48 protein-coding genes (2 of these 48 running past the window's edge) are annotated in these 57,671 nt (G+C 66.4%); 17 read left to right on the forward strand and 31 right to left on the reverse strand.

Annotated elements, in window-relative coordinates:
* Positions 1-391, reverse strand: the 5' portion of a protein-coding gene (locus EV665_RS11330; RefSeq protein ID WP_133034184.1) for an SDR family NAD(P)-dependent oxidoreductase. 359 nt of this gene lie to the left of the window's left edge; 391 of the gene's 750 nt are visible here — the first part of the coding sequence; the start codon lies at positions 389-391; its stop codon lies off the left edge, out of view.
* 177 nt (positions 392-568) lie between these two features.
* Here EV665_RS11330 and EV665_RS11335 point away from each other — a divergent pair, with 177 nt between their 5' ends.
* A complete protein-coding gene (locus tag EV665_RS11335; RefSeq protein WP_133034185.1) occupies positions 569-1,300 on the forward strand; it encodes a FadR/GntR family transcriptional regulator in 732 nt (243 codons plus the stop codon).
* 19 nt (positions 1,301-1,319) lie between these two features.
* Here EV665_RS11335 and EV665_RS11340 read toward each other — a convergent pair whose 3' ends face one another.
* The 12 genes from EV665_RS11340 to tauA all read right to left on the reverse strand — a co-directional run bounded on the left by EV665_RS11340 (position 1,320) and on the right by tauA (position 16,300).
* On the reverse strand, positions 1,320-2,513 hold the full coding sequence (locus EV665_RS11340) for an NAD(P)/FAD-dependent oxidoreductase (protein WP_133034235.1): 1,194 nt from the start codon (positions 2,511-2,513) through the stop codon (positions 1,320-1,322).
* Entirely contained in the window at positions 2,513-3,319 is an 807-nt protein-coding gene (locus EV665_RS11345) for an NAD-dependent epimerase/dehydratase family protein (RefSeq protein ID WP_133034186.1), read from the reverse strand. The genes EV665_RS11340 and EV665_RS11345 overlap by 1 nt, the downstream gene beginning before the upstream one ends.
* 132 nt (positions 3,320-3,451) lie before the next feature.
* Positions 3,452-5,110, reverse strand: a complete 1,659-nt coding sequence (locus tag EV665_RS11350) for a hydantoinase B/oxoprolinase family protein (RefSeq protein ID WP_133034187.1) — start codon at positions 5,108-5,110, stop codon at positions 3,452-3,454.
* A 15-nt stretch (positions 5,111-5,125) separates the two neighbouring features.
* Positions 5,126-7,210: a hydantoinase/oxoprolinase family protein gene (locus EV665_RS11355; protein ID WP_162853036.1), complete on the reverse strand. Its 2,085-nt coding sequence runs from the start codon at positions 7,208-7,210 to the stop codon at positions 5,126-5,128.
* Between the two features lie 493 nt (positions 7,211-7,703).
* Positions 7,704-8,726, reverse strand: a complete 1,023-nt coding sequence (gene pta, locus EV665_RS11360) for a phosphate acetyltransferase (RefSeq protein ID WP_133034188.1) — start codon at positions 8,724-8,726, stop codon at positions 7,704-7,706.
* Positions 8,726-9,763, reverse strand: coding sequence for a YeiH family protein (locus tag EV665_RS11365; protein ID WP_133034189.1), 1,038 nt, complete (start codon positions 9,761-9,763; stop codon positions 8,726-8,728). Before EV665_RS11365 ends, pta begins: the two co-directional genes overlap by 1 nt.
* Positions 9,764-9,835: 72 nt before the next feature.
* Positions 9,836-11,611 carry a sulfoacetaldehyde acetyltransferase gene (xsc, locus tag EV665_RS11370; protein ID WP_133034190.1) on the reverse strand — a complete coding sequence of 592 codons (1,776 nt, stop codon included), beginning with the start codon at positions 11,609-11,611 and terminating at the stop codon, positions 9,836-9,838.
* A gap of 36 nt (positions 11,612-11,647) precedes the next feature.
* A complete protein-coding gene (locus EV665_RS11375; RefSeq protein WP_133034191.1) occupies positions 11,648-13,048 on the reverse strand; it encodes an NAD(P)/FAD-dependent oxidoreductase in 1,401 nt (466 codons plus the stop codon).
* A gap of 17 nt (positions 13,049-13,065) precedes the next feature.
* Positions 13,066-13,452, reverse strand: coding sequence for a nuclear transport factor 2 family protein (locus tag EV665_RS11380; protein ID WP_133034192.1), 387 nt, complete (start codon positions 13,450-13,452; stop codon positions 13,066-13,068).
* 111 nt (positions 13,453-13,563) lie between these two features.
* Positions 13,564-14,391, reverse strand: a complete 828-nt coding sequence (locus EV665_RS11385; RefSeq protein WP_064332831.1) for an ABC transporter permease subunit — start codon at positions 14,389-14,391, stop codon at positions 13,564-13,566.
* Positions 14,384-15,196 carry a taurine ABC transporter ATP-binding protein gene (locus EV665_RS11390; RefSeq protein ID WP_064332830.1) on the reverse strand — a complete coding sequence of 271 codons (813 nt, stop codon included), beginning with the start codon at positions 15,194-15,196 and terminating at the stop codon, positions 14,384-14,386. Before EV665_RS11390 ends, EV665_RS11385 begins: the two co-directional genes overlap by 8 nt.
* A gap of 84 nt (positions 15,197-15,280) precedes the next feature.
* Positions 15,281-16,300 (reverse strand): taurine ABC transporter substrate-binding protein, encoded by a 1,020-nt coding sequence (gene tauA, locus EV665_RS11395; protein WP_064332829.1) that lies wholly within the window; start codon positions 16,298-16,300, stop codon positions 15,281-15,283.
* A 137-nt stretch (positions 16,301-16,437) separates the two neighbouring features.
* Between tauA and pdxR the strand changes: the two genes are divergently transcribed.
* Positions 16,438-17,916 carry a MocR-like pyridoxine biosynthesis transcription factor PdxR gene (pdxR, locus tag EV665_RS11400; protein ID WP_064332828.1) on the forward strand — a complete coding sequence of 493 codons (1,479 nt, stop codon included), beginning with the start codon at positions 16,438-16,440 and terminating at the stop codon, positions 17,914-17,916.
* 48 nt (positions 17,917-17,964) lie between these two features.
* On the opposite strand, the gene EV665_RS11405 is transcribed toward pdxR, so the two are convergent.
* The 5 genes from EV665_RS11405 to EV665_RS11425 all read right to left on the reverse strand — a co-directional run bounded on the left by EV665_RS11405 (position 17,965) and on the right by EV665_RS11425 (position 24,815).
* On the reverse strand, positions 17,965-19,407 hold the full coding sequence (locus tag EV665_RS11405; protein ID WP_133034193.1) for an amidohydrolase family protein: 1,443 nt from the start codon (positions 19,405-19,407) through the stop codon (positions 17,965-17,967).
* 22 nt (positions 19,408-19,429) lie between these two features.
* Positions 19,430-21,157 (reverse strand): dipeptide ABC transporter ATP-binding protein, encoded by a 1,728-nt coding sequence (locus EV665_RS11410; protein WP_133034194.1) that lies wholly within the window; start codon positions 21,155-21,157, stop codon positions 19,430-19,432.
* A gap of 1 nt (position 21,158) precedes the next feature.
* Positions 21,159-22,055 (reverse strand): ABC transporter permease, encoded by an 897-nt coding sequence (locus tag EV665_RS11415; protein WP_133034195.1) that lies wholly within the window; start codon positions 22,053-22,055, stop codon positions 21,159-21,161.
* Positions 22,055-23,020, reverse strand: a complete 966-nt coding sequence (locus tag EV665_RS11420; RefSeq protein ID WP_064332824.1) for an ABC transporter permease — start codon at positions 23,018-23,020, stop codon at positions 22,055-22,057. Before EV665_RS11420 ends, EV665_RS11415 begins: the two co-directional genes overlap by 1 nt.
* A 220-nt stretch (positions 23,021-23,240) precedes the next feature.
* Complete coding sequence (locus EV665_RS11425; RefSeq protein WP_133034196.1) at positions 23,241-24,815, reverse strand: ABC transporter substrate-binding protein; 1,575 nt, start codon at positions 24,813-24,815, stop codon at positions 23,241-23,243.
* A gap of 159 nt (positions 24,816-24,974) precedes the next feature.
* Here EV665_RS11425 and EV665_RS11430 point away from each other — a divergent pair, with 159 nt between their 5' ends.
* Both EV665_RS11430 and EV665_RS11435 read left to right on the forward strand, forming a co-directional pair.
* Positions 24,975-26,342, forward strand: coding sequence for an amidohydrolase family protein (locus tag EV665_RS11430; protein ID WP_133034197.1), 1,368 nt, complete (start codon positions 24,975-24,977; stop codon positions 26,340-26,342).
* A 19-nt stretch (positions 26,343-26,361) separates the two neighbouring features.
* The gene (locus EV665_RS11435; protein ID WP_133034198.1) at positions 26,362-27,558 is read left to right on the forward strand and encodes an amidohydrolase; all 1,197 of its coding nucleotides are present in this window, start codon (positions 26,362-26,364) and stop codon (positions 27,556-27,558) included.
* A 33-nt stretch (positions 27,559-27,591) separates the two neighbouring features.
* Here the strand turns inward: EV665_RS11435 and EV665_RS11440 are convergent, their stop codons facing one another.
* Positions 27,592-28,575 (reverse strand): AraC family transcriptional regulator, encoded by a 984-nt coding sequence (locus EV665_RS11440; protein WP_133034199.1) that lies wholly within the window; start codon positions 28,573-28,575, stop codon positions 27,592-27,594.
* Between the two features lie 242 nt (positions 28,576-28,817).
* On the opposite strand from EV665_RS11440, the gene capB reads away from it, so the two are divergent.
* The 3 genes from capB to EV665_RS11455 are packed head-to-tail and all read left to right on the forward strand — an operon-like array spanning position 28,818 to position 34,086.
* On the forward strand, positions 28,818-30,578 hold the full coding sequence (gene capB, locus EV665_RS11445; protein WP_133034200.1) for a caprolactamase subunit beta: 1,761 nt from the start codon (positions 28,818-28,820) through the stop codon (positions 30,576-30,578).
* A 13-nt stretch (positions 30,579-30,591) separates the two neighbouring features.
* The gene (capA, locus tag EV665_RS11450; protein ID WP_133034201.1) at positions 30,592-32,670 is read left to right on the forward strand and encodes a caprolactamase subunit alpha; all 2,079 of its coding nucleotides are present in this window, start codon (positions 30,592-30,594) and stop codon (positions 32,668-32,670) included.
* A gap of 60 nt (positions 32,671-32,730) precedes the next feature.
* The gene (locus EV665_RS11455) at positions 32,731-34,086 is read left to right on the forward strand and encodes a purine-cytosine permease family protein (RefSeq protein ID WP_133034202.1); all 1,356 of its coding nucleotides are present in this window, start codon (positions 32,731-32,733) and stop codon (positions 34,084-34,086) included.
* A 78-nt stretch (positions 34,087-34,164) separates the two neighbouring features.
* On the opposite strand, the gene EV665_RS11460 is transcribed toward EV665_RS11455, so the two are convergent.
* The 11 genes from EV665_RS11460 to EV665_RS11510 all read right to left on the reverse strand — a co-directional run bounded on the left by EV665_RS11460 (position 34,165) and on the right by EV665_RS11510 (position 46,601).
* Positions 34,165-35,466: an amidohydrolase gene (locus EV665_RS11460; RefSeq protein WP_210234623.1), complete on the reverse strand. Its 1,302-nt coding sequence runs from the start codon at positions 35,464-35,466 to the stop codon at positions 34,165-34,167.
* A gap of 16 nt (positions 35,467-35,482) precedes the next feature.
* A complete protein-coding gene (locus tag EV665_RS11465; RefSeq protein ID WP_245507692.1) occupies positions 35,483-36,385 on the reverse strand; it encodes a DMT family transporter in 903 nt (300 codons plus the stop codon).
* Complete coding sequence (locus EV665_RS11470) at positions 36,382-38,172, reverse strand: adenine deaminase (protein ID WP_133034203.1); 1,791 nt, start codon at positions 38,170-38,172, stop codon at positions 36,382-36,384. The genes EV665_RS11465 and EV665_RS11470 overlap by 4 nt, the downstream gene beginning before the upstream one ends.
* On the reverse strand, positions 38,169-39,092 hold the full coding sequence (locus tag EV665_RS11475) for a nucleoside hydrolase (protein ID WP_133034204.1): 924 nt from the start codon (positions 39,090-39,092) through the stop codon (positions 38,169-38,171). Before EV665_RS11475 ends, EV665_RS11470 begins: the two co-directional genes overlap by 4 nt.
* A gap of 5 nt (positions 39,093-39,097) precedes the next feature.
* Positions 39,098-40,126 (reverse strand): ABC transporter ATP-binding protein, encoded by a 1,029-nt coding sequence (locus EV665_RS11480; protein WP_133034205.1) that lies wholly within the window; start codon positions 40,124-40,126, stop codon positions 39,098-39,100.
* Positions 40,119-40,895, reverse strand: coding sequence for an ABC transporter permease (locus tag EV665_RS11485; protein ID WP_133034206.1), 777 nt, complete (start codon positions 40,893-40,895; stop codon positions 40,119-40,121). Before EV665_RS11485 ends, EV665_RS11480 begins: the two co-directional genes overlap by 8 nt.
* Positions 40,892-41,719 carry an ABC transporter permease gene (locus EV665_RS11490; RefSeq protein ID WP_064332813.1) on the reverse strand — a complete coding sequence of 276 codons (828 nt, stop codon included), beginning with the start codon at positions 41,717-41,719 and terminating at the stop codon, positions 40,892-40,894. The genes EV665_RS11485 and EV665_RS11490 overlap by 4 nt, the downstream gene beginning before the upstream one ends.
* Before the next feature lie 243 nt (positions 41,720-41,962).
* Positions 41,963-42,985, reverse strand: a complete 1,023-nt coding sequence (locus EV665_RS11495; protein ID WP_064332812.1) for an ABC transporter substrate-binding protein — start codon at positions 42,983-42,985, stop codon at positions 41,963-41,965.
* Entirely contained in the window at positions 42,978-44,024 is a 1,047-nt protein-coding gene (locus EV665_RS11500) for a LacI family DNA-binding transcriptional regulator (protein WP_133034207.1), read from the reverse strand. Before EV665_RS11500 ends, EV665_RS11495 begins: the two co-directional genes overlap by 8 nt.
* Before the next feature lie 140 nt (positions 44,025-44,164).
* Positions 44,165-45,679 (reverse strand): M81 family metallopeptidase, encoded by a 1,515-nt coding sequence (locus EV665_RS11505; protein ID WP_133034208.1) that lies wholly within the window; start codon positions 45,677-45,679, stop codon positions 44,165-44,167.
* A gap of 124 nt (positions 45,680-45,803) precedes the next feature.
* Entirely contained in the window at positions 45,804-46,601 is a 798-nt protein-coding gene (locus EV665_RS11510) for a transporter substrate-binding domain-containing protein (protein WP_245507693.1), read from the reverse strand.
* A 241-nt stretch (positions 46,602-46,842) separates the two neighbouring features.
* Between EV665_RS11510 and EV665_RS11515 the strand changes: the two genes are divergently transcribed.
* Entirely contained in the window at positions 46,843-47,721 is an 879-nt protein-coding gene (locus tag EV665_RS11515) for a LysR family transcriptional regulator (protein ID WP_245507694.1), read from the forward strand.
* A gap of 2 nt (positions 47,722-47,723) precedes the next feature.
* On the opposite strand, the gene EV665_RS11520 is transcribed toward EV665_RS11515, so the two are convergent.
* A complete protein-coding gene (locus EV665_RS11520) occupies positions 47,724-48,329 on the reverse strand; it encodes a helix-turn-helix domain-containing protein (protein WP_133034210.1) in 606 nt (201 codons plus the stop codon).
* A 225-nt stretch (positions 48,330-48,554) separates the two neighbouring features.
* Here EV665_RS11520 and EV665_RS11525 point away from each other — a divergent pair, with 225 nt between their 5' ends.
* The 9 genes from EV665_RS11525 to EV665_RS11565 form a co-directional block, all read left to right on the forward strand.
* Positions 48,555-50,516: an oxidoreductase gene (locus tag EV665_RS11525; RefSeq protein ID WP_133034211.1), complete on the forward strand. Its 1,962-nt coding sequence runs from the start codon at positions 48,555-48,557 to the stop codon at positions 50,514-50,516.
* A 118-nt stretch (positions 50,517-50,634) separates the two neighbouring features.
* Positions 50,635-51,252, forward strand: coding sequence for a helix-turn-helix domain-containing protein (locus EV665_RS11530; protein WP_064332806.1), 618 nt, complete (start codon positions 50,635-50,637; stop codon positions 51,250-51,252).
* Positions 51,253-51,330: 78 nt separating this feature from the next.
* Complete coding sequence (locus EV665_RS11535) at positions 51,331-52,368, forward strand: extracellular solute-binding protein (protein WP_245337445.1); 1,038 nt, start codon at positions 51,331-51,333, stop codon at positions 52,366-52,368.
* A 303-nt stretch (positions 52,369-52,671) separates the two neighbouring features.
* On the forward strand, positions 52,672-53,529 hold the full coding sequence (locus tag EV665_RS11540; RefSeq protein ID WP_162853039.1) for an ABC transporter permease: 858 nt from the start codon (positions 52,672-52,674) through the stop codon (positions 53,527-53,529).
* A 4-nt stretch (positions 53,530-53,533) separates the two neighbouring features.
* Positions 53,534-54,319 carry an ABC transporter permease gene (locus tag EV665_RS11545; protein WP_133034213.1) on the forward strand — a complete coding sequence of 262 codons (786 nt, stop codon included), beginning with the start codon at positions 53,534-53,536 and terminating at the stop codon, positions 54,317-54,319.
* A gap of 3 nt (positions 54,320-54,322) precedes the next feature.
* The gene (locus EV665_RS11550) at positions 54,323-55,429 is read left to right on the forward strand and encodes an ABC transporter ATP-binding protein (protein WP_133034214.1); all 1,107 of its coding nucleotides are present in this window, start codon (positions 54,323-54,325) and stop codon (positions 55,427-55,429) included.
* An 18-nt stretch (positions 55,430-55,447) separates the two neighbouring features.
* Complete coding sequence (locus EV665_RS11555) at positions 55,448-56,833, forward strand: NAD(P)/FAD-dependent oxidoreductase (RefSeq protein ID WP_133034215.1); 1,386 nt, start codon at positions 55,448-55,450, stop codon at positions 56,831-56,833.
* A gap of 19 nt (positions 56,834-56,852) precedes the next feature.
* Complete coding sequence (locus EV665_RS11560; RefSeq protein WP_133034216.1) at positions 56,853-57,212, forward strand: cupin domain-containing protein; 360 nt, start codon at positions 56,853-56,855, stop codon at positions 57,210-57,212.
* Between the two features lie 95 nt (positions 57,213-57,307).
* Positions 57,308-57,671 carry the 5' portion of a DJ-1/PfpI family protein gene (locus tag EV665_RS11565; protein WP_064332799.1) on the forward strand. Its footprint extends 233 nt past the window's final position, so 364 of the gene's 597 nt are visible here — the first part of the coding sequence; the start codon lies at positions 57,308-57,310; the stop codon falls past the right edge of the window.

The raw sequence follows: 57,671 nt of genomic DNA on the forward strand, positions 1-57,671 counted from the left end.
CGAAACGGCGCATGTGGCGCACCGCCGCGACCATCATGTGATAGGTGCCCTTGATGTTGATGGCGTTCTCCAGGTCCCAGTCCTCGTCCGTGATGTCGAGGATCGGCTTGCGCGGATAGATGGCGGCGCTGTTGACCAGCGCATGGACGCGGCCGAGCTTTTCCGCAACCGTCGCGAACCCGCCATGGGCCGTCTCGGCCCGGGAAATGTCGGCAACGGCGGTCGCCACCTCGGCGCCCATCGCCGAAAGCGCCGCCGCAGAGGAGGCGAGCAGCGCTCCGTTGCGGTCGATAAGGCCGATCTTCGCAGCGCCCCGTTCCACCATCAGCCGGGCCGTGACGAGACCGAGCCCCGAAGCGCCGCCGACGATGACAACAGACTGGTCCTGCATGCTCCATCTCCTCCGCGATTTTCGCGGCAACACCATATTGGTATGTTATCACTTATATGCTAACTTTGCCGAAAAGCAAGCTGCCCCCCCGAAGGCCGCCCGCTGGCGTCCTTCCTCTGGAGAAGCCGGCTGTGTATGATATGTGATAAATGAAAACCCGGGAAAGGCTGGATCGGCATGTCGATCATCACGCAGCGCGGCAACCTCGCGGAGATCGTCGTCGCCAGGCTCGCCGAGCGGATCGACTCGGGCCTCTATCCACCCGGTGAGAAGATCCCGTCGAGTGCCCAGCTATGCGAGGAATTCGGCGTCTCACGCACCGTCATCCGCGAGGCGCTGGCCTCGCTCAAGGTGGCCGGCCGCGTCATCGCACGGCAGGGCGCGGGCGTCTATGTCACGGAGAAGGATGCGCGGGCGCTGAACTTCGAGATCAGCCGCATCGACGACATCCGCTCGGCCATGCAGATCCTCGAACTGCGGCTCGGCGTCGAAATGCAGGCGGTGGCACTGGCCGCCCAGCGCCGCACCCCGGAAGCCCTCGCCGAGATCGCCCGCGCCTTCGACCATATCGAGACGCTCGACACGAACAATGCCGAGATCGAGGCGCGCGCCGATTTCGAGTTCCACCTCGCCATTGCCAAGGCGACGCGCAACCCGCATTTCCCGCGCTTCCTCGAAGCCGTGATGGGCGAGATCAATCTCGACCTGGTTCTCAAGCACCGCCAGTCCGGCCCCGCCTCGAAGGCCTATCTGAAGAAGATCAACCGCGAGCACGCCGCCATCCTCGCCGCCATCACCCAGGGCGACCCGAAGGCCGCCAAGCAGGCGCTGGCCGCCCATCTGGAGGAAAGCCTCGACCGCTACCGCGCCCTCCTGGACGAGCCGGCGGGCAGCGAAGGGGACGATTGAGGGTCCGGCGCGCGCATCGTCAGATGACGGCGTCCTCAAGGAAGGGTCGGTTTGCGACAACACGCTCGTAGCCGAAGGGCGAGAGGTCGAGCGTGCGGAAGCCGCCATAGGTGATCAGTTCGCAAAGCCCGCGCCCCATGGCCGGCGACTGCTGCAGGCCGTGGCCGGAAAAGCCGTTGGCGAAGAGGAAATTCCTCACCTCGGCATGCGGGCCGAGGATGACGTTGTGGTCGAGCGTGCAGTAGTCATAGTGTCCCGCCCAGCTATTGACGACCTTGACCGCCTCGAAGGCCGGCACGCGGTTTGCCAGCGTCGGCCAGATCTCCGTCTCGAATTCGTCGTGCATGACGGCAAAATCGGCCGGATCGACCTCCGGATCATGCCTGGGAGCGGTGCCCATCAGGTAGAATTTGCCTTCCGGGCGGAAGAAGACGCCGGTCGGGTCGATGGTGAGGCCGACGCCGGGGCCGAGCGGCGTGCGGCAATCGACGACGAAGATCGAACGGCGACGCGGCTCGACGGGAATGTCGAGGCCCGCCATGCGCGCCATGACCTTGCTGTTGGTGCCCGACGTGTTGACCAGCATGCCGCAGGCGATCACCTGTCCGCCCCTGGTCGTCACCGAGACGATGCGGTCGCCTTCGCGATTGATCGCGACGACCTCATCCTCGATATATTCGACGCCGAGCGAACGCGCCTTCTTGCGGAAACCCTGCAGGAGACCGACGCTGTCGAACCAGCCCTCGCCGCGCTCGCCCTTGCTGCCGAGGGTGAGACCTTCCGTGTTCAGCCAGGCAAAGCGCTTGCCCAAACCGTCCGGGTCGAGCAGCGAGACATCCGCGCCGCAGGCGACCTGCGTTTCGTGGTTGCGGCGAAGCACGTCCGCGCCCCGCTCGTCGCCCGCCAGGAAGAGATAGCCGTTCTCGTGGAAGCCGATCTCCGGCGTGTCGGCGTCGACCGCTACATTCTCCTTGAAATTGCGGATGAATTCCGTTCCGAACTGCGAGATCTTCACATTGATCGCGTTGGAGAACTGGTGGCGGATCGAGCTGGAGGAGAGCGCGGTCGCCGATCGCTGGTAGGTCCAGTCCTTCTCGATCACCAGCACGGTCCCGGTGAAATCCGGATTGGTCGCCAGGAAATAGGCCGTCGCGCTGCCGACCACCGCGCCGCCGACGATGACCACATCATAGGATGTCCGCGAAGCCTGCATCATTTGTCCTCGAAATGGCCGGCCGCGCAGAAGCTGCCGCCCTGGTAGCGCACCGCCGGATCGTTCGGGTCACCCTGCCTGGTCGCGGCGAAAACCTTGTCCGCGTAGTCGTCGGCGCTGTCTTGCGGCCTGTAGCCGAGCGAGGCTGCCGTGTGGTTGTCCCAGAAGGCGCGGCTGTTGTTCGACATGCCATAGGCGACCATGAAGCCGACGCGCTCCGCCGACAGGCATTTTTCGACGAGTTGGCGGCAATCGCGGTAGGAGAGCCAGGTGATGAGATGGCGCCGGTCGGTCGGCTCCGGGAAGCAGGAGCCGATGCGGATGCTGACGCTCTCGATGTCGAACTTGTCGAAATAGTAGCGGCCGAGATTTTCGACAAAGGTCTTCGAAACGCCGTAGAGGCTGTCCGGCCGCGTTGGCACGTTGCCGTCGATCGTTTCCGTACGCTCGTAATAGCCGATGGCATGCACGGAGCTGGCATAGACAATGCGCTTGACACCATGGCGGCGTGCGGCTTCGTAGATGTGGTAACCGCCTGAAATGTTGCTGTCGAGGATCGTCTTCCATTCGGCCTCGAGCGGCTGGCCGCCGAGATGCACGATGGCATCGCAGCCGTTCACCGCCGCGCAGACCGCATCGAAATCGGCAAGATCGAGCGTGAAGTCCTCCTCGTGGGAGGCGAGGTTTTCGCAGGGCCGGCGGTCGGAAAGCCGCACGACCTTGCCGAGCCGCGTGCCCGACTGGCGCAGCGCCGTGCCGACGCTCCCGGCCGCCCCCGTCAACAGAACCCTTTGAAAATGCGACATGGTCTTTCCTTCAGCAAAACCGGCCGATCCACAGGCGATGCGCCCGATGGCCGGCATGAGCGTATCATACGAGGGAGGGGGTGCTTGCAGCCCGCCACCGGACTTCCGCGATTGTCTACGGGACGCATCGTCTCATGCTTTCCCTTCCGCCTTGCCGTAGAGCGCGGCCTGCTCGCCGGTGATATAGCCGTGCCGGACGTCATGGGCGACGGCATCGGCAGGGCGTCTGGACGGATCGCCATAGCCGCCGCCACCCGGCAGCGAGAGCACGAGGCGGCGCCCCTCCGGCACGAATTGCAGGCCCTTGCCCTTCAGCACCGTGCCGTCGTCCAGCGCGACGCCGCCGGGCGCGCCGTCAAGGCCGCCGTCACGACCACGGGCGGGATGGCCGAGACGATCGAACATGGCGGAGAAGCGGAAGGAGAAGCCTTCGGCCGCCTCGATCTCGATCATCTGGCCGAGGCCGCCGCGCTGCGCACCGGCACCGCCGGACCCCTCGCGCAGTTCTTTGCGCCAGACGATGACCGGGCCGACATTTTCCGTCGCCTCGATCGGCATCGTGTGCACGCCGCTCGGGAAGGCCGTGGCATTGAGGCCGTCGAGACTGGCGCGCGCGCCCGAACCGCCGGAATTGAACATCAGGATTTCCGCACCCTTGCCGCCGATCTGGTCGGAAACCGGGCGCACGCTCATATGCAGGTTCCACAGCGCGCTCGCCCCTTCCGCCGGCACCTGGCCGGGCAGCGCCTGGTGCAGCGCGCCGAGCACGAGGTCCGGCACGAAATGGCCGAGCACATGGCGCACGGCGACGGGGGCCGGGCGTTTGGCATTGAGGATGCAGCCTTCCGGCGCGGTGACGTCGAAGGGCGCGAGCGAGGCGGCATTGTTCGGGATTTCCGGCGCCACCACGCATTTGATGCCGTAGCAGGCATAGGCTTTCGCATAGACCAGCGGCACGTTGATGCCGAACCGGCTCATGCCCGAGGTGCCATCGAAATCGACCAGCACGTTGTCCGGGCCGATGGTCAGCGTTGCGGCAAGATGCACCGGCTCGTCATAGCCGTCGAGATCGAGGCTGTAGGACCAGCTTCCGTGCGGCAGGTTTTTGAGACGCTCCAGTGTCGCCTCGCGGCTGTGCTTGAGGATGAAGCCGCCGATCAGCGACAGGTCTTCCAGGTTGAATTCCGTCAACATGTCGACGAGACGGCGGTGGCCGGTCTCGTTGCAGGCGGCGAGCGCATGGAAATCACCGACCACCTTGTCGCTCTCGCGCACATTGTTGCGCACGATATGGATGAGCGTGCGGTTCAATTCGCCGCGCTCGAAGAACTTCATGATCGGGATGAAGAGGCCTTCTTCATAGACCTCGCGCGCATCCGGCCCGAAGCCGCGCCCGCCGATATCGACCACATGGGCGGTGGAGGCGAAATAGCCGACCAGCCTGCCATGATGAAAGGAGGGCGTGACGACGGTGATGTCGTGCAGGTGCCCTGTGCCCTTCCACGGGTCGTTGGTGATGTAGACATCGCCTTCAAAGATGTTCTCCGGGCCGATGTCGCGGATGAAATGGGCGACGGATTCGGCCATGGCGTTGACATGGCCCGGCGTGCCGGTGACGGCCTGCGCCAGCATGCGGCCTTCGAGGTCGAAGACCCCGGCGGAGAGATCGCCCGCCTCGCGTACCGAGGTGGAGAAGGCCGTGCGGATCAGCGTCTGCGCCTGCTCCTCGACGACGGAGATCAGGCGGTTCCACATGACCTGCATGTGAATATCGATCATCGACTGGTTCATGCCTTCGATCCTCGATCAGGTCCGGGTGACGAGCAGGCAGCCGTCGCTCTGCACGACGGCCCTGAATGCGGCGGTGAGCACGGTGGAGGTCTCGCGCTCGACGATGACGGCCGGCCCCTTGACGACATCGCCGGGCCTCAGGCTCTCGCGCTCATGGATACCGGCGTCGAGGAAAGCGCCTTGGGCGGCTTCGAACAGGCGGCGGGTTTTTACGGGCGTCACCGCCGCGCCTTCCGCGATGGCGGCGACGCGCGCGACCGGCGGCAGCGGAGAGCTTGCCTTGACCGACCAACTCACGATCTCGATATCCAGCCCCTCGATGGCGCGGCCGAAAAAGCGCTCGTATTCCATTTCGAACAGCGCGGCGATCTTCTGCGCGCTTCCCGCATCGAAGCGGCTGGCGGCGAGCGGCACGGGAATGTCCCAGCCCTGCCCGGCATAGCGCATGAAGAGCGTGCGTTCGATGACGGGTTCGCCGGTGTCCAACCCGCCCTCGACGAAGCCGAGCGCCTCCACCTCCATGGATTCCACCAGCCGGTTCGCCTCCGCCACGTCGAAGCCCGCGAGGCTGAAGACGGCGCTGCGCACGGATTCATACCCGAACGGCGCGCGCAAAAAACCGATGGCGGATCCGACGCCGGCGCCCGGCGGCACCAGGAAGGTGGAGATGCCCATCTTCTCGCAGAGCCGCGCGGCATGCAGCGGACCGGCGCCGCCGAAGGTGATCATGGTGAAATCGGCGATGTTCTTGCCGTTTTCGACCGTGTGGACGCGGCCGGCATTGGCCATGTTCTCGTCCACCATCTCGCAGGTGCCGAAGGCAGCAGCCTCCGGATCGAGGCCGATGACGGCGCCGATATCGTCGGCCATGGCCTGGCGGCTGGCCGCGATGGAAAGCGGAATGGCGCCGCCGGCGAAATTGTCGGGGTCGAGCTTGCCGAGGATGAGGTCGGCATCCGTCACGGTCGGGTTCCTGCCGCCGCGCTGGTAACAGGCGGGACCAGGCTCGGAGGCGGCGGAATGCGGCCCGACGCGGATCTGGCGCATGCAGTCGACCGAGGCGATGGAGCCGCCGCCGGCGCCGATCTCCACCATCTCGACGACCGGAATGGAGATCGGCATGCCGGAGCCCTTGCGGAACCGGTAGGTGCGGGCGACCTCGAAGGTCTTGGCGGTCTTCGGCACCTGGTTCTCGATCAGGCAGATTTTTGCCGTCGTGCCGCCCATGTCGAAGGAGAGTACCGTGTCGAGGCCGTGGCGCCGCGCGATGTCGGCGGCGAAGATCGCCCCGCCCGCAGGGCCGGATTCGACGAGGCGGACGGGGAATTCCGCGGCGCTTTCGACCGAAACGATGCCGCCGCCGGAATGGATCATGAAGACCGGGCAGGAAACGCCGATCTCCTTCAGCGAGACGACGAGGCGGTCGAGATAGGATTTGATCGCCGGCTTCACATAGGCATTGGCTGAGACCGTGTTGAAGCGCTCGAATTCCCGCATCTGCGGCGAGACCTCCGAGGAGATCGACACGGAGACATGCGGCAGGTGTTTCACGATGGCGTCGCGTACGGCCGCCTCATGCGCGCCATTGGCATAGGCGTGGATGAAGCCGATGGCGACGCTCTCATAACCACCCGCAGCAAGCGCCTCGACGACGGCGGAGACCGAGGCCTCGTCGAGCGGCAGCAGAACCTTGCCGGCCGCATTCATGCGCTCGCGCACCACGAAACGATCGGCGCGGGGTATAAGGGCCGGCGGCAGGGTGATGTTGAGGTCGTATTGTTCGAAACGGTTTTCCGTGCGCATTTCCAGCACGTCGCGAAAGCCTTCCGTCGTGACGAAAGCGGTCTTCGCGCCGCGCCGCTCGATCAGCGCATTGGTGGCGAGCGTCGTGCCGTGGATCAAGAGATCGATCTCGGAAAGCGCAATGCCGGCAAGGTCCGCGACGGCGGCGACCCCCTTGAGGATCGCCCGCTCGGGCGCCGCATAATCGGTCAGCACCTTCGTCGAATGGAGGACGCCGTCGATATCGAGCGCGATGTCGGTGAACGTGCCGCCGATATCGACGCCGACCCGGCAGTTCCGCGGGCTGTCCTTCACCATCGCATTCTCCACAGCCGATTTCCTCGCTGCGCTCGCCCCTCCGACCATCCGGTCTTATGCAGGCTCATTCACCGATAAAATCGGATATATCACTTATCATACATGTGTCAACTTGTGCCGCCCTTGCCGCACCGCCTTCCCCACGCAACAACCAGCGCCGATACAGGTGCCGGGCCGCACGATGGCAGGCTTTCGTATCGAACACGAGTCGCCGCCGGCAGCAAGCCCTGCCGGTATGCAGCGGGACGTAAGTGCAGCGCTTCTTGGAAAACGCACAAGGGGCATGGAAAACGAGCCTTATGGCGGCCGTACGGCGATACCGCGCAGATCGAGGCTGACGCCTTGGCGGTATTGCTGTCAGGGCCTGGTTGCCACAGGTCGCTTCCCCCCTCGCCGGGCCTACTTCAGGGCGTCAGGCCCGGCGAACGGAGCAGGCCGCCAGTCCTGCACCGGGGCACCGGCCGGGCGTCCGCCCCGCGGTCAATACGGGCGGTCACCCCTCCCGCAAGGCCTCTTGCGGATTGGCGCCGGCCTGCACCACCGTGACGGCGATCATGTGGAAGACGTCGTCGGCATTGCAGCCGCGCGAAAGGTCGTTGGCGGGCTTGGCAAGGCCCTGCAGGATCGGGCCGATGGCGGTGGCGCCGCCGATGCGCTGGGCGATCTTGTAGCCGATATTGGCGGCGTCGAGGTTCGGGAAGACGAAGACATTGGCCGCGCCGTTGAGCGCCGACTGCGGCGCCTTGGCGGCGCTGACGGCCTCGACGAAGGCAGTATCGAACTGCAACTCGCCGTCGATTACGAGGCCGGGCGCGGCGTCCTGCGCGAGCCGCGTCGCCTCCACCACCTTGGAGACGCGCTCATGCGCGGCGCTGCCGGCCGTCGAGAAGGAAAGCATCGCCACCTTCGCCGGCTTGCCGGCCAGCGCCTCGAAGGAGCGCGCCGAGGTGACGGCGATATCGGCAAGGCCCGCCGCGTCGGGATCGACCACGAGGCCGCAATCGGCAAAGACGAAGGCCCCCTTCTTCACATGGTGCGAGGCGCACAGCATCATCAGGAAGAAACTCGACACCAGACCGACGCCCGGCGCACGCCCGATGGTCTGGAGCGCGGCACGCACCGTGTCGGCGGTGGTCGCGACCGCCCCGCCCACCGTGCCGTCCGCCTCCCCCTCGCGCACCATCATGGCGGCGAAGACGAGCGGCGTGCACACCGCCTCGGCCGCCGCGGCCTCGTCGACGCCCTTGCTCCTGCGAAGCGCATGATAGGCGGCGGCGAGACGCGGCCTTAGCGGAGACGTCGCCGGGTCCCCGATGCGGATCTCCTCCGTCGCAGCACCGGCCGCCGCCAGCCGCTCCTCGACGGCTTTCCGATTGCCGACGAGCGTGATCGTGGCGATACCCGCACGCACGGCCCGCAAGGCCGCCTCGACGACGCGCGGATCCTCCCCCTCGGCGAGCACGATGTGGCGCGGCGCGGCTTTCGCGGCTTCGAGAATGCGGTCGAGCGGTTTCATCAGGCGTGCCCCAGATAGTGAATGCCGACGAGGATGAAGAGGGCGATGAAGGCGGTCTCGGCGACGATGAGCGCGACGGCATCGCCGCCGACATCGAGCACCCGGCGCAGCGACGTGCGCATGCCGACCGCCACGATGCCGGCGAGCAGCGCCCAGCGCGAGGTCTCCATGCCGGCCGCCGCGACCAGTTCAGGCACGAGGCCGAAGGAGTTGAGCGCGGCGAAGACCAGGAAGGCGACGACGAAGCCGGGCAAGAGCGGCGGACGTTTTCCAGCCTCGCCCTCCGGCTGCGGCACGCTGCGCAGCGAGAGCGAATAGACCAGCACGACCGGCGCCAGCATGGTGACGCGGATCAGCTTGACCAGGGTCGCGGTCTCCCCCGCTTCCGGCGAGACGGAAAAGCCGGCGCCGACGACCTGCGCCACGTCATGGATGGTGCCGCCGAAGAAGATGCCGGTCGCCCGCGCATCGAGCCCCATGGTCTGGGCGATGATCGGATAGGCGATCATGGCGAGCGTCGAGAGCACGGTGACGGAGAGCACGGTGAAGATCAGGTTGCGCTCGGAGAACTCGTTCTTCGGCAGCACGGCGGCAATCGCCATCGCCGCGGAAGCGCCGCAGATCGCGACGGAGCCGCTGGTCAGCAGCGCCAGCCGCCAACCGCGGCCGAGCAGTTTCGCCGCAAGCAGGCCGAAGCCGATGGTGGCGACGAGCGCCGAGATGAGCAGCAGGATGGTGCCGGCGCCGAGCCCGATCAGGAGATCGACGCTGATGCGCATGCCGAGCAGCGCGACGCCGATGCGCAGCACATGCTTGGCGCAGAAATCGATACCGGCGACGCATCGCCCCTCCTCCGAGAGGAAGTGAAAGGCGATGCCGAGCAGGAGCGCCATGAGCATGGCCGGTGCGCCGTAATGGTCGGACAGGAACTGCGCGGCCACGGCCACGGCGGCGGTGACGGCAAAGCCCGGCCAGTAGGTGGAAAATCCGGCGGGCATGCCGCGGAAACGGTCTTGGACGGAGGCGGCGAAGGTCATGGTGTCGTTCCGTTCGCTTGCGGAAACCTTGCCCGCCCGGATTTCCCGGGCGGGACATGGATCATGGGGCGATCAGGCCCGCGGCTGGGGACGCATGTCGGCGCGGTCGATGCCGGCGACCGGCACCGGCTTCTTCATGGCGTCGCGGCGGAAGGGTTCGCCGAGTTCCTGGTTGAGGATGACCTCGACGAAGGTCGTCACGCCCTTCTTCTGGTCGGCGATGGCATTCGACAGCGCCTCGGTAAGCGCGGCCGGCGTATCGACGGCGACGCCCTTCAGCCCGCAGCCCTCGGCCACCTTGGCGTAGCTGAGATTGGGGTTGAGCTCCGTGCCGACGAAATTGTTGGCGTACCACAGCGTCGTGTTGCGCTTTTCCGCACCCCACTGGTAATTGCGGAAGATCACCATGGTGATCGCCGGCCAGCCCTCGCGGCCGATCGAGCCCATCTCGTTCATCGAGATGCCGAAGGCGCCGTCGCCGGCAAAGCCGACGACCGGCACGTCCGGGCAGCCGATCTTGGCGCCGACGATCGACGGGAAACCGTAGCCGCAGGGGCCGAACATGCCGGGCGCGAGATACTTCCGGCCCTGTTCGAAGGTCGGGTAGGCATTGCCGATCGCGCAATTGTTGCCGATGTCGGTGGAGATGATCGCCTCCTTCGGCAGCGCGGCCTGGATCGCCCGCCAGGCCTGGCGCGGCGACATGCGGTTCGGCTCGCGGTTGCGGGCGCTCTCGTTCCATTCGGTGCCGACATCGTCGTCCTCGTGGTCCATCGAGGAGAGCTGCTGCTGCCAGGCCGAGCGGGTCTGGTGGATCGCCGCCTTGCGCTCCTCACGGCCGGCATCGCCGGCGGAGGGGGAGAGCTGCTCGAGGATCTGGCCGGCCACCTGTTTCGCGTCGCCGCAGATGCCGACCGTCACCTTCTTGGTGAGGCCGATGCGGTCGGCGTTGATGTCGACCTGGATGATCGCGGCATCCTTCGGCCAGTAGTCGATGCCGTAGCCCGGCAGGGTGGAGAAGGGATTGAGGCGCGTTCCGAGCGCCAGCACGACGTCGGCCCTGGAGATCAGCTCCATCGCCGCCTTGGAGCCATTGTAGCCGAGCGGGCCGACCGCGAGGCGATGGCTGCCCGGGAAGGCGTCGTTGTGCTGATAGCCGCAGCAGACCGGCGCATCGAGCCGTTCGGCAAGCTTCATGGATGCGCCGATCGCCCCGCCGATGACGACGCCGGCCCCGTTGAGGATGACCGGGAACTTCGCCTCCGACAGCAGCTTCGCCGCTTCGGTGATCGCCTGCGGGCCGCCGGCCGGGCGCTCGAAACGCACGATGGAGGGCAGGTCGACGTCGATCACCTGGGTCCAGTAGTCACGCGGGATGTTGATCTGCGCCGGGGCACAGCCGCGCCAGGCCTTCTCGATGACGCGGTTCAGCACTTCGGGAATGCGCGAGGGATCGCGCACCTCCTCCTGGTAGCAGACCATCTCCTCGAACATTGCCATCTGGTCGACTTCCTGGAAGCCGCCCTGGCCGATCGTCTTGTTGGCGGCCTGGGGCGTCACCATCAGGAGCGGCGTGTGGTTCCAGTAGGCGGTCTTGATCGCCGTGATGAAGCCGGTGACGCCGGGGCCGTTCTGGCCGATGGCGATCGACATGGTGCCCGTCGCGCGGCTGAAGCCGTCGGCCATCATGCCGGCATTGGTCTCGTGCGCGCAGTCCCAGAATGTGATGCCGGCCTTCGGGAAGAGGTCCGACACCGGCATCATGGCCGAGCCGATGATGCCGAAGGCATGTTCGAGCCCATGCATCTGGAGAACTTTGACGAAGGCTTCCTCGGTGGTCATTTTCATGGCTGCTTCCTTTCCTTCGGAATTGGTTTCAATGGGTTAGAGGATTTCGTCGCGCAGGTAGTACCAGCGGTACATGCCCCACTGGCCGAGCCGGCGGAACGGCGTCAGGAGCCCGTGGCTCGGCAGCGGCGAGGTGAAGATGGGAAGGTCGAGGCCGGCACCCTTGCCGGCGACCATCTGCGCCATGCGGCGTCCGGCCTGCGCCGAATACATGACGCCGTTGCCGCCATAGCCCATGGCGTAGAACAGCGTCTGGGACGGATCCGGCTGGAAGATGCGGGGCATCATGTCGTGGCTGACATCCACCCAGCCCCACCAGGAGTAATCGATCTCGATGCCGCGCAGGATCGGGAACTTGCGATAGAGCCCGTCGAGCAGCAGCGCGAGGTGTTTCGGGTTTGCGGCGTCGCGCCCGGTGATGGCGCTGCGGCTGCCGATCTGCACCCGGCCATCCGGCAGCATGCGATAGTAGTGGCGCAGCGTGCGCGTGTCGGTGAGCGGGATGCGCGCCCTGAAGTTCAGCGCCTGCTGCTCGCTCTCCGTCAGCGGCCGGGTGACGACCGAGTTCGACAGGATCGGCATCAGCCGGCGCCGGGTCAGCACGTTCATGCCGGGGGATGTGTAGCCGGCCGTGGCGATGCAGACGGCGCGGGCGCGCACCGTGCCGCCGGGCGTGCGGAGATAATGCATGCCGCCCTTCGCCGTGCAGTCGAGCACCGGGCTCGACGTGTGCACCCTCGCGCCGAGCCGCCGCGCCAGGCGGAGATAGCCGAAGGCCAGCTTTGCGGCGTGGATGCCTATACCATCAGGCTCGTACATGGCGCCGCGCGCCTCCGCATCGCGCACGAAATCGCTGTGGATCTCCCCGCGCGAGACCATGCGGGCGCGGTAGCCGAAGGTCTCGTTGAGGACGCGGACCTCGCTTTGCAGCGCCGGCAGCACCTTATCGCGATGGGCGATATAGAGATGGCCGCCGTCCTGCGGGTCGCAGTCGATCCCGGGTTCACGGATCAGCGACCGGAACAGGTCGAACCCCTCGGCGATTTCCGCATGCATCCTGCGCGCGACATCGACGCCCCAGCGGGCGATCCATTGCGAGCGCTTCAGGCGGCCGGCGGAAATCTGCGCCTGCCCGCCATTGCGGGTGCTGCATCCCCAGGCAACCCCGTTGGCCTCCAGCACCGTCGCCTTGATGCCGTGCTCGCGGGCGAGATGGATGGCGCAGGAAAGGCCCGTATAGCCGGAGCCGATGATCGCGACATCGACGTCCATGTCGCGCATGACGGGGCCGTCGTCCTCCGGCTCGGGGCCGGCCGTGCCGATCCAGTAGGTCGGCGCGTAGTCCTTGCCGGTGCCCGGGGTCGGAGCCGTCTCCGGATCATAGGCGGGATCGAACGGCGCCCTGCCGGTCTTGGGAGGAATGGTGCGCAATTGCATGGCCGTGCTCCGAGCGTTCAGTACCGGGGTTGCAGGACCGGCCGGTTCTTCCGGAACGCCTGCTTGCGGACGATCTTGCCGTTCGCGAAGGTGAAGAGGTCGCAGCCTTCCGCCTCGATGCGGCCGCCGTCGGCCGCCGTGCCGCGGAAGGTCCATTCGGAGACACCCCGGTCGCCGGTCGTAAAATGGCTGTGATCGGCCCATTCGGCATCCGGCATCGCCGTCCAGACGCCGCTGAAGGCCTCGGCGATCGCCCTGGCGCCCTCGATGCGGTTGCCGTGGACGTCCGGGCCACCGACCGCGTTGAACACGCAGTCCTCGGCGAAGAAGTGCATGATCCCATCGATGTCATGCCGGTTGAAGGCGTCGAACAGGGTTTTGAGATCGGTTGCGCTGAGTGTCATCGTTCGGGTCCTCTGGCTTGTCGCAAGGCATGGCTCCGCCGGAGACGGGAAAGGCCGTCTTGAAGGGCCGCCGGGGCCGGGTCGTTGGAGTGTCGGGCTGTCCGCCGCCGGTTAGATGCGTCCCTTCCAGGGGATCAGCGTCTTTTCGAGGTAGCGGATCAGGAGATCAAAGGCGAAGGCGAAGAGGCCGATGATGAAGATGCCCATGATCACCGTATCGCTTTCGAGGTTTTCGGCGGCGTTCAGCACCATGAAGCCGAGGCCGCGGTTGGCGGCGACCATTTCGGCTGCCACCAGCGTCGTCCAGCCGACGCCGATGCCGATGCGCATGCCGGTGAAGATCTCCGGCAGGGCCGCCTTCATGATCACCTGGCCGATGACCTGGCCGCGGGTGGCGCCCATCGCATAGGCGGCGTGGATCTGCTCCGTCGAGACCGAGCGCACTCCGGCCCTCGCGGCGATCGCCATCGGCGCGAAGATCGCCAGATAGATCAGGAACACCTTCGGGAACTCGCCGATGCCGAGCCAGATGATGACGAGCGGCAGGTAGGCGAGCGGCGGCAGCGGGCGGTAGAACTCGATGATGGGATCGAAGAGGCCGCGCACGAAGCGGTTGACGCCCATCAGGATGCCGATCGGCACCGCCGTGACGAGGGCCAGCAGGAAGGCGCCGAAGACGCGGCCGATGCTGGCCATCGTGTGCTGCATCAGCGTGGAGTTCGAGACCCCTTCCGTCATCGCCAGCCAGAACTTCTCCCAGACCGAGAGCGGCGAGGGCAGGAAGAGCGGCTTGACCCAGCCGGATTCCGTCACGAGGAACCACAGTGCGACGAGCACGGTCGCCGTCACGAGGCTGATCAGGCCGCTGCTGCCGTCACCGGGAGCCCCGAAGATCTTGCCGGCCTTGGCGGGCTTGGCGCGTGTCACTCTGTCAAGCATGGGCCACCTCCGGGTTGCCGGACGCACGTTCGTCGCCGTAGATGATGCCGAGCACTTCCTCGCGCATGCGGATGAATTCCGGGCTCGACTTGATCGCGCGGGCATTGCCTTCGGCAAGGAAGCGGCGGTTGAAGTCGAGGTCGTAGGTATGGGTGATACGGCCGGGGCGCGGCGACATGACGATCAGCCGCGAGCCGAGGAACAGCGCCTCCTCGACGCTGTGCGTGATGAAGAAGAACATCTTGTTGGTGAGCTGCCAGACTTCCAGAAGGAGCTCCTGGATGGTTTCGCGCGTCAGCGCGTCGAGCGCCGCCATCGGCTCATCCATCAGGAGCATGGCGGGGTCGCAGGTCAGCGCCCGCGCGATGCCGACGCGCTGCTGCATGCCGCCCGAAAGGTGGTAGATCATGTGGCGGTGGAAATCCTGCAGGCCGACGAGGGCGAGGTTCTTCGTGGCGATCTCCCGCCGCGTCGCCTTGTCGACGCCGCGCAGCTTGAGGCCGAATTCGGTGTTCTCGATGACGTTGAGCCAGGGCAGGAGCGCATGCTTCTGGAAGACCACGCCGCGCTCGGCGCCCGGCCCGTTGACCCGGTGGTTGCCGAGCGAGATATCGCCTTCCGAGGGGGCCATGAAGCCCGCCATCAGGTTGAGCAGCGTGGTCTTCCCGCAGCCCGAAGCGCCGAGCGCGACGACGAAATCACCGCTCTTGATGGTAAGGTTGACGCCTTTCAGGGCGATCACCGCCTGGTCCGAATACAAGCCCGGATAGGTCAGACTGATGTTCCTGACGCTGAGTGTTTCCATGAGAAATGCCTCCCTGCACCTCGGTCACGGGTCTGGTGGACGCACCGGCCGCGAAAGGCGGCCGGTGCAAGCAGCAACAATATGCTATTTCGCAGCCGCCTCGGCGAAGCTCGCATTCACGAAGGGCGCATAGTCGTCCAGCGACTTGCCGATCTGCTTCTGCTCGACGAGGAATTTCGCGCTCTCGGTAAGCGCACGGGTCGCCCCGCCGCCGAGCCATGTATCGGAGGCCTGCTCGTCCGCGTTCGGGAAGGAGAGCAGTTCCAGCGCCTCCACCGTGCTCGGGCCGTCGCCGCCGATGAGCTTGACGATACCCTGCACCTCGGGCGAATCCACCGTCCAGGCGGCCTTGTTGGCATTGTAGTCGGCGTAGGATTCGGCGAGAACCCTGGTGAAGGCCTCCATCAGCTTGGGGTTCTCCGCGGCCCAGGCCGTGTCGACCACCAGCCCGTCGAAGGTCGGCACGCTGGCGGCGCCGATGACCTCGGAATCGGAGATCACCTTGCCGGTCTTCAGGATTTCCGACAGGGCCGGCGGCCAGACATAGGCGGCGTCGATATCGCCGCGCTGCCAGGCCGCGACGATCTGCGGCGGCTTCAGGTTGAGGATCTCCACCTCACGCGGATCGATGTTCCACACCTTGTTCATGCCAACGAGCAGGTGGAAATGCGAGGTCGAGACGAAGGGCACGGCGACCTTCTTGCCCTTGAGGTCCGCCGGTGTCTCGATGCCCGAGCCGTCACGGGCGACCAGCGCCTCGGACTTGCCGATATTGTCGAGGATCCAGAACAGTTGCAGCTCGACGCCGCGGGTCGCGGCGGCCGCCGTGCCGGTCGAGCCGATCACGCCGATCGGCACGTCGCCCGAGGCGAGCGCCGTCGTGATGTCGCCGGCCGAACTGAACTGGCGCCAGTCGATCGTATAACCGGCCTCCTTGGCGGCCGCGTCGAAGCGGCCATCGGCGATGGCGGCGACGAACGGGCCGACGATCTGCTGATAGCCGACGACCAGGCTGGTTTGTGCGTAAGCGGCGCCTGACGCAAGAAGGCCTGCCAGAAGGCCGGCAGTCGTGGCCAGGCGATTGAAATTCTTGAAAAGCATCATCGTTCTCCTCATCGATTGGTGCTTGAGCCGGTTGCCCCGGTCTTCTTGACAAAAGTGATAAATGCGGTGCCCCGCTTGCGTTATATCCAGTTTGGAAGTTGAATAAATCCAGATTGCGATCACGCGGCCGGAAATCCATGCGCACCAATGTTTCCGAGACCATCTTCTTCATCGACCGGGAGAGCGGGCTGGGTTTGCAGGCCCAGTTGCGCGAGACCGTGGTCTCGGCCGTGCTTGCGGGGCGCGTGCAGCCCGGCGCGCACCTGCCCTCGACGCGCAAGCTCTCGGAATACCTCAATATTTCCCGCATCACGGTGACGCTCGCCTATCAGGAGCTGGTGTCCCAGGGCTATGTGGAGGCGGCCAACCGCAGCTCCTACCGCATCGCCGGCAATCCGCCCGGCCGGGGCGTGGAAGGCGACCGGCCCGCCGCCGGCGCCACCCCGGTCGACTGGACCGGCAAGATGAAGATGCGCTTCGAGGTCGTGCGCCAGATTCCAAAACCGCTCGACTGGCGGCGCTATCCCTATCCGTTCCTCTATGGCCAGATGGACCCCTCGCTGTTCGACCTCAACGCCTGGCGCGACTGTGCCCGCCGGGCCCTGGCGCGGGAGGATTTCATCCTGATGGCGAGCGACTTCGCTGCCGCCGACGACGTCAGGCTCGTCAACTACATCTGTTCGCGTACCCTGCCCCGGCGCGGCATCCATGCGAACCCGGACGAGGTGCTCATCACGGTCGGCGCGCAGAATGCGCTGTGGATCGTCACGCGGCTCATCCTGGAAAAGGGCTCCAGCGCGGTCTGCGAGAACCCCTGCCACCCGGATATCAGCGCCTCGCTGCTGCTCAGCGGCGCGAAGGTCACGACCGTCGACGTCGATGGCGAGGGATTGCCGCCCGACGGCCTGCCCGACGATACCGATGCGGTCTTCGTCACGCCCAGCCATCACTCACCGACGGGCGCGACCATGCCGATCGACCGGCGCACGCGGCTGTTGCAGGCCGCCGCGGAGAAGGATTTCGTCATCGTCGAGGACGACTACGAATTCGAGATCAGCTATCTCGCACCGCCTTCCCCGGCGCTGAAGGCCTTCGATTCCACCGGGCGCGTGCTCTATATCGGCAGCTTCTCGAAATCGCTATTTCCCGGCCTTCGCCTCGGCTACCTCGTCGCCCCCGCGCCCTTCATCCGCGAGGCGCGCGCGCTGCGTTCACTGATGCTGCGCCACCCGCCCGGCCACCTGCAGCGCACCGCCGCCTATTTCCTGGCGCTCGGCCATTATGACGTGGTGCTGCACCGCATGCGCACGGAGTATCACAAGCGCCACGTCCTCATGGCCGAGGCCCTGCAGCACGAGGGGCTGACGGTCGCCGGCTCCTCCGCCTTCGGCGGCACGTCCTTCTGGATGGAGGGGCCGCAGGGGCTTGATGCCGACAGGCTGGTCACCGAGCTTCGCCAGGACGGCGTGCTCGTGGAATCCGGCTCGCCCTTCTTCCCGAGGAACGATGAGCCGTGCCGCTATTTCCGCATGGGCTATTCCTCGATCCCGCGCACCAACATCGTCGAGGGCGTTTCACGCGTCAGGGCGGGTATCGATCGTCTCATGGACGCGTGATCCGCCCCGCCTTTGCCGGAAGGCGCCGGCCGGTCTGCCCGCCATGCCTCAATCGAGCACGTCGAGATCCCGGCTGTGCCGCCAGAACATGCGCGGTGTTTCCAGCGCATGACGCAAACCCAGCCGGTCGATCATGCGTTCGGCCTCGCGCTGTGCCGCGTCGAGCACGGCATCCTGATCGACATGGACGGGCGTACGGTCGCGCAGCAGCACCCTGCCGCCGACGAGGACGGTGTGCACGTCATTGCCATTGGCGAAACAGGTGACGCGGAATTCCGGCATATGGGCGGGGTAGAGGTGCGGGCGGCGCAGGTCGACGAGGATGACATCGGCCTTCTTGCCCGGCTCCAGCGAGCCGATCTCCGTGTCGAGGCCGAGCACGCGGGCCGCGTCGATGGTGCACATTTCCAGCGCCTTGCCCGGCGGCAGCCAGCTCGGATCGTGAAAATGGGTGCGGTGGTAGTGCATGCATTGCTGCATGTGGCGGAACATGTCGGCCGAGCGGTCCGGCGCCGTGGCGTCCGAACCGATGGCGACGGTGACGCCGGCATCCAGCAGTTCCGGCACCGGGCAACGCGCCAGGATGGCAGCGACGGCGCTCGGATTGTGCACGATGGTCGTACCGGTCTCGGCGCAGATCGCGATCTCCCCCGCATCGAGGCCCGTGGCGTGCGACAACAGCGTCCTCGGGCCGAGAAGGCCGATCTCATGGGCGATGCGCACGCTGCCGCTGGTGTGGCCGTCCTGGGTGAAGACGAGGCCGCGCTCCTCGGCATAGCGCTTGACGGTGCGCGACTGGGCGACGGCGTCCTGTGCCCCGGCAGCCTCCCGATACCCCTGATGCAGCGTCGGCGTCAGCAAGGCGAGGTGCAGGCGGCCGCCATTGCTGCCGTGCCAACGGTCGATGAGCGCCTTGCAGGTGGAAAACTGCTGGTCGAAGGAAACGGGGTAGTCGGTGCGCGTCTCGCCGTTCCAGCGGGCATAGGTCAAGGGATGGGGCGGGCGCGTCGTGCCCACGGCCACCACCGAGCGCGTGCCGATGCCGAGCACGCCTTCCATATGGGCATCGCCGTATTGCGGCTCGTCGGTGCGCATGACGGAATCACCGCCGCCGAGCAGCGAGACGCCGGTCGTGACGCCGAAGCGCAGGCGCTCCAGCGCGGCGAGTTGCGCTTCGGCATACCAGAAGTCCGGCGTCGAGCCGACGGTATAGGCGCCGCGGCAGGCCTGATACCACGGGTCGCTCCTGCCGCCGCCGAGCGTCTTGATCAGGCCGTGGCCGGCATGGGCGTGGGCGTCGACGAGGCCCGGCATGATCGCCATGCCGCGCGCATCGATGACCTCGCGGGCCGGATGGGCGGCTTCCACCGCCTCCGTCGGGCCGACGGCGACGATGCGGTCGCCGACGATCGCCACCGCCCCGTCGGGGATGATCCGGCGATCCGGGTCGATGGCGATGACGACGCCGTTCTTGATGAGGATATCGGCCATGGCTGGTCTCCTGTCCTTCAGATCACTCCGCGGCCTGCCGCGAAAGGATGCGATCGAGCGAGGGCGCCAGGCGCAGCAGTTCCCTGGTGTAGTCGTGCTTCGGCGCGGTGAACAGCGTCTCGGTCTCCGCCAGCTCGACGATCTCGCCCGACTTCATCACCGCGATGCGGTCGCACATCTGGCGGATCACCGCGAGATCGTGGCTGATGAACAGCATGGAAAGGCCGGCAAGGTCGCGCAGGTCCTTCAGGAGGTTGAGGAGCTGCGCCTGGACGGAGACGTCGAGCGCGGAGGTCGGCTCGTCGCAGATGAGCAGCGACGGGCGCGGCCCGAGCGCGCGGGCAATGGCGATGCGCTGGCGCTGGCCACCGGAAAAGGCATGCGAGAAACGGCCGCCGGCGTCGGCGGGCAGCCCCACCGCTTCAAGCAGCGTCCTTGCGTCCTGCCGGGCCTCCTCGGCATTGGACGCGAGCTTGTAGAACAGGATCGGCTCGGCAATGGCGGAATTGATGCGCAGGCGCGGATTGAGTGCCGAATAGGGGTCCTGGAACACCATCTGCAGCGACTTGCGGACGGACTTTTCGCGTTTCGCGCCCAGCGCCGTGCCCTCGAAGTCTATGCTGCCGGCGCTTTGGGCGACGAGCCCGGCAATGGTGTTGGCGACGGTGGTCTTGCCGCAGCCGGATTCGCCGACGAGCCCGAAGATCTCGCCGCGACGGACATCGAAGGAAACGCCCTTCACCGCCTTGAAGACACTCGCCTTGCGCCCGGGGATCAGCGAACGGCCGCCATATTCCACCGCAAGGTCGCGCACGGACAGCACCACGTCATCGCGGCTGCCCGTCCCGCTCCCCGTGCTCTTGCTGCGCACGGCAGCGCGGGCATCGAGCGTCACCTGCGTTTCCTCGCTCGGCACCGGCAGACGGTCGAGCCGGACTTCGATCGGCGGTACGGCAGCGATCAGCGTGCGGGCATAGGGCGCCTTCGGCGCGGTCAGCACCGCACGCGCCGAGCCGCTTTCCACGACAGCGCCGTTCTGCATGATGGTGACGCGGTCGGCGATCTCGGCGACGACGCCCATATTGTGCGTGACGAGCAGCACGCCGACGCCGCGCTGGTCCGCGAGGTCGCGGATCAGTTTCAGGATCTGCGCCTGCACGGACACGTCGAGCGCGGTCGTCGGCTCGTCGGCGACGATGAGCTGAGGGCCGCAGGCAAGCGCCGTGGCGATGACCACGCGCTGGCGCTGGCCGCCGGAAAGCTGGTGCGGATAGGAGCCGAGCCGGCGTTCGGGCTCGGGAATGCCGACCGCCTTCATCAGGTCCAGCGCACGGGCCTTCGCCTCGGCGCGGGAAAGCTTCAGATGCGTCAGCATGCCCTCGCAAAGCTGGCTTTCCACGGTGAAGAGCGGATTGAGGCTCGTCATCGGATCCTGGAAGATCGCGCCGACATCGCGGCCGGGCACGATGCCCTCGGTGCGGCCGGTGCGCAGGTCGATCGGCTTGCCGGCGATGGCGATGGAGCCGGAAACGATCTTGCCCGGCGCCTGCAGGAGGCCCATCAGCGCATTGCCGACGGTGGTTTTGCCCGCGCCGGATTCGCCGACGAGGGCATGGATCTCGCCGGGGCGGATGAGGAGGTCGATGTCCTTGACGGCGACGAGCGTGTCGCCATTGGCCAGCGGATATTCGACGCGCAGCTTGCGGATGTCGAGGACGGGGGTTTTCGCGGCAAGTGTCTCGTTGGGCATCTCAGCGGGCCATCAGTTTCGGGTTGAAGCGGTCGCGCAGATAGTCGCCGATCACGTTGACGGCGAGCACGAGGATGACGAGAACCGCCGCCGGCATCACGGCGATCCACCAGAGGCCGGAGAACAGGAACTGGTTGCCGATGCGGATCAGCGTGCCGAGCGAGGGATAGGTCGGCGGCATGCCGGCGCCGAGGAAGGAGAGCGTCGCCTCCGTCAGGATCGCCCCGGCAAGGTTGATCGTGGCGATGACCATGACCGAGCTCATGACGTTCGGCAGGATGTGCCGGCCCATGATGCGGCCGGCGGGCAGGCCGATGACCTTGGCGGCACGCACGTAATCGCGGGCGACTTCCACCATGGTGGAGGCGCGCACCGTGCGGGCATATTGCACCCATTCGTTGACGGCGATCGAGAAGATCAGCACCAGCGGCGCCCACGCGAGCATCGTGTCGGCGCTGAGCTGGGCGCGGGCAATGCCGCTGATGAGCAGCGCGACGAGGATGGTCGGGAAACTCACCAGCACGTCGGCGATGCGCATGACGATGCCGTCCACCAGGCCGCCGAAGAAGCCGGCGACGAGGCCGAGCACCACACCGAGCGCGGCGGCGAACAGCACCGCACCGAGGCCGATGACGACCGAGATGCGCAGCCCGAACAGGATGACCGAGACGAGGTCGCGGCCCTGGTTGTCGGTCCCCAGCAGGAAGCGCGGGTCGCCGCCGTCCATGAAGGCGGGCGGGATCTCCATGTCGATCAGCGAATAGGAGGAGACATCGCGCGGATCCATCGGCGCGATCAGCGGGGCGAAGAGGACGAGCACCAGCATGACGGCAAGCACCAGGCCGGCGATCATCACGGAAACCGGCGGCAGCCGGCGCATCAGGGTTTGCGTGGCCATTATCGTGTCCTCAGGCGCGGATCGATGAAGGTGTAGAGAATGTCGACCGCCATGTTGATCATGACGAAGAGGAAGCCGACGAAGAGCAGGTAGGCGGCAAGGACCGGCACATCGGGATAACCGACGGCATTCGTGAAGAGCAGGCCCATGCCCGGCCACTGGAACACCGTCTCGGTGACGATGGCAAAGGCGATGAGCTGGCCGATCTGCAGGCCCGTCACGGTGACAACAGGCATCAGCGCGTTGCGCAGCGCCAGGCGTCCGTAGATATGGGCGCGCGGCAGGCCGCGGGCGAAGGCGAAACGGATATAGTCGGACGATAGGACGTCGATCATCTCCGACCGCACCAGCCGCATGATCAGCGTGAGCTGGAAGAGCGCCAGCGTGATCGACGGCAGGATCAAGGATTTCAATCCGGAAAGGCTGAGGAACCCCGTCTGCCAGAAGCCGAGATCGACGAGATCGCCGCGGCCGGAGGATGGCAGCCAGCGCAGGTTGACGGCGAAGACCAGGATCAGCAGCAGGCCGGTGACGAAGGTGGGCATGGAAATGCCGACCAGCGTCGTCGCCTGGGTGAGCCGGGAGAACACGGAATTCGGCTTCAGCGCGCAGAGCACGCCGAGCGGAATGCCGACGGCGAGCGCGAGGACGGTCGCGACGATCACCAGTTCCAGCGTCGCCGGCAGGCGGCTCATCAGAAGGCTCACCACGGGTTGCTGGTAGCGGAAACTCGTGCCGAGATCGCCGGTCAGCACCTGGCCGACGAAATCGACGAACTGCGTGAGGATCGGCTTGTCGAGGCCGAGCGCCATGCGCAGCGCCTCCTTCTCCGCCTGGGTCGCGCCTTCGCGCACCATGGCGGCGACGGGATCGCCGACGAAGCGGAACATGACGAAGGCGATGGCAGTGACGGCGACCATTACCAGGATCGCCTGGAAGAGCCGCACCGAAAGAAGTCTGAGCATCGTAATCATCCTTGCGGGGGGAGCGCTCAAGCCCGAGAGCCATTCCGGCAGACGCGCGGGACACGCCCTCTGCGCTGGAACTGCATCAAACAGAGCCTGCGAAAAAACCGGGCCGTTCGCTCCATCGTCCCCGCGCCGTCGGCTGCGGAGAGTCGGCCGGATTCTACGCGTGGTCCCGGCCGGTCGCAGCCTGCCGGGACCACGTCTCGGGAGAAACCCGTTACTTCTTCACCTGCGCGAACCACGGGCGCACATATTCGTCCGGGAACTGCGGGATATCGACCTTGTCGCTCATGGCCCAGGCGACCGGCTGCTGGTGCAGCGGAATGAACAGCGCCTCGTCATGGGTGATGCGGAAGGCTTCCTTCAGCATGTCGACGCGCTTGGCCTCGTCGAGTTCGATCGCCGCCGAACGGGCGAGTGCATCGATGCGCGGATCGGACAGACCGTTCGGGTTGCTGCCGCCATAGGTGCCGTCATTGGTGGCGAGCAGTGCCTGGAGCACGCTGAAACCATCCATCGGCGGCAGCGAGGCCCAGCCGAGCATGTAGACGTCGAGCTCGCCATTATCCATGCGCGGGAAATAGGTCGTCTTGCTCTCGACGCTGAGATCGACCTGAACGCCGATCTTCGCCCACATGGAGGAGATGGCAAGGCAGATCTGCTCGTCGGCGATATAGCGATCGTTCGAGCAGGAAAGGCCGGTCTTGAAACCGTCGGGATAGCCGGCTTCCGCCAGCAGCGCCTTCGCCTTGTCGATATCGTAGTCCAGCGGCACGTCGATCGCCTCGTCATGGCCGGTGACGGCGGGGGCGACGAGCATGGCGGCGACGCGCGATTTGCCGCGCATCAGGCGCTTCTGGATCGTGTTGAGGTCGATGGCGTGCCAGAGCGCCTGGCGCACCTTGACGTCAAGCATCGGGTTGGCGACGCCGGGCGCGGCGTGCAGCTCCTTCTTGAAGTTCAGCGCCAGCATGATGGTGCGCAGCGACGGGTTCTCCACCACCTTCAGCCCGTCGGTCGCGGCAATGCGGTCGACGTCCTGAAGCGGAACCGGCACGACCATGTCGACTTCGCCCGACAGCAGCGCCGCCACGCGCGTGGCGTCGGAGGCGATGGGGCGGAACTCCACTTCCGTCAGGTTATGCTCGGGCTTGTCCCACCAGTCCTTGTTCACTTCGAAGACCGAACGGGAATCCGGCTCGTAGCTCTTCAGCTTGAAGGCACCGGTGCCATTGGCGTGGTTGCTCGCATAGGTGACGACGCCCGTCGCGGTGTTGCCCGGCTTCAGCGCGTCGTGCTCTTCCATCCACGGCTTGCTCAGGATGTAGATGGCGGCAAGGTCGTTGAGCAGCAGCGGATAGGGGCCACGCAGGATGAGGTCGACCGTATGGTCGTCCACCTTCTCGACGCCGGTGACGGCGGAGAGGTTTTCGCGGTTGCGCGCGCCGGGGTCGATCTGGCGCTCTATCGTCGCGACCACGTCGTCGGCATTGAAGGGCTGGCCCTCATGGAACGTCACGCCCTCACGCAGCTTGAAACGCCAGCGGGTCGGCTCGATGATTTCCCAGGAGGTGGCGAGCGCCGGCTCCAGTTTCAGCTCCTTGTTGCGGCGGACCAGCGGATCGAACACGATGTGCTGCACGCTCTGGGTAAAACTGTCGACCTGCGCATTCGGATCGTAGGAAATGACATCGCCGGACGCGGCCCAGCGCAGCGTCTCGGCAAAGGCGGGGGCGGAAAGCGGCGCCAGCACGGCAAGCCCCGCCAACAGGGTCTTCATATAGGTCTTCACACGGGCTCTCCCAGATTTGTATGCATATGTCGGAAAATTTTGCATACGATCACTCCGGATATGACTGTACATAATGAAAATGTAATATCAAGATACCAGAACTAGAATTTGCACACACAATTTGCAAAAATTGTATCCAATAATTGCGGGAGAGTTGGAATGACCACGACAATGCTGATCGAGAACGGCGTGATCCTCACCATGGATGCCGGCCGGAGGGTGCTGGATGGGGCGTCGGTGCTGGTGCACGACGGGCGGATCGCCGCCATCGGTACGGAGGCGCCGGGCGCTTCGCCCGAAACGCTGCGCATCGACGCCACCGGCATGGTCGTCATGCCGGGGCTGATCGACACCCATGCCCATGCCGGACATACGCTGACCAAGGGCCTGGGCGGGGATTCGGAAGACTGGATGACGATCACCGGCCGGATCTATGCCGAGGCAACGGATCCGGAATTCTGGGCGGCGGAAGCCGCGCTTTCGGCCGCCGAACGCATCAGATGCGGCACCACCACTGCAGCGCTGCTCTTCGGCGGCGGGCCGGATATCATGCGCACCGAGGCGCCGGAGGCCGCCGAGGCCCATCTTGCCGCCATCGCCGAAATGGGGCTGCGCGAGGTGCTTGCGGTCGGCCCCAACCGGCCGTCGGCCAACAGCGTGTACCGCAGGCACCGGGGTGGATCGTATGACGAAACAGCCGTATCACCGGATACACAAATGGCCGTCTGCGCCGCGCTGATCGACGCATGGGCCGGCCGCGACGACCGCTTGCAGCTCGCCCTCTCCCTTCCCGTCTTCAATACCGGCGAACTGGAAGACGAGACGGTGCTCGCCCTTTCGCGCCGGGCGCGGGACCTTGCGCGGGAAAAGGGCGTGCTCCTGGTGCAGGACGGCCATCGCGACGGCTCGATCGCCGCCAACGACGCCCGGCTTGGCCTGTTCGACGGGCGCTCGCTGCTCGCCCACTGCATCGACCTCACTGCGGAAGATCGCGCCGTGCTGAGGCGCACCGGCGCCAATGTGGCGCACAATCCGAGCGCGCTGATGTCCGTCTACGGGCGCTGCCCCGCACCGGAACTGATGAAGGACGGCGTCACCGTCTCGCTCGGCACGGATGCCGCCGCGCCCGACCGCTCCTTCGACATGTTCCGCAACATGTTCCAGGCGCACCGCTACCATGCCCGGCATTTTTGCGACGATGCCGTGCTGCCGCCGCTCCAGCTTCTCGAAATGGCGACGATCGCGGGCGCCCGCGCGCTTTGCATGGAAGAGGAGATCGGCTCGCTGGAGGTCGGCAAGCGCGCCGATATCCTGCTCGTCGACATGCGCCAGCCGCATCTGTGGCCGCCGGCCGATCCGGTACAGCGCCTCGCGCGCTTCGCCAACGGGGCGGATGTGGACACGACCATCGTCGGCGGCCGGGTGCTGATGCGCGGGCGAAAACTGGTGCATGCCGACGAGGGTGCCATTCTCGACCGCGCGGAAAAGGCCTTCCGCCTCGCAATGCGCCGCGCCGGCCTCGCCTGACGCCAAAATGGAGATTGCCATGACCAAGGACCTTCTCATCCGCAACGCCCGCCCCTTCGGCGGCGAAGCGGTGAACCTCGTCATCCGCGGCGGCCGTTTCAGTGCAGCGGGCGGCGAACCGCCGGCAGAGGCGATCGATGCGGCGGGCCATATCGCGCTGCCCGGCCTCGTCGAGGCGCATACCCATCTCGACAAGACGCTGATCGGCATGGACTGGTTCGAGAACGGCATCGGCCCGACCCGCAACGAACGCATCCTCGCCGACCGCAAGGCCAAGCGCGACCTCGGCATCGACGCCCGCCGCCAATCCGCCCGCCAGATTGCCCAGACGCTGAAACATGGCGTGCTGCACATCCGCAGCCATGTCGATGTCGACACCGAGATCGGCCTTGCCAATATCGAGGGCGTGATCGAGACCCGCGCGGCGCTGCGCGACCTCGTGGACGTGCAGGTCGTCGCCTTTCCCCAGAGCGGCATGCTGCCGCGCGCAGGCACGCTGGAACTGATGGATGCGGCGATGAAGGCCGGGGCCGATATCGTCGGCGGCATCGATCCCGCCACGATCGAGCGCGATCCGGTGCGCCATCTCGACGCGATCTTCGCGCTCGCCGACCGCCACGCCAAGCCCATCGACATCCACCTGCACGAACTCGGCGATCTCGGCGCCTTCTGCCTCGAACTGATCGTCGAGCGCACCCGCGCCCTCGCCTTGCAGGGCCGCGTCATGGTCAGCCACGCCTATTGCCTCGGCATGCTGGACCCGGCCCGCCAGCGCGCGCTGATCGAGGCGCTGGCGGCGGAGCGCATTTCGGTGATGACGGTCGGCAGTCCCGCCGTCCCGGCCCTGCCGCTCCGCCTGATACGCGAATGCGGCCTCGTCGTCGCCTCCGGGTCGGACGGCATCCAGGGCACCTGGGAGCCCTGGGGCAATGGCGACATGCTGGAGCGGGCGAAATATCTCGCCCAGCGCAACGGCATGACCAACGATGCCGACCTTGCCGAGACCGCGCGCATCTGCACGTTCGGCGGCGCGGAAGGCCTCGGCCTTTCCGGCTACGGTTTTGCCGAGGGCGATTTCGGCGATCTCGTGCTGGTGCCGGCCCGCACGCTCGCCGAGGCCGTGGCGCTGACACCGCAAAAGCGCACCGTCATCCGCCGCGGCCGCGTGCTCGTGCACGACGGTGTGCCGGCGGCAGATCTTCCCTCCATAGAATGATCGTTCGGAAAGGTCGACCCGACACGTTTCGCTCTATGACAGCACAGGCCCTGCACCATCCCGCTGGCCGGCGCGGACCTTCTCACGGAATTCGCCCGGCGGCATGCCGAACTCGGCCTTGAAGACGCGGGAGAACTGCGTCTGGTCGCCGAAACCCCAGCGATAGGCGATCTCCGCCGCCGTCTGGAAATTGCCGGGATCTTCGAGCGCCTCCCGGCAGGCCATCAGCCGCTGGTCGCGGATCCAGCTCCGGACCGTCTGGCCCGTATCGCGGAACAGTTCGTGCAGGTATCGGGTGGAGATGCCGCAGGCCCGGGCGATGCGCTCCGGATCGAGCCGGAAATCCTGGAGATTGGCGCGCATATAGGCCTCGATGCGGGCGAGATGGGCGCCACGCACGGTGGAATTGCCCGAGGTCAGCACCCGGTCGTCCGCCTTGATCGCCAGCACGAGCAGGTCGACGAGCTGGCGGCCGACAGTCACGCGCGCCTCCTGCGTCATGCCGTCGAACCGGGCGGGCAGGAGATGCAGCATGTCGGTGAAGAGGCCGCCCGCCCCGTTGTTCGCCTCGAATTGCAGGGTGCAGAAGCGGTCGGGCGCGCGCATGCGGCCGGCGAGCGCATCGGCCTCCACCTTCAGCACCCACATGTCCGCCGGCTCGGCATGGCTGAACTGGTAGGGCTCGCTGCTGCGCTCCAGGAAGAAGCCGCCGGGCGGGCACTTGATGTCCTTGCCGCACTGGGAAAAGAACACTTCCGCCTTGGCCGGCACCGTGACCAGGAATTCCTCTTCGCGCGCGGCGCGGAAGTGATGCGGCAGGCGGTGATATTGCAAGGCGTCTGACGTGAGGCGCGAGATCGACACGTCGCCGAACTGCCAGGTCGTCAGGTCGCCGGAAAACCGGTCGGCGTCGCGAAAGCGCAGGTCGAGCGGAAAATAGGCCGAGGCGATGGCCTCGTGCCAGTGGCGGCTGCGGTCCGGCGCGCGTGTCGCGCTTGTGGTGATGCTCGTCTTCATGCGGCTTCCCCTCTTCGAACAAAGGTACGCACATGATTTTCGCCAGGCAACGAAAATGACAGCTTGTGCGCCCGCGCGCAATTCGTCGTTCCCGCGCTGCAAAGACCGGAGCGGAAAACTCTGCCTAGATTGACCCCGGCTTCAACGGTGCGACAGATACCGGCGGCTCAAGGGAACAGTCACATCAGCACCTCCAACGGTTTCCAGGCCGTCGGTTCTCGCCCTCAACCAGCGTGAACACGATGAACCATACCCAGACTTCAAAGGTCGACCCGATCACCCTTTCGGTCGTGCGCGGCATGCTCGAGACCACCCAGCGCGAAATGACGCTCGCGCTCGAAAAGACGGCGCGCTCGTCGGTCTTCAACCTGGCGCACGACTATTCGACGGCGCTGTTCAACGCCCGGCCGGAGATGATCCTGCAGGGCCAGGACATCCCGATCCATCTCGGCTCGCTCATTCCCGCCATGAAGGCGGTCGCCGCCTTCTTCGGCGACGATATCCACGAGGGCGACCTGTTCCTGCACAACGACCCGGCCTTCGGCGGCAGCCACGCCATCGACACCTGCATGTACAAGCCGGTCTTCTACAAGGGCGAACTCGTCTACTGGACCGTCTGCAAGGGCCATCTTACCGACATCGGCGGTCCCGTTCCCGCCGGCTACAACCCCAACGCCACCGAGATCTACGCCGAGTGCCTGCGCATCCCGCCGGTCAAGATCTGGGACCGCGGCACGCCGCGCAACGACGTGCTCAACATGATCCTCACCAACATGCGCGCCCGCCGCGACCAGGAGGGCGATTTCCGGGCGCTGATCGGCGCCTGCCAGGTCGGCGAGCGCAACCTCATCGCCATGCTCGACAAATACGGCAAGGAGCAGGTGGACGCCTGCGTCGACACCTTGCTCGACATGGCAGACCGGCACATGCGCGCGCTGATCGCCACCGTGCCCGACGGGACCTACGAGGGCTCCGCCATTCTGGAGGACGCCGGCCACGGTTTCGGCGATTTCGAGATCAAGGCGACGGTGACGGTCACGGGCGATAGCTGCCACATCGCCATCGCCAGCCCGCCGCAGATCCCCTATTTCATCAATTCCTACGAGGGCAACTCCCATTCCGGCGTCTATCTCGGCCTGATGATGTTCGCCGCCCTGCCTCCGCCCTACAACGAGGGCCTCTATCGCTGCGTCAGCCTCGATTTCGGGCCGAAGGGCACGCTCTGCAACGCGCAGGAACCCGCCCCGCACATGAACTGCACGACGACGCCGATGGAAACGCTGACCGACGCGGTGCGCCTCGCCTTCGAGAAGGCCATGCCGTCGAAGGTCTCCGCCTCCTGGGGCCATGCCAACGGCCTCAACATCGCCGGCCGCGATTCCCGCACCAACGAGGAATTCGTCACCATGGTGCTCGCCACCATCATCTCCGGCGGCGGCGCGACGCCCAAGCAGGACGGCTGGCATGCCGTCGGCCCGGAATGCTGCTTCGGCGCACTCACCTCCGGCGACGTCGAACTGCTCGAATATTCCTACCCCATCGTCATCCACCGCTATTCGCTGATGACCGATTCCGGCGGCGCGGGGAAATTCCGCGGCGGCTCGGGCACCGCCTGGGAGGTCGAGCCGCTCAACGGCGACATGCTGTGCATCGGTTTCGGCGAGGGCCGGCGCATTCCCGCCATGGGCGCGGCAGGCGCAAGATCGGCGATGGTCGACACCAAGGTCGGCCGCGTGGAGCTGCGCCGCGATGGCAAGGTCGAGGTAGAGCGCAAGAATATCATTGAGACCATCAGGCCGGGCGAGACCATCACCAACCTCAATCCGGGCGGCGGCGGCTACGGCAATCCTTTCGAGCGGCCGGTCGAGAAGGTCGTCTGGGACGTGCGCAACGGCCTCGTCTCCATCGAAGGCGCGCGCGCCGATTACGGCGTCGCCATCGCCAACCCGGAAACCCTCGCCGTCGACGTCGCCGAGACCGCGCGGCTGCGCGCTAGTGAATAAAGGAAGACCAGACATGACCATGCATTCCTACCGTCTCGGCATCGACGCCGGCGGCACCTTCACCGACTTCGTCATCGCCGACCGCGCCAGCGGGGAGGTCAAGCTGTTCAAGGCGCTCTCCACGCCCACCGACCCGACCAAGGCCATCGAGAACGGCCTCGGCCTCATCGCCGCCGATCTCAGGAAGCCGATCGAGGAGATCATCGCGAGTTGCGACCTCTGCATCAACGGCACGACCGTCGGCCTCAACGCGCTGATCACCCATCGCGGCGGCAAGACGGGGCTGATCTGCACCGCCGGCCACGAGGATTCCATCGAGATCCGCAACGGCCACAAGGAGGACGGTTTCCGCTACGACCCGGATTATCCGGCGGCGACCATGCTCGTGCCGCGTTATCTGCGCCGCGGCGTGCGCGAGCGCATCCTGTCCGACGGCTCCGTGCGCACGCCGCTGCACGAGGAGGACGTGCGCGAAGCCTGCCGCCTTTTCCTGAAGGAGGGCGTCGAGACCGTGGCCATCTCCTTCGTCTGGTCGGTGCTCGACCCGAGCCATGAGCGGCGCGCGGCGGAAATCGTGCGCGAGATGATGCCGGAGGCCATCCTCACCGTCGGCGGCGAGCTTTACCCGCAGGTGCGCGAATATACCCGCACCTCCACCGCCGTCACCAACGCTTATCTCGCCCCGGTCATGCGTCGCTACGTCGCCGCCGTCGACGCCTATTTCCGCACGCTCGGCGCCAAGCAGCCGGTGCGCTACTTCCAGTCGAACGGGGGCCTTGCGGTCGGCCAGGTGATGACCGACCGCTCCGTCTACGCCATCAATTCCGGCCCGGCATCCGCGCCGCAGGCGGGACTCTATGCCGGCGCGCCCTTCGACCATAAGAACGTCATCACCGTCGACATGGGCGGCACCTCCTTCGACATCACGCTGACCCGCAACGGCCAGACCAACCTCAACAAGAACATCGACTTCCTGCGCTACCGCATCGGCGTGCCGATGATCCAGGTCGAGACGCTGGGCGCCGGCGGCGGCTCCATCGGCTGGATCGATCCGCTCGGCCTCTTGCAGGTCGGCCCGCAATCGGCGGGCTCCGAGCCCGGCCCCGCCTGCTACGGCCGCGGCGGCACGGAGCCGACCACCTCGGATGCCAATCTCGTGCTCGGCTACCTCAACCCGGAAGGCCTGCTCGGCGGCAAGCTGCCGCTCGATATCGAGAAGGCACGCGCGGCGGTGGCGCGCGTCGCCGGACCGCTCGGCATCTCCGTCGAGCAGGCGGCCTATGGCATGTTCGCCATCGTCAACAACAGCATGGTCAACGGCATCCGCCGCGTCTCCGTCGAACGCGGCTATGATCCGCGCGATTTCGTGCTGGTCGGCGCGGGCGGCGCGACGGCGGCGCATATCACCGCGCTGGCGGGCGAGATGGGCATCGACACGATCATCCTGCCGAAACTCGCCTCCGGCCTCTGCGCCTTCGGCCAGATCATCTCCGACGTCAAATACAACTACATGGCTCCCGCCCCGGTGCGCCTCGACAATGCCAGCGCCTACCAGCGCATCGACAGCCTGTTCCGCGAGATCGAGGAGAAGGGCGTCGCGCATCTGAAGGCGGACGGCTTTGCCGACGACGCGATCGCCATCAAGCGCTCCATCGACATGCGCTATGTCGGCCAGGTGCATGAATGCACGGTCGATATCGGCACGTTCCCGATCAACGAGACGACCATCGAAAAGGTCAAGGACGCCTTCCACGCCCGCCACGAGGAACTCTACACCTATGCCGAACGCCACAGCGCGGTCGAGGTGGTGAACCTCGAATCCACCGTCTACGGCCTCATCGAAAAGGTCCGTCCGCCGAAACTCGCCGAAGGCGGCGATGCGAAGGCGGCGCTCAAGGGTTACCGCGAGGCGATCTTCGATCAATCAGGCAAGGCGATCTCCACGCCGATCTATGACGGCGCGAAACTTGGTGCGGGCGCCCGCATCGCGGGGCCGGCGATCATCGAGGAGGTGACGACGACCATCGTCATCGAGCCCGGCTGGACGAGCGTGCTGCATGAAAGCGGCAGCTACCTGCTGACGCGCAACTGAGCCAATGGCCCCGCCGCCACCGGCAGGGCCGCATCACCTGCAACAATCGAGGGGAACAAGATGGCAGGCAACGTATCGGCCACCGAAGCCGACAATTCGGATTTTTCCAACGTGGCGGTCCCGCCGCATGCCCGCATGCCCAAGGGTGCCTTGACCATGGCCTGGTGGGCGGTGTGCAGCGCCGTCTTCTATATCGTCGTCGGCGCGGCGATGGCGCTGAATTTCGGCACGCGCAACGCCATCATCGGCATCGTGCTGTCTGTCGTCGCCTATGGCGTCGTCAATGCGGTGCTGAGCCGCTTCGCCATCCGCACCGGGCTTTCCGTGGCGCTGTTCTCGCGTGTCCTCTTCGGCAATGTCGGGGCGGGGCTGGCGACGCTGATCTTCTGCGCCACGGCGATCTACTACGCCGTCTTCGAGGGCTCGGTCATCGCCGTCGGCATCAACACCGTGCTGCCGTCGATCTCCTATCCGCTCGCAGCCCTGATCGTCGTGCTCTACAGCGTGCCTCTGATCTTCGGCAGCATCCAGACCTGGCTCGACAAGTTCAATGGCGTGCTGCTGCCCTTCTATATCCTCGGCCTGATCGTCGCGGTCGCGCTCGCCATCGGCGAATACGGCTACAGCGACAAGTGGCTGAACCTCGGCCCGGAAACCGGCGCGCCAGCCGGCGGCTGGTGGTCCTGCTTCGTCTATTACATGGGCGTCTGGGTGCTGATGATGTTCACCTTCGACTATGCCCGCTTCGGCCGGCAGGAGGACGCCGGCTATCACGCCTGGTTCAACTTCGGCACGCCTTTCTATGCCGTCGCCTTCCTGGTCAGCGGGCTCTTCGGCATGTTCATGATCGGCACCGTGCCGGATCTCGGCGCGCTTTCGGAGGTCAGCGTGCTGCTGGCGCTCCTGAAGCTCATGGGCATCTGGGGCCTCGCCTTCGTCTGGGTCACCCAGACGCGCATCAACACGGCGAACTACTACCTTGCCGCCGTCAACCTCGAAGCGCTGGTGCAACTCTTCGGCCGCCTGCCCTTCGGACGCGTCGGCTGGGCGATCGCGGTCGGCGTCATCGTCTATCTCCTGATGCTGGCCGACGTCTTCGCCTACCTGCTGCAGGCCCTCGCCTACCAGGGCATCTTCGTCGTCGCCTGGGTCGCCGTCGCCATGGCGCATATCCTGATCGACCGCTACAGCATGCTGGTGGGACCTGCCATCGAATACCGCTCCAGCCATGTCCCCGCCTTCAACCCGCTCGGCATCAGCGCCTGGTTCGTCGCCGCGGCCGTCGGCATCGCTCTGCATGTCTGGGGTGGCGCCTATGCGGAACTCTCGGCGCCGGCGACCGCGGTCCTCGCTTTCTCCATCTATGCCGCGGGGCTGATGCAGGCGCGCCGCTCCTGGTTCCTGGTGGCGGGCTGAGCCCAACGGCCGTGCCTCCTTCTTGCGGGGCACGGTCCCTTATTCGCCCGTCCGGCTGCCGGACGCTGCAGCGACCTGCTACCGGCCGCCCTGCATCCCCAGCAGCCGTTGCGCAACGCCTGCGAACAGCGCCACGCCGGTTTCCAGCGATGCCTCGTCGATATCGAAATCGGCGGCATGGTGCACGGCAGGAATGTCGCTGCCGATGATGCAATAGGCGGCCGAGCCGCCGTTCTCCCGCACGCGGCGGATCATCAGGCAGGCATCGTCGCCGCCGCCGATCGACCATTCCGGCAGCACCTCGGTTACGCCGGGCAGGCCCCGGGCGACCGCGGCGATGAGCTCGGCGGCGTCCCGGCTGTTCTCGTTGCCGGGCATGTGGCTCTTGCGCACGATCTCCACGTCGCATTGCTGCATGGCGGCGGCGCCCTCGATGACCGCATGGAGCCGCCCGACCATGTAGTCATGCGCCGCGCGGTCGTCGGCCCGCACCTCCACCAGCATCTGGCAGGTATCGGCAACGATGTTGAAGGCCGTGCCGGCGGTGAGCATGCCGACATTGACGAAGGTCTGAGCGCCGGCAAAACGCGAAATGCCGTGCAGGCCGAGCGCTGCCGCAGCACCCGCCAGCAGCGCGTTGCGCCCCTCCTGCGGGCCCATCGCCGCATGGGCGACAGCACCGCGGAACGTGACGACGAAGCGGCTCGAGACCAGGAAGCCGACGGCGCTGGCGCCGATCTTGCCGGAGGGCAGCAGGCAGCCGAGATGACCGACGAAGAGATGGTCGACCCCTTCGACCGCGCCGCCCGCCACCATGGGCGCGGCGCCGCGCGCACTCTCCTCAGCCGGCTGGAAGATCAGGCGCAGGGTGCCGGAAAGCCCCTTTTCCCGGCTGAGCCGGCGGGCAAGGGCAAGGCCGATGCCGACATGCCCGTCATGGCCACAGGCATGCATGCGCCCGGCAAAGCGGGAGCGGAAATCCTCCGCATTCGGCCGGTGCTCCGCCGCCTCGGTCTCGCTGACCGGCAGGGCATCCATGTCGAAGCGGAAGGCGACGACGGGACCTTCGCCAAAACGGTAGTCGGCGACGACGCCCGTCAGGCCATCCGGCATGCGCTCCATCCAGGCGGGGTCCCCGCCCGCGGCGAGCGCCGCCCGCCTCGCCTCCGCCACCTGCCCGACCGACGGCGGATCGATGACGGCGTCGTAATCCATCACCTCGCGGCCGGTGCGCACGGCAAAGCCGAGATGGTCGAGATAGGCCGCGACGCGCGAAGCGGTGCGGTATTCGAGGAAGGCGGTTTCCGGATGGCGATGCAGGTCGCGGCGCACGAGCACGGCGGGCGCATTGCTGGCGGCGATCATCTCGGCAAGGGTCATGGTGGTTCCTGTGGGTTTAGCCGCGGCTGGCGAGGGAGACGCCGAGCGTCGCGATGCAAAGCCCGGCGATCTGGACGATGGTCAGGCTTTCGCCGAAACCGATCCAGGCCATCAGGGCCGAGACGCCGGGCACGAGGAAGAAGAGCGAGGACACTTTCGACAGCGCCCCGCGGCGGATCATGTGCAGGAGCAGCAGGATCGCCCCGAGCGACATGCCGAAGACCGACCAGGCAAGGCCGATCCACAGCGGCACCGCCGCCGTATCGAAGCCCGGTCCGCCGACGAAGGGCACGAGGACGGCCGTCGGAACCAGCGCGCCGATATATTGCACGGCCGTGTTGGTCAGCGGATCGGCGGTGATCTTCGTGCGTTTCACCAGAATGGAGCCGGTGGTGATGGCAAGCACCCCGGCAAGGCAGACGAGAAGCGGCACGAGGGGGATGCCGCCGGCATCCGTCGCGCCGAGCTTCGGCGCCAGCGTGACCAGCGTGCCGAGGGCGCCGACGGCGATGCCGATGGCACCGCGCCGCGACATGCGCTCGCCGAGCACCCGCCCCGCCAGGAGCGTCACGAGCAGCGGCTGCATGCCCGCCATCAGCGCGGAGATCGCCGTCGGCAGGCCGTTCGCCACCGACCAGAAGACGCCGCCGAGATAAAGGCCATGGATCAGCACGCCGGCCAGCAGCGCCTGACGCCATTCCCGCGCCGCGCGCGGCCAGGCCGCGCCCTTCCACAGGGCAATGGCGGCAAGCGCCAGGAAGGCGAGGAAGAAGCGCACGGCAAGGAAGGTCAGGGGCTCTGCATGGGGCGCGACGAGCCGCGCCAGCACGAAGCCGCTCGACCAGAGCGGCACGAAGACCGCCGGCAGCAGCAGGCCGGTGCTGGCCGATGGGACGGTGGCGTTGGCAGGCGTGCTCACGAGAGGCCCCGGATGCTCAGGACCGGGCTTTCGAGCAGCACGCCGGTCGTGCCGTCGGCAATGCCGCGGTCGGTCTGGTGCGGGCCGGCATTGCAGGCGAGCGTCGCGCCGAAGACGGCCTTGAACACGAGATAGGGCGGCTGCCAGTCGACGATACCGTCTGCCGCGGCGCGCAGCGCCGAGAAGGCACCGGCCACATCCTCGAGCGGCGCATCCGAGATCAGGCCGGAAAGCGGCAGCGCGAGCAGCGCCAAAACCTTCCCATCGGCCGCGACGGCCATGCCGCCGCCAGCCGCGATCACCGCATTGGCGGCGACGGCCATGTCCCGCGCATTGCCGCCGAAGACCGTAAGGTTGTGGCTGTCATGCGAGACGGTGGTGGCAAGCGCGCCGCGCCATTCGCCCCAGCCGGAGAGGAAGCCGACGCGCGGGCGCGCATCCGCCTTGCCGTGCCGGTGCACCACGGCAATGAGCGTCGCGCCGGCGGGAGGGACGACGAAACCATCCTCGACCCGTGCGACGGCCTCGGCCCATTCGGTGAAGCGCGGTCTTGCAATGAGGGCGACGGTCGCCTCGCCGCCCGCGCAGGGAATGCGGAAATCATTTTCCGCAAGCGGCGAGAGATGCATGGAACCGCGGAGCGGCGCCGCGTCGACTTCCTCCGCCGCTTCGATGAGCGCACCATCGCGGGCGACGAGACGGCCGCTGCAAAAGACCAGCTTCGCGTGGAAATCGGCAAGGTCCCGGAAAAGCACGATGTCGGCGCGGCGGCCGGGGGCGATGAGGCCGAGATCGGCGCGGCCGATGCGGCGGGCGGCGTTCAGCGTTGCAGCCTGCAGGGCCCATTCCGGCTTCATTCCGTAGCGCACGAGGCGGCGCACCACGTCGTCGAGGCCGCCGGCATGGTAAAGATCGTCCGGGAAGACGTCGTCGGTGCACAACGTCACCGTCTGCGGGAACTGCGGCAGCATGTCGAGGGCGGCGACGCATTCGGGCAGCAGGTGATCGTGCGAGCCGCGCAGTTCGATGGTGAGGCCGGCACGCAGCTTCTGCAGCAGGTCCTCGCCGGAGACGATCTCGTGATCGGAGCTGATGCCCGCCGTGACGAAGGCCTGCAGGTCGGCGCCCTCCAGGCTGCGGGCATGGCCGTGGATCGGCTTGCCGGCGCGGCGGCCGGCGGCGAGGATGGCGCTCATGCGCGCCCGCCCCTCGATGACGGCACGCATGTCCATCACCTCGGCGATGCCGCCGATCTCCGGGCGGGCGAGCAGCGCGGCGATCGTTTCGGCCGGAAAATTGGCGCCGGCCAGTTCCAGGCCCGGCGCCGACGGCACACAGGAGGGCGCGAGCAGCACATGGCGCTGCGCCAGCACGCGCGCCGCCTCCGCCGCCCAGTCGACACCGGCGACGCCGTGCACATTGCCGAGCTCGTGCGGATCCCAGACGAGCGTCGTGACGCCGCGCGGCAGGGTCGCCGCGGCATAGCGAGCGGGCGTGATCATCGAGCTTTCGACATGCATATGCGTGTCGATGAGGCCGGGCGAGACGAAAAGCCCGGCGGCATCGATCGTTTCCGCCGCATCCCGCCGGGCATCCGGCACGTGGACGCTGGCGATCAGCGGACCGACGAGGCCGATATCGGCGGGGCGCCGCTCGCCCGTCACCATGTCGACCAGCATGCCACCACGGATGAGGATGTCGAAGGCGCGGTCGCCGCGGGCGGCCGCGACGGCATTTTCCCTCAAGGTTTCGTCGTCGAGATCGCGGGCGTCGGTCCGGCCGGTCATCGCCGCGCCTCCGCGATCAGCGCGCCGAGGATGAGGGCACGGGCAGCATCCACGTCGATATCGGAGGCGAAGGCGGCGTTGCGCCTTTCCTCGGGCGCGCGGAGATCCACCACGGTGCGGCCCCGGGTCAGCGCGCCGGAAAGCTCCGCGTCGATACGGGCCGTGGTGAAGGTCACGGCCGCCGGCCGCACGAAGGCGACAGCGGCGCAAGGGTCGTAGATCGCCATGCCGGGCCGGCCGCGGCTCGTCCCTATGGAGATGTAACCGGCGAGAAGGTCGGCCAGCAGCTCGGCATTCCGGCCACCCGCGGCACGGACGGGCGCGGCGTCGTCCGGATAGGCGATGACCTTGCGGCAGAGGTCGAGATCGACCATGCGCAACGGCAGGCCGTGGGCGAGCACGATGGCGAGCGCTTCCGGGTCGGCGAAGGCATTGAATTCGGCAGAGGCCGTGTGGTTTCCGGCGGTGACGCCGCCGCCCATCCAGGTGAGATCGTCGATCCTCCCCGCGAGGTCCGGCCGCGCGAGCGCCAGGGCGGCGATGTTGGTGAGCGGGCCGAGGGCGAGGATGCGGCGCGGGCTTTCCGCCGTCTCCAGCCAATGGCAGAGGGCGGTGAAGGCATCGCTTTCCGGCAACAACGGGGCGGCGGACAGGCTGTGGCCGGCGGTCAGCATGCCGGCTTCGGAGAGGATGTTCTCCGCGGTTTCGAGGCGGCCCATCACCGGCAGGGCGCGGCCGTCGTGGATGGGAAAGGTCCAGCCGAAGGCAGCGGCGGCCGAGGCCGCGTTCTGGCGCACCTGCGCAAAACCGGAATTGCCGAAGACCAGCGAAACGCCGTCGACGGGTTCCCTCGCATGCGCCACCACGAGGATGGCGGCGATGTCGTCGAAACCCATGTCCGTATCGATCCAGACGCCCATGGCGGTCACGCGAAGCGCTGGAGCGGCGCGGCCGCCTTCAGCGGCAGGTCGAAGGAAAGCTCCGTGCCGAGTTCATGGACCGGCAGCGCGGCGCTGACCTCGGCAGTGATGGGCCCGAGCGGCGTGTCGAGCAGGTATTCGCGCAGATTCCCGGTGAAGGAAACGCTCTTCACCCGGCCCTTGAACGGGCCCGTATCCAGCGCCACGCCGGCGGGACGCCAGGCGAAGCCGGCGGCGTTCCGGGGCAGGGTCTCGTGGAGGGCGACCGCGCCGGCGGGGGTGGCGAGCTTGCCATCGGACAGCGCGAAGACGTTCTCGAAGCCGACGAAATCGGCGACGAAGGAGGAGACGGGATTGTTGTAGATTTCCTCCGGCGTGCCGATCTGCTCGATCAGGCCCTCGCGCATGACGACGATGCGGTCGGCGAGCGACAGGGCCTCGGCCTGGTCGTGCGTGACGAAGATCATGGTCACGCCGGTTTCCTTCTGCACACGCTGCAGTTCGGCGCGCATCTCGACGCGCAGGCGCGCATCGAGGTTGGAGAGCGGTTCGTCGAGCAAGAGCACCTTCGGCTCCATCACCATGGAGCGGGCGAGCGCCACGCGCTGCTGCTGGCCGCCGGAGAGTTCGGCGGGCTTGCGGCCGGAGAAGGCGGAAAGGCCGACGGATTTCAGACCGGCGGTGACGCGCGCCTCGATATCGGCGGCCGGCATGCGCTTCAAACGCAGGCCGAAGGCGACGTTCTCGAAGACCGTCAGGTGCGGGAAGAGCGCGTAGGACTGGAAGACCAGCCCGACATTGCGCTTGTTGGCGGAAACGCGGGTGATGTCCGTGCCGTCGAGCGTGATGCGGCCGGAGGTCGGCGCGAGAAGGCCGGCGATCGAGCGCATGGTCGTCGTCTTGCCGCAGCCGGAGGGGCCGAGGAAGGCGACGAGCTCGCCCTTGCGGATATCCAGGTTGAATTTGTCCACGGCGATCGAGCTGCCGTAGGAGAGCGTCAGGTTTTCAAGCGAGAGGAAGGCGCGATCAGACATAGCGGGAGAATCCAAGGAAGCGTTCTGCGAGGAAGATGATGCCGATCGACATCAGGGCGAGAAGCGCCGACAGCGCAGCAACGGAGGGATCGTAGGTGGTTTCCATGTAGGAAAGCATGTCGATGGGCAGCGTGCGCACGCCCGGACCCGAGAGGAACAGCGAGACGGGCACCTGGTTGAAGCTCGTCACGAAGCCGAGGATGAAGGCGGCAAGGATGCCCGCCCGGATATTCGGCAGCACCACCATGAAGAAGGCGCCGAGACGGGTGGCGCCGAGCAGCACCGCCGCCTCTTCCATGTCGGAGCGCAGGTTGTTGAAGGAAGAAGAGACGACGCGCACCGTATAGGGCAGCACGAGGGCCGTATGGGCAAGGAACAGCGCGACCCCGATCGAGAAGCTGAAGGGCACGACGAGGTAGCGCAGGAGCGCGAGGCCGACGATGATGCCCGGCACGATGATCGGCAGGGTGACGACGGTGCTCACCGCCTCGCCGAAGGGCAGCTTGTAGCGCGATAGCGCATAGGCCGCCGGCACGCCGAGCAGGAGCGCGACGAAGGTGCCGCCGACCGCAAGGATCATCGACATGATGAAGCTGTCGCGGAAGCTCTCGACGGTGAAGACCTTGACGATCCATCGCAGCGACAGGCCCTGCGGCGGGAAGGCGAGCGTATCGCCGGCCGAAAGCGAGGCGGCGACGATGATCAGGAACGGGCCGATCAGGAAGACGATCAGCGCGGTGAGGATGGAGAAGGAAAGCGTGCGGTTCATCGCTTGTTCCTCGCGGTGGCGAGCCGTTTCAGGAGAAGGTTCGCGGCAAAGCACATGGCGATCAGGATGAAGGCGATGACGCTTGCGGAGACGAAATCGTTGGCAACGGTGACGCGCTGGAAGAGCAGCGTTTCCAGCATCAGGACCTTGGAGCCGCCGAGGATGGCAGGCGTGATATAGGCCGTCAGCGAGCCGGTGAAGACCAGGGTGCCGCCGACGACGAGGCCTTCGCGCGTCAAGGGCAGGATGACCTTCCAGAATACCTGGAACCAGTTGGCACCGAGCACCCGGGCGGCGAGGATGGCATCCTTCGGCATGTTTTCCAGCGCGCTGATCAGCGACAGGATCATCAGCGGGAGGAAGAGCTGCAGGAGGCCGATGAAGACCGCCGTCTCGGTGAAGAGCAGGCGGATCGGCTCGTCGCTGAGGCCGACGGCCTGCAGCGCCTGGTTGACGATGCCGGTGCGGCCGAGGATGACGATCCAGGCATAGGTGCGCGCGACCGGCGAGATCATCAGCGGCAGCGAGATGAGGCCGATCATCCGACCCTTGCCGGAGGCGCTGAGATTGACGATGGCGAAGGCGGCGGCATAGCCGATGATGGCGGACACCACCGTCACGGCGATGCCGAGCTTGAACGTGCGCACCAGCACGAGTCGGTTCAGCGGCTCGGAGAAGAAGTTGGTGTAGGCCGAGAAGGTCCAGCCGGCCGGGCTACGGAAGCCCTCTGCCAGCACGATGACGACCGGCACCAGGAAGATGACGGTGGCGAAGACGGCGGCCGGCAAGGCCAGCGCCAGGGCTTCAGCGCGATTTTGAAACATGCGTGCTCCTGCCGAAAGGGGGCAGCGTTCGGGGTGGTGGGAAGCGCAGGAACGATCGCATGTGGAGATTGCCCCTCATCCGGCCTGCCGGCCACCTTCTCCCCGCAGGCGGGGCGAAGGAGATATGCCGTACCGGTTTCCCCAGTTCCTCAACGATTCGTGGGGCAAGTCCCCTCTCCCCGCTTGCGGGGAGAGGGTTAGGGTGAGGGGCAATAATGCGATCGCCTTCGGTTCAGGACGCCTTTACTGCGCGACCGCCGTGTTCCACTCGGCGAGCCACTTCTCGCGGTAGTCGAGGGTCGTCGCGGCCGGCAGGAAGGTCAGCTTGTTGGCGACGTCGGCGCCGTAGGTGAGCTTCTCGGCGATTTCCGGCGCGACCACGACTTCCTTGTTCGCCGGGCTGTCGATCAGCATTTCGGCGATCTTGGTCTGCATCGGCGTCGAGAGCCAGAAGTCCATGAACTTCAGCGCCAGTTCCTGGTTCTTCGAGCCCTTGACGAGCACCATGGCGTTCATGTCGCCGGCGTCGCCTTCCTTGGTGGCGGCCCAGCCGATCGGCAGGTCCAGCTTGGAAATGCCGGCCCAGGAGAAGTGACCCATCGGCGCGGCCCAGATCTCTTCCTGCTGCATGAGCTGCACGAGCTGCGAGCTCTTGACGTAGAAGGTGACGAACGCGTCGCGCTTCTCGCCGACGGCGGCCATGGCCTCCTTCAGGTCCGGCGATTCCTTGCCGAGCGCCTTGCCGATCATGTTCAGCACCGGCCCGCCCTGGTTGGTGGTGATGTTCGGCAGGGCGACGTGATCGGCATATTCGTCCTTCAGCAGGTCCGCCCAGGATTCCACCGTCATCTTGTCGGTGCGATAGGCGATGCCGGTCTTGTAGATGGTGTAGCCGACGCTCATGCCGTCGCCGTTCGGGTCCTTGGCGAAATCGTAGAGCTTGTCGTAGTTGGAGAGCTTCGCCGTATCGATCTTGTCGGTCAGGCCCTTGCGCGCGGCGGAAAGCGCGTCGGCGAGCGAGAAGACGGCCATGTCGATGACCGGGGCATCCTTGTTGGCTTCGAGCTTGGCAAGGCGCTCGATGCTGTTGCCCGTCTCCACGACCAGCTTGCAGCCGCATTCCGCCTCGAAGGGCTTGTAGAGCGCCTCGGTGAATTCCTCCTGGACGAAGCCATAGACGGAAATGGTTAGCGTCTGCTCCTCGGCGGATGCGAGCGCACCGCTCATGAGCCAGAAGACGCTGGCGGCCAGTACTTTCTTATGCATGCGGGGACTCCTCCTGGGAAAAACCGGCAGATGGCGCGGGACCACTGGAACGGCGGATGACAAGCTCCATCGGCACGGCGGCCCTTCGAGCGGTGACGGGCGGGCTCGGCGTGTCGTCCGAGGCCTCGCGGGACTGGATCGCCTCGACCAGCGCATCGAGCGCCAGCGTCGCGATTTCCGGCATGTTCATCTTCACGGTCGTCAGTGGCGGCGAGATGAAGGACGACCATTGCAGATTGTCGAAGCCGGTGATGCTGGCCTCCGCCGGAATGGCGATGCCGGCCGATTGCAGCTCCGTGAGCGCGCGCAGCGCATGGGGATCGGAAACGCAGGCGAAGGCGGTAAAGCCCCGCTTGCGCCAGTCCGCAAGCCCGAGCGCACAGCCCTTGCCGTGCCGGGCCTCAAGCTCGACGATCCAGATGGTCTCGGTCTCGACGCCCGACAGCTTCGAGCGCATGCCGTTGATGCGGGCGTTCTGCACGTTCGAGCTCGGATCGTCGCCGATCAGAAGGATCCTGCCGTGCCCGAGCGCCGCAAGGTGGCCGGCGACCTCTGCGCCGCCGGCGAAATGATCCGCCGAGACGGTGTTGCGCGGCGTCGTCGGCGTGTCGATGATGGCGATGGGGCAGCGCGTTTCCGGTACCTTCGTGCCGCGGCGGGGAACGATGACGATGCCGTCGACGCCGCGCTCGATGAGCTGGAAGATCGCCTTGTCCTGTGCGGCGATCTCGTCGCGCGAATTGGCGATCAGCACTCCGTAGCCCGCCCCCGTCGCCACGCGCTCGATCTCCTGCGCGATCTCCGGATAGAGCGGATTGCCGATATCGGGCAGGACGAGGCCGAGCACGCCGCTGCGGCCGGTGCGCAGGGCCCTGCCCGCCTGGCTCGGAACATATCCGAGCGTGTCCGCCGCATCGCGGATGCGCCTTGCGAGGTCCGGCGACAGGCGCCCCTTGCCCGACAGCGCATTCGATACCGTCGCGATCGACACCCCGAGGTGGCGCGCCAGTTCCGAAAGGTTGGGTCGCGAAGGCTTCACGGCTGCTCATCGATGTGATTAAACGTTTAATCACATTAGCACAGTTTAAAACATTGTCAATCACCGCTGTTTCCTGCCGGTGGAAAACAATCTGCGCCGGCGCCCTTCCAGGCGCGGGCCACCGACGTATGGCTGGGGCCTTAGGCCGCCCCGGTTACCGCAAAACCTTCAGGATCCAGCGGAAAAACCGGGCGGCGAAGATGAGTATAGGTCCGGCGCGCCAGATCCGGCGAGCTCAGCCCGCCGGCATCCGTCACGATCATGCGCGCGGCGATCGGCCCGAAGGCGCCCTTGAAGTGCTGCATGGATTTCACCGCGAGGATCGCCCTTTCGGTCGGCTCGATGCCGACGGCGCGGAAGATGTTCTTGTCCAGCATCTGCATGCGCTCGGAAACGATCATGATGTCGAGCCCGCCGACGCGCAGGCAAACGCTCCTGCCGCAGGTGCCGGGCAGGCCGGTGAACATCGGCCCTTCGAAGACGAACCTGCCGTCGGTGACCGCCATCACCGTGCCGGTCACCGTCAGGGGACCGCCGCCGACCGCCGGATCCGTGCGCCCGCCGATCGTCACCGTGACCTCGGCCCCGACGCCGGCCGCCGCGATCTTACGCACCGCCTCGGGATCGAGCAGCGCCCCGGCGGCGGCATGGGTCAGCCTCGCTTCCAGCATGGCGGCGATCAGCGCCGTGCAGTCGCTATAGGCGCCCGACCCGGGATTGTCGGAAAAATCCGCCACCACGACAATGCCGTCCCTGGGATCGGCGGCCTTCAGCGCCGCGATGCATTCGGCCAGCGGCACCGGTTGCGTCCATTCGTTGCGGAAGGACCAGATGGCCGCGCAGAGCCTTCCGCCGACGCCCTCCGCCGCCGCAGCGGGCACAATGGCGCTGTCATAGGTGACGACGACGCTCGGCCCGGCGGCCCAGACATCGGCATCGGTGAAACCGGCATTGATCGAGACGGCGAGCATGCCCGGCGCGGCCGCTTCCGTCGCGGCCCTTTCCAGGAGGCGGCACATCGGCCCGTTGTCCGTCGTGCGCCCGTCGTCGCAACCGAGCAGCATGGGCGGGCGGCGGATGGCGAGCATCGGCGCGATCTCGCCGGCCATCGCCCGGTGCAGCAGGTCGCAGGCCTCGACGCCGACCTCCCGCATGTCGACATGCGGATAGGTGCGGAAGGAGACGGCGATCTGCGCGAGATCGGCCAGCTCGTCGAAGATGTTGGCATGCAGGTCCAGCGTGATGGCGACCGGCACCGCATACCCGACCACGGCGCGGATTTCGCGCAGGAACTGGCAGTCGCCGTCCTCGTCCGTCTCCGTCACCATCGCACCGTGCAGCGCCACGAAGATCCCGTCGAAGGGCCCGTTTTCCTTCAGCCGGCGCAGGCATTCCCGCGTGATCTCGGTGCGCGCCGCTTCAAGGATGATGCCGTTCGGCTCGGCATGGGCGGCGACGATATAGACCGGCGTCCACCCCCTGGCACGGGCAACCTCGATCGCCCCGCCCACTTCCGATCCCGTGCCCTCGAAATTCAGCGGGATTTCGTCGCCCTTGAAATAATGCGAGGCATGGAAATCATCGATGCCGGTCCGCTTCCGCGTGAAGGTGTTGGATTCGTTGATGAACTCGATGATAGCGACACGATAGGACATGAATACCCTTCCCGCCCTCGCCGGGCGGGCAATGAAAGAGACGGGAGAGAGCGGATCATGCCCCGAGCCGGGCAGGCGAGACGACGGACGAGGCCCGCTGGCAGACCTCGTCCTTCAGAGCCGGTTATCCGCCGAAGAGCACGCTCGCATTCTTCGGCTTCTCGCGGATGTCGAAGTCGAAATACGCCTTGCGGATCGTCTCATAGGTGCCGTTGCGCACCAGTTCGGCAAGGGCGGCATTCACCCGCTCGCGCAGGGCATCGTCGTCCTTGCGGAAGGCGAGGCCCGCGCCGAGCGTGCCATCCTGCAGGAACTCCTCCCCGACGAAGACGCAGCAATCCTCGCCATCGGCCAGCCAGTCGGCGATGGCGATCTTCGATTCGACCAGGAGATCGAGGCGGCTGGTCTTCATGTCGAGGAAGGCTTCGCCGAGCGTCGGATAGAGCTTGACCTCGTTGTCGGGGAAGAAGTCCTTCAGCATGTCGGTGGCGATCGAGCCGGACTGCGTGCCGATCACCAGGTCCTTGACGGCATCGGGCTTGACCTCCTCAAGGTTCAGCTCCTTCAGGGCGACGAAACGCATGGCGTTGAAATAGTAGGGATCGGAAAAGCTCACCTGCTCCATGCGCGTCTTGGTGATCGCCATGGAAGAAGCAATGATATCGAACTTGCCGGCCTGGAGCGCCGGTATGATGCCGTCCCACTCGTTGGTGCTCCATTCGCATTCGGCCTTCAATTCGGCACAGATCGCATTACCGATGTCGATGTCGAAGCCCTTGAGCTGGCCGTCCTCGGCGACGTAGTTGAAGGGCGGATAGGCCCCCTCCGCGCCCATGCGGATCGTCTCGGCCGCGGCCGAGACCGCTCCCGACAGGACGATCGCGGCCGCCGTGCACGCATGGAGCGCCATTTTTCTCATCATCGTTCCCTCATCGTGTTGTGTCGCCGGCTTGCTTCGCCCACAGCCCCGCCCTCCGGCGCAAAACGCCAAGGCAAAAGAAACAACCTGAATTTCCTGGGTCTTGGCGAACGATGCATCCGGTCGGTTTCGTTCTGCCCGTGTAGGATTACCGTTGAGCCGGCGGCGCAACAATGCAAAAGATATATTCCCAATCATTAGTTTTCTTCATGGTTCGATGACAGACCGGCACCATCGTCGACACTTGGCCAATCTGCGCGCGCTGCGCGCCTTCGAGGCCGTGGGCCACCACCGGAGCTTCACGGCGGCGGCGAGCGAGCTCGCCGTCAGCCAGGGCGCCGTCAGTCATCAGATCAAGCAACTGGAGGAGCGTCTCGGCCGGCGCCTGCTGGAGCGCAATTCGCGCGGCGTCAGCCTCACAGCGGAAGGCAGCCTGCTGCTCGACGCCTGCGCCCGCGCCTTCGATGATGTCGCGAACGTGCTCTCGCTCGTCGGCCAGGAGACGGAGACGAAGGTCCTGCGCATCCGCACCGGTCCCTTCTTCGCCATGGAGGTGCTGGTGCCCCGCATGGCCGGCTTCCTGGAGCAGAACCCCGGCATCCAGCTCCATCTCAGCAATCTGGAGGCGCGCAGCGGCGCGGTCGAGCGCGAGGACGCGCAGATCAAGTACTGCGTCCATCCGCCGGCGGGAGACTACGCCGTCGAGGTGCTGCGCGAACGCCTCGTCCCGGTTTGCAGCCCGGCGCTGCTCGCCAGCGTGAAGCAGGCCAGCGACCTGCTCTTCAGCCGCAGCGTCGCGCGCCTGCACTATCGCAACGCCGATGACTGGAAGAACTGGCTGACCCACAACAACCTGCAGGAAACGCAGACGAACGCCAACCTGTTCTTCGACGACCAGCACACGCTGCTTGCCGCCGCGCGCTCCGGCCATGGCATCGGCTTCTCGCACCGCGCCTTCGTCGAGGCGGACATTGCGCGCGGCACCCTGTGCGTGCTTTCGGAAGAAACCTTCCAGCCGGAGGAATCCTACAAGTTCCTCTGCCCGAAGGAGAGCATGGAGGCAAACCCCGCCCTCGCCCGGTTCCGCGACTGGCTGCTCCGGGAAATCGAAACCGTGCGCTGACGTCAGAAGCTGGGCGGGCTGATCGCCCAGAGCACGACGGCATCCCGGCTTCCCGGATTGCGATAGCGATGTGGCTCGCCGGCGGAGTAGGAGAAGCTGTCGCCCTCGCGCAGGTGGAAGTGTCGCTCGCCCACCCATATTTCGAGCTCGCCGGCCATGACGATCCCCACGGCGTCGCCGGCATGGCTATAGCTTTCCGCGCTCTCGCTGCCCGGCGGCAGGCGCGTGTGGATCATCTCGACCTGAAGGCTCATCTTCGGTGTCAGCAGCTCGTCGACGATGCCGCCGTCGTACTGGATGCGCAGGCGGTTGCCGTAGCGGATGACATAGCCCTGCTCGGCCTGCGGCACCGGCGCCGCGCCGCCGAAGAACCACTGCACGGTGACCCCGAGGCTGCGGGCGATGCCGACCAAAGCGGGAATGGACGGATAGGCAAGGTTGCGCTCGATCTGGCTGATATAGCCGGTCGAGAGGTCGCAGCTTTCGGCCAGTTGAGCGAGCGTCATCCCGCGCCGTTTGCGCAGGCCGCGGATGCGCTCGCCGAGCACCGGATCCTCGCCGGCCGCGGCCCCGCCGTCATGCGCCCCCGAAACATTCTCGTCCGCCATCGCCGCCTTCCTTCCCGCGCCGCGCCGGCGCATCGGCTCACAAGGTTGTCCAGAATGCGCTTCATGGCAATAGATTTTGCCTTTAGTAAAAAAAATACGTCGATTTTTTACTTTGAATAAAATATAACCACCTCGTTTCGCTCGCTCGGGATGGGAGGACTGAATGATCGGGATCGTGCAGATCAGGCATGCCACGCGCCACTGTCGCAACACCGGGAGCGCCGCATGAGCGCGCCCGCCGCCTTCCCGCACCTGTTCCAGCCCCTCACGATCCGCGGCGTGCGGCTGAAGAACCGCATCATGTCGACCGGCCACGACACGACGCTGCCGACGGACGGGCGCGTCAACGAGGCCCTTGTCGCCTATCACGCGGCGCGGGCGAAGGGCGGCGTCGGCCTCATCGTCAGCCAGGTGGCCGGCGTGCACGAGACGGCCCGCTATACCTCGCACATGCTGATGGCGACGGACGACGGCTGCATCGACGGCTACCGCACGCTGGCGGAAACCTGCCATGCCCATGGCTGCGCGCTCTTCTCGCAGCTCTTCCATCCGGGCCGGGAGATCATGGAGGGCGGCGACGGGCTGCTGACGGTCGCCTATGCGCCCTCCGTCACGCCCAACGAGCGGTTTCGCGTGATGCCGCGCGCGCTCGACCAGGCGATGATCGACGAGATCGTCGCCGGCTACGGCGCGGCGGCCCGGCGCATGCATGAAGCCGGTGTCGACGGCGTGGAGCTGGTGGCGAGCCACGGCTACCTGCCGGCCCAGTTCCTGAACCCGCGCGTCAACCGGCGGACGGACGGCTATGGCGGATCGCTGGAGAACCGGCTGCGTTTTGCCGCGGAAGCGCTGAAGGCGATCCGTGCGGCGACATCGGAGGATTTCGTCGTCGGCCTGCGCATCAGCGCCGGGGACCGCGACGAGAACGGCCTCACGCCCGACGAGGCGCTGGAGGGCTGCCGCCTGCTCGAACCGCTGGTCGACTATGTCAATGTCACGGCCGGCACCTCCGCCTCGCTCGGCGGCGCGGTGCATATCGTGCCGCCCATGGCCTATCGCAACGCCTACCTTTCCAGCGACGCCGCCCGCTTCCGCCAAGCGCTGAAGGTGCCGGTCTTCGTCGCCGGCCGCATCAACCAGCCGCACGAAGCCGAGGCAGTCATCGCCGCGGGCGCGGCCGATGTCTGCGGCATGACCCGCGCGCTGATCTGCGATCCCGAGATGCCGGCAAAGGCCGAGGAAGGCCGCACCGACGACATCCGCGCCTGCATCGCCTGCAACCAGGCCTGCATCGGCCATTTTCACCGCGGCGTGCCGATCTCCTGCATACAGCATCCGGAAACCGGCCGCGAGCTTGCCTTCGGTACGCTGGTGCCGGCGGCCGCACCGAAGAAGGTCATGGTGATCGGCGGCGGGCCGGGCGGCATGAAGGCGGCCGCGACCGCCGCCGCCCGCGGCCATCAGGTGACACTTTACGAAGCCGCGAACCAGCTCGGCGGACAGGCGCTGCTCGCCCAGCAATTGCCGCGCCGCGCCGAATTCGGCGGCATCATCACCAATCTTTCGCGTGAACTGGAGCTGGCGCAGGTACGCGTGGTCAAGGGCGTTCGGGTCGATGCGGCCCTCGTCGAGCGCGAAAAGCCCGATGCCGTCGTGCTCGCGACCGGTGCCACGCCCTACATGCCCGAAATCCCCGCCGACGGCAGCGTCCAGGTGGTCGATGCCTGGCAGGTGCTGCGCCGGGAGGTCAAGACCGGCGGCCGCGTCGTCGTCGCCGACTGGCGCTGCGACTGGATCGGCCCCGGCATCGCCGAGCTGCTCGTCGACAACGGCTGCAGCGTCGAGCTCGCCGTCAACGGCACCCATCCCGGCGAGCTGCTGCCGCTCTACGTGCGCGACAACATCGCCGCCGAACTGCACGGGAAGGGTGTCGGCATCACGCCCTATGCCCGGCTCTACGGCTGCGACAGCGGCACCGTCTACCTGCAGCACACCGTCAGCGAGCAGCCAATCGTCTTCGAAGGCATCGATACGCTCGTGCTCTGTCTCGGGCATACGCCGGCGGACGAACTGCGGGCGATGCTTGCCGGGCTGGTGCCGGAGGTTCATCTCATCGGCGACTGTCTGGCGCCACGCACCGCGGAAGAAGCGGTCTATGACGGGCTGAAGGTGGGCACCGCCCTGTAAGGCGCCCTCAGCTTGCCGGGGGTGGATCCGGCGCGGCCACAGAAAATCGTCGCCCGTCGATTTTAGCGGTTGCCAAAATGCCGTTCACTTAATACCTTGTTAAGTGAGGAGCGAGGCCATGGACGACATCGCGGTTGCGACGAAGAATCAGGCTGCCGTCGGCGAGAAGGTGAAGGCCTTCCGCACCGCCCGCCGCATGTCCTTGCGCACGCTGGGCGAGGCCACCGGCACGACCGCGAGCTTCCTGAGCCAGTTGGAACGGGGGCTCAGCGGCGTCAATATCAGTACGCTGATGCGCATTGCCGGCGCGCTCGGCATCAGCCTGACGGACCTCTTCGAGGAAGCGGCCCCGCCCGTCGGCCGCGTGCTGCGTAAGCATGAACGCCCGGCGCTGCCGCCGGCCGAGGGCTATCGAAAGATGCTGTTGTCGCGACGACCGATCCGCGACATGGAAGTCTATATCGGCGAATTCGATCCGGGCGGCTCGACGGGGGAAAAACCCTACAGCCATGGGGATTCGCACGAACTCTTCTTCGTCCTGCGCGGTGAGGTGGAACTCACGCTCGGTGAGGAGCGCCATGTGCTGTCGGCCGGCGACAGCATCGAATATCCGACCTCGGTTCCGCACAAGACCGTGAATATCGGCGCGGAACCGGCCGAAGTCCTGTGGATGATCGCGCCGCCGACCAGCGTCGCCGACGACCTCGACAAATACCTGCCACGGGCGGGCTCGTAACCGCGGCAGGAACAACGCACGCGAGCGCTACTGGGAGTATCAACGATGAGGAATTTTGCGGGGGCTTTGGCCCTGACGATGACGTGCGCCCTGGCCTTGCCGGTATTCGCACAGGAAACGCCGGTCGCCGGCGCGGTAAAGGAAGGCTCCCTTGAGGGCAAGACGCTGACCTTCGTCTCCTACGGCGGCATCTACCAGGACGGCCAGGTGGCTGCCCTCCAGGAATTCGTGGAGAAATCCGGCGTGACGCTGCTCAATGACGGCCCGACGGAAATCGCCAAGCTGAAGGCGCAGGTCGATGCCGGCAACGTCACCTGGGACGTGGTCGACACCGCCGACCTGCCGCCCTACGTCCATTGCGGCACGCTGTTCCAGAAGCTCGACTTCTCCAAGCTCGACGTCTCGAAGATCCCGCCCGGACAGGTCGGCGAGTGCTCGGTCCCGGCGATGAACTATGGCGTCATCTTCATGTACAAGACCGAGACCTACAAGGACAATCCGCCGCAGAACTGGGTGGACTTCTTCGATACGGAGAAATTCCCGGGCTCGCGCGCCATCGACGGCAGCGGCGATCCGACCGGCGGCCTGATCGAGCAGGCCTTCAAGGCGGCCGGCGGCGACCCGAAGGCGATAACGCCTGACGACATCGAGAAAGGCATCCAGAAGCTGCGCGACCTCGGCCCCGACACGATCTACTGGAAGACCGGCGCCGAATCCCAGCAGCTCGCCGAATCCGGCGAGGCCGACATGATCATGATGTGGACCGGCCGCGCGATGACCGCCGCGAAGAACGGCGCGGCCTATACCCCCGTCTGGCAGGACTGGCTGGTCGTCATGGACCAGATGACCATCCCGGTCGGCGTCAAGGACACGGATGCGGCCTATGCGCTGCTCAACGCCTATCTCGGCCAGCGTTCGCAGGAGATCCTGACCGAGAAGACCTCCTACACGCCGATCCACATGGACGCCAAGCCGCAGGTCGACGAGATCACCGCGTCGTTCCTCACCTCGACGCCCGAGCGCATCGCACAGGGCTATCAGCAGAACATCCCGTTCTGGGTGGAGAACTTCGACCTCGCCGCCGAGAAGTGGAACGCGCTGCTTTCCGGCAATTGAGGCGTTTTCCTTCCCGAAGAGCAGCAAGGCAACTGCTAACGGGATTCGACGTCGCCGTTCTCCCCTTCTCCCCCGCGGGGAGAAGGTGGCCCGAAGGGTCGGATGAGGGGGTGGCTCCAACGGAGCGTCTATGCCTGCGATCTCCCCCTCATCCGCCTGCCGGCCCCTTCTCCCCGCGGGGGAGAAGGGGAATGGGGCCGCGGCGAATTCCAAACGCGATGCCTTGCGCCAGAGGGGACGGACACCGCGGACGCCAGCATGAACCACCACCCAACCGAACCACAGGAGACGATCGTGACCGACATGCCTGACAGGCCCGCTCTCCTCAAGCGATGGCGACCTCGCGGTGCGGTTTGGCTCGCCGCCCCTGCCGTGCTGGTGCTGCTCCTCGCCCTTGCCTATCCGCTGGCGATCGTCGTGGTGCGCAGCTTCACCGATCCCGCCCCCGGCCTCGACAATTACGTCTGGTTCTTCCAGTCCGCGGTAAACCGCACGGTCCTGCAACGCACCTTCGTCGTCGCCGCCTGGGTGACGCTCGTCTCGCTCATCTGCGCCTATCCTTACGCCTATGCCATGACCATCGTCGGCAGGAACCTGCGGCTGGCGCTCATCCTTTGCGTGCTCGTACCCTTCTGGCTGAGCGGGGTGGTGCGCACACTCGCCTGGGTCATCCTGTTGCAGGATTCCGGCGTCATCAATTCCTTCCTGCGCGGCCTCGGCCTGCCGCCCGTCAAGCTGATCCGCACGCTCCCCGGCGTCGTCATCGGCATGACGCAGGTGCTGCTGCCCTTCATGATCCTGCCGATCTATTCGGTGATGAAGGGCATCGACACGCGCCTTCTCCAGGCGGCCCGCAGCCTCGGCGCGAAACCCTGGAGAGCCTTCCTGCAGATCTACGTGCCGCTGTCGCTGCCCGGCGTCTATGCCGGCGCGATCATCGTCTTCATCCTGTCGCTCGGCTTCTACATCACGCCGGCCCTGCTCGGCGGTCCGCGCAGCATCCTGCTCTCCTCGCTGGTGCAGAACCAGGTGCTGAGCCTGCTCAACTGGGGGCGCGGTGGCGCGATGGGCGTCGTCCTCCTCGTCGCCACCTTCGTGCTTCTCGCCATCGCCGCCCCGCTGATGCGCCAGAAACATTCCTCGACCCGCAGGGAGGCGTGAGCCGATGCCCTCCTTCCCCCGCGTCCTCCTCGGCCTGTTCTGCCTGCTCGTCGCGGTGCTGCTCCTGGCGCCGACGCTGGTCGTCATCCCGATGTCGTTCAACGGCAACAAGTCGCTCGCCTTCCCGCCGGTGGGCTTCTCCTGGCAATGGTACGACAACTTCTTCCGCAATCCCGACTGGACGACGAGCTTTTCCAATTCGCTGGTCATCGCGCTCATCGTCGCGGTCGTCGCGACGGTGGTCGGCACGCTCGCCGCCTTCGGCGTCTCCCGCGCAGCGGCGCGTACCGGCGGCCTGCTGCGCGCCCTCCTCATCACGCCGATGGTCGTGCCCGGCGTGGTGCTGGCGATCGGCATCTACGCGGTCTATCTCGACACGCATCTGGTGGGCACGGTCACCGGCTTCGTGCTGGCGCACACCATGCTCGCCATCCCCTTCGTGCTGATCGCCGTGCAGGCGAGCCTGGAGGTCTTCGACCGACGGCTGGAGACCGCCGCCGCCAGCCTCGGCGCGGGCCGGCTGACCGTCTTCCGCACCGTGACGCTGCCGCTCATCCTGCCCGGCATCCTCTCCGGCGCGCTCTTCGCCTTCATCACCTCGTTCGACGAGATCATCGTGGCGCTGTTCATCACCAGCCCCTATCTCAAGACGCTGCCGGTGCAGATCTACACCTCGATCACCCGCGACGCCGACCCGACCGTCGCCGCCGTCGGCACGCTGCTCTTCCTCGCGACCTCGCTCATCATCATCGCCGGCCTGCTTCTCGGCATGCGCCGCGCAAGGACCTGACCCATGACCGCATCCGCTGGCGCCGCCATCGAAATCCGCAAGGCATCGAAACGCTACGGCGCGTTCACCGCCCTCAACGACATCGACCTTCATATCCGCCCCGGCGAGTTCATGACGCTGCTCGGCCCCTCCGGCTCCGGCAAGACGACGACGCTGAACCTCATCGCCGGCTTTACCGACATCAGCTCCGGCACGCTCGAAATCGGCGGCAGGAGCGTCACGGGCCTGCCCTCGCACAAGCGCAACATCGGCGTCGTCTTCCAGCACTACGCCCTCTTCCCGCACATGACGGTCGGAAAGAACGTCGCCTATCCCCTGACGCTGCGCGGCATCAAGGGCGACGATCGTGAGAAGCGGGTAAAACGCGCCCTCGACATGGTGAAGATGGCGGATTTCGCCCATCGCTACCCGAACGAACTCTCCGGCGGCCAGCAGCAGCGCGTGGCGCTCGCCCGCGCCCTCGTCTTCGATCCGCCGCTGCTCCTGATGGACGAACCGCTCGGCGCACTCGACAAGAAGCTGCGCGAATGGCTGCAGCTCGAAATCAAGCGCATCCACCGCGAACTCGGCACCACCTTCGTCTACGTCACCCACGACCAGGAGGAAGCGCTCGTCCTCTCCGACCGCATCGCCGTCTTCAACGGCGGGCGCATCGAGCAGATCGGCACGGGCCGCGAACTCTACGATCATCCCGCGACCCTCTTCGTCGGCCGCTTCATCGGCGATTCCACCGTCCTGCGCGGCAAGTCCGAAGCCGCCGGCGACGGCACGGTGATGACCATCGGCGGCCAGAGGATCTTCGCCCAGGGCCGCCTTCCCGGCGAGGCCCGCCCGGTCATCCTGCTCCGGCCCGAGCGCGTGGGGCTGAAGCGCCCCGGCGCGGACGCCTTGACGGGCGAAAACCGCCTTTCCGGCACGGTCACCGAGGCGATCTATCTCGGCTCCGGCTCGAAATACGAGGTGCGGCTGGCAGACGGAACGATCGCCGTGGTGCGCAGCCCCCTCGGCGCGACCGATTTTGCGATCGGCGATACCGCCGACATCGCCTTCCTGCCCACCGATCTCACCCTTCTTCCCGATGATGCCAGCGCCGACGTGACGCTGACCTGAACCCCGAAAGCCTTTCCCATGGACGTCAAGACCAACGGTGACATTTCCTTCTGGTATGCCGATATCGGCGGCATACCGCAAAAGCGCCCTCCCCTGCCCGGCGACCGCGAGGCCGATGTCTGCATCATCGGCGCGGGCTATACCGGCCTGTGGACGGCCTACTACCTGAAGAAGGCGGACCCTTCGCTCGACATCGTCGTGCTCGAACGGGAGTTTGCCGGCTTCGGCGCCTCCGGGCGCAACGGTGGCTGGCTTTCCGGCGGCTTCAGTTGGTCGCGGGAAAAATACGAGAAGACCTCCAGCCGCGGCGCGGTCGTCGATCTGCAGAATGCCATGGCGGGCACGGTCGACGAGGTCGAGCGCGTCACCCGGGCCGAAGGCATCGACGCGGACCTCATCCGCGTCGACAAGCTCGTCGTCGCCACCAATGCGGCCCAGCTCGAAAGGGTGCGCGAGGAATACCGGTTCGGCCTCGACTGGCAGATTCCGCCGGAGCGTCTGCAACTGCTCTCGGCGGAGGATGCCGCAAAGCGCATCCGCATCGCCGATCTCAAGGGCGCCGTGCTCTACCGCAACATGGCGCGCGTCCAGCCGGCCAAGCTGGTGCGCGGCCTCGCCAGGGTGGTCGAAGGCCTCGGCGTGTCGATCTACGAGGGCACGACCGTCATCCGCTTCGAACAGGGCCGCGTTACAACCGACCGCGGCATGGTGCGTGCGCCAAAAATCATCCGCGCCACGGAGGGGTTTTCCGCCGGCCTGCCCGGCTTCGAGCGGACCTGGCTGGCGCTGAACAGCGCGCAGATCGTCACCGAACCCGTGCCGGACGCGGTGTGGAAGGAGATCGGCTGGGAAGGCCACGAACTGCTCGGCGATGCGGCGCATGCCTATTGCTACGCCCAGCGCACCCGCGAGGGCCGCATCACCATGGGCGGACGCGGCGTGCCCTATCGCTACGGCTCGGCAACGGACGTCAACGGACGGACGCAGCAGGCGACGATCGACGCGCTCCATGGCATCCTGACCCGCCTCCTGCCGCAGACGAAAGCGCTGAAGATCGACCATGCCTGGTGCGGCGTGCTCGGCGTGCCGCGCGACTGGTGCACGACGGCGGGCTTCGACCGAACGACGGGCATCGGCTGGGCCGGCGGCTATGTCGGCCTCGGCGTCTCCAGCTCGAACCTTGCCGGCCGCACGCTCTGCGACCTGGTGCTGGATCGCAAGACGGAGCTGACCGGCCTGCCCTGGGTCAACCGCACGGTGCGCAAATGGGAGCCGGAGCCCTTCCGCTGGCTCGGCGTGCATTCGATGTACCAGCTCTACCGCATGGCGGACGACCGGGAGTTTTCCGGCCTGTCGCACACCTCCAAACTCGCGGCGCTCGCCGACAGCATCACCGGCCACTGAGCCAGATACGGGACAGACCATGATCAGCTTCGAAAATTTCGGCGACCTCCTCCAGCGCGATATCGGCGCCTTCGCGCCGAAGCCGACCTCCATCGAGGGCGATCAGCAGGAGGCCACCCTGCCCCTCTGGACGAGCCCGGACGGCAAGATGGAAACCGGCATATGGGAATGCACGCCCGGCCGCTTCACCGCCGACCGCAGCGAGATCGCGGAGATCTGCCATATCCTTTCCGGCCGCGTGACGCTGCACAACGGCGACGGCACGAGCCGTCGGATCGGCCCGGGCGAGATGTTCGTCCTGCCGCTCGGCTGGCGCGGCGAATGGACGATCCACGAGCAGACCCGCAAGATCTATACGATGGTGGCAAGGGACGTCTGAAGGCGCCTGACCTGAATTTTCCCTGTAGTATCCCCTTAGTACCCGCTCGCATGCCGTCCTTGCTAAACTCCTCCCATTGGTTTTGGGAGGAACAGATGCCAGCTTCGAAAATCCTGATGATCACCGGCGACTTCACCGAGGACTATGAAACCATGGTCCCGTTCCAGACGCTGCTTGCCTGCGGCTATACCGTGCATGCCGCCTGCCCCGGCAAGAATGCCGGCCAGACCGTCGCGACCGCCATCCATGATTTCGAGGGCGACCAGACCTATTCCGAAAAGCGCGGCCACAATTTCACGCTCAACGCCACCTTCTCCAGCATCCGCGCGGAGGACTACGACGCGCTTGTCATCCCCGGCGGCCGGGCGCCCGAATATCTGCGCCTCAACCCGGATGTCCTCAAGGCCGTGCGGCACTTCTTCGAGGCCGGCAAGCCGGTGGCGGCCATCTGCCACGGCG

Origin of the sequence: Shinella granuli (assembly GCF_004341885.1) — a bacterium.
In the GTDB taxonomy this organism is placed as follows: Bacteria; Pseudomonadota; Alphaproteobacteria; order Rhizobiales; family Rhizobiaceae; genus Shinella; species Shinella granuli.

Excerpts from the sequence above, each read along its gene's own strand:
- EV665_RS11335 (WP_133034185.1), top strand. The coding sequence starts at position 569 with ATGTCGATCATCACGCAGCGCGGCAACCTCGCGGAGATCGTCGTCGCC.
- EV665_RS11340 (WP_133034235.1), bottom strand. The coding sequence starts at position 2,513 with ATGCAGGCTTCGCGGACATCCTATGATGTGGTCATCGTCGGCGGCGCG.
- EV665_RS11345 (WP_133034186.1), bottom strand. The coding sequence starts at position 3,319 with ATGTCGCATTTTCAAAGGGTTCTGTTGACGGGGGCGGCCGGGAGCGTC.
- EV665_RS11350 (WP_133034187.1), bottom strand. The coding sequence starts at position 5,110 with ATGAACCAGTCGATGATCGATATTCACATGCAGGTCATGTGGAACCGC.
- EV665_RS11355 (WP_162853036.1), bottom strand. The coding sequence starts at position 7,210 with ATGGTGAAGGACAGCCCGCGGAACTGCCGGGTCGGCGTCGATATCGGC.
- pta (WP_133034188.1), bottom strand. The coding sequence starts at position 8,726 with ATGAAACCGCTCGACCGCATTCTCGAAGCCGCGAAAGCCGCGCCGCGC.
- EV665_RS11365 (WP_133034189.1), bottom strand. The coding sequence starts at position 9,763 with ATGACCTTCGCCGCCTCCGTCCAAGACCGTTTCCGCGGCATGCCCGCC.
- xsc (WP_133034190.1), bottom strand. The coding sequence starts at position 11,611 with ATGAAAATGACCACCGAGGAAGCCTTCGTCAAAGTTCTCCAGATGCAT.
- EV665_RS11375 (WP_133034191.1), bottom strand. The coding sequence starts at position 13,048 with ATGCAATTGCGCACCATTCCTCCCAAGACCGGCAGGGCGCCGTTCGAT.
- EV665_RS11380 (WP_133034192.1), bottom strand. The coding sequence starts at position 13,452 with ATGACACTCAGCGCAACCGATCTCAAAACCCTGTTCGACGCCTTCAAC.
- EV665_RS11385 (WP_064332831.1), bottom strand. The coding sequence starts at position 14,391 with ATGCTTGACAGAGTGACACGCGCCAAGCCCGCCAAGGCCGGCAAGATC.
- EV665_RS11390 (WP_064332830.1), bottom strand. The coding sequence starts at position 15,196 with ATGGAAACACTCAGCGTCAGGAACATCAGTCTGACCTATCCGGGCTTG.
- tauA (WP_064332829.1), bottom strand. The coding sequence starts at position 16,300 with ATGATGCTTTTCAAGAATTTCAATCGCCTGGCCACGACTGCCGGCCTT.
- pdxR (WP_064332828.1), top strand. The coding sequence starts at position 16,438 with ATGCGCACCAATGTTTCCGAGACCATCTTCTTCATCGACCGGGAGAGC.
- EV665_RS11405 (WP_133034193.1), bottom strand. The coding sequence starts at position 19,407 with ATGGCCGATATCCTCATCAAGAACGGCGTCGTCATCGCCATCGACCCG.
- EV665_RS11410 (WP_133034194.1), bottom strand. The coding sequence starts at position 21,157 with ATGCCCAACGAGACACTTGCCGCGAAAACCCCCGTCCTCGACATCCGC.
- EV665_RS11415 (WP_133034195.1), bottom strand. The coding sequence starts at position 22,055 with ATGGCCACGCAAACCCTGATGCGCCGGCTGCCGCCGGTTTCCGTGATG.
- EV665_RS11420 (WP_064332824.1), bottom strand. The coding sequence starts at position 23,020 with ATGCTCAGACTTCTTTCGGTGCGGCTCTTCCAGGCGATCCTGGTAATG.
- EV665_RS11430 (WP_133034197.1), top strand. The coding sequence starts at position 24,975 with ATGACCACGACAATGCTGATCGAGAACGGCGTGATCCTCACCATGGAT.
- EV665_RS11435 (WP_133034198.1), top strand. The coding sequence starts at position 26,362 with ATGACCAAGGACCTTCTCATCCGCAACGCCCGCCCCTTCGGCGGCGAA.
- EV665_RS11440 (WP_133034199.1), bottom strand. The coding sequence starts at position 28,575 with ATGAAGACGAGCATCACCACAAGCGCGACACGCGCGCCGGACCGCAGC.
- capB (WP_133034200.1), top strand. The coding sequence starts at position 28,818 with ATGAACCATACCCAGACTTCAAAGGTCGACCCGATCACCCTTTCGGTC.
- capA (WP_133034201.1), top strand. The coding sequence starts at position 30,592 with ATGACCATGCATTCCTACCGTCTCGGCATCGACGCCGGCGGCACCTTC.
- EV665_RS11455 (WP_133034202.1), top strand. The coding sequence starts at position 32,731 with ATGGCAGGCAACGTATCGGCCACCGAAGCCGACAATTCGGATTTTTCC.
- EV665_RS11460 (WP_210234623.1), bottom strand. The coding sequence starts at position 35,466 with ATGACCCTTGCCGAGATGATCGCCGCCAGCAATGCGCCCGCCGTGCTC.
- EV665_RS11470 (WP_133034203.1), bottom strand. The coding sequence starts at position 38,172 with ATGACCGGCCGGACCGACGCCCGCGATCTCGACGACGAAACCTTGAGG.
- EV665_RS11475 (WP_133034204.1), bottom strand. The coding sequence starts at position 39,092 with ATGGGCGTCTGGATCGATACGGACATGGGTTTCGACGACATCGCCGCC.
- EV665_RS11480 (WP_133034205.1), bottom strand. The coding sequence starts at position 40,126 with ATGTCTGATCGCGCCTTCCTCTCGCTTGAAAACCTGACGCTCTCCTAC.
- EV665_RS11485 (WP_133034206.1), bottom strand. The coding sequence starts at position 40,895 with ATGAACCGCACGCTTTCCTTCTCCATCCTCACCGCGCTGATCGTCTTC.
- EV665_RS11490 (WP_064332813.1), bottom strand. The coding sequence starts at position 41,719 with ATGTTTCAAAATCGCGCTGAAGCCCTGGCGCTGGCCTTGCCGGCCGCC.
- EV665_RS11495 (WP_064332812.1), bottom strand. The coding sequence starts at position 42,985 with ATGCATAAGAAAGTACTGGCCGCCAGCGTCTTCTGGCTCATGAGCGGT.
- EV665_RS11505 (WP_133034208.1), bottom strand. The coding sequence starts at position 45,679 with ATGTCCTATCGTGTCGCTATCATCGAGTTCATCAACGAATCCAACACC.
- EV665_RS11510 (WP_245507693.1), bottom strand. The coding sequence starts at position 46,601 with ATGATGAGAAAAATGGCGCTCCATGCGTGCACGGCGGCCGCGATCGTC.
- EV665_RS11520 (WP_133034210.1), bottom strand. The coding sequence starts at position 48,329 with ATGGCGGACGAGAATGTTTCGGGGGCGCATGACGGCGGGGCCGCGGCC.
- EV665_RS11525 (WP_133034211.1), top strand. The coding sequence starts at position 48,555 with ATGAGCGCGCCCGCCGCCTTCCCGCACCTGTTCCAGCCCCTCACGATC.
- EV665_RS11530 (WP_064332806.1), top strand. The coding sequence starts at position 50,635 with ATGGACGACATCGCGGTTGCGACGAAGAATCAGGCTGCCGTCGGCGAG.
- EV665_RS11535 (WP_245337445.1), top strand. The coding sequence starts at position 51,331 with ATGACGTGCGCCCTGGCCTTGCCGGTATTCGCACAGGAAACGCCGGTC.
- EV665_RS11540 (WP_162853039.1), top strand. The coding sequence starts at position 52,672 with ATGCCTGACAGGCCCGCTCTCCTCAAGCGATGGCGACCTCGCGGTGCG.
- EV665_RS11545 (WP_133034213.1), top strand. The coding sequence starts at position 53,534 with ATGCCCTCCTTCCCCCGCGTCCTCCTCGGCCTGTTCTGCCTGCTCGTC.
- EV665_RS11550 (WP_133034214.1), top strand. The coding sequence starts at position 54,323 with ATGACCGCATCCGCTGGCGCCGCCATCGAAATCCGCAAGGCATCGAAA.
- EV665_RS11555 (WP_133034215.1), top strand. The coding sequence starts at position 55,448 with ATGGACGTCAAGACCAACGGTGACATTTCCTTCTGGTATGCCGATATC.
- EV665_RS11560 (WP_133034216.1), top strand. The coding sequence starts at position 56,853 with ATGATCAGCTTCGAAAATTTCGGCGACCTCCTCCAGCGCGATATCGGC.